The 54427-nt window shown below is 71.7% G+C and carries 57 protein-coding genes; 27 read left to right on the top strand and 30 right to left on the bottom strand.

Annotated elements, in window-relative coordinates:
• Nucleotides 1-31 precede the first annotated feature (31 nt).
• Nucleotides 32-475, top strand: coding sequence for an iron response transcriptional regulator IrrA (irrA, locus tag LRG07_RS05000; protein WP_201169622.1), 444 nt, complete (start codon nt 32-34; stop codon nt 473-475).
• A 47-nt stretch (nt 476-522) separates the two neighbouring features.
• On the opposite strand, the gene gmk is transcribed toward irrA, so the two are convergent.
• The 3 genes from gmk to LRG07_RS04985 form a co-directional block, all read right to left on the bottom strand.
• Nucleotides 523-1158: a guanylate kinase gene (gene gmk, locus LRG07_RS04995; protein WP_201169620.1), complete on the bottom strand. Its 636-nt coding sequence runs from the start codon at nt 1156-1158 to the stop codon at nt 523-525.
• Entirely contained in the window at nt 1148-2029 is an 882-nt protein-coding gene (locus tag LRG07_RS04990; protein ID WP_201169619.1) for a YicC/YloC family endoribonuclease, read from the bottom strand. The genes gmk and LRG07_RS04990 overlap by 11 nt, the downstream gene beginning before the upstream one ends.
• A gap of 79 nt (nt 2030-2108) precedes the next feature.
• The gene (locus LRG07_RS04985) at nt 2109-3707 is read right to left on the bottom strand and encodes a PAS domain-containing methyl-accepting chemotaxis protein (RefSeq protein WP_238633331.1); all 1599 of its coding nucleotides are present in this window, start codon (nt 3705-3707) and stop codon (nt 2109-2111) included.
• A 191-nt stretch (nt 3708-3898) separates the two neighbouring features.
• Here LRG07_RS04985 and rph point away from each other — a divergent pair, with 191 nt between their 5' ends.
• From rph to ubiA, 9 genes are read left to right on the top strand one after another with little or no spacing between them, the layout of a single operon-like run.
• Nucleotides 3899-4615, top strand: a complete 717-nt coding sequence (gene rph / locus LRG07_RS04980; RefSeq protein WP_201169615.1) for a ribonuclease PH — start codon at nt 3899-3901, stop codon at nt 4613-4615.
• Nucleotides 4612-5211, top strand: coding sequence for an RdgB/HAM1 family non-canonical purine NTP pyrophosphatase (rdgB, locus tag LRG07_RS04975; RefSeq protein ID WP_201241886.1), 600 nt, complete (start codon nt 4612-4614; stop codon nt 5209-5211). Before rph ends, rdgB begins: the two co-directional genes overlap by 4 nt.
• Before the next feature lie 13 nt (nt 5212-5224).
• Nucleotides 5225-6451, top strand: coding sequence for a radical SAM family heme chaperone HemW (hemW, locus tag LRG07_RS04970; RefSeq protein WP_238641906.1), 1227 nt, complete (start codon nt 5225-5227; stop codon nt 6449-6451).
• 36 nt (nt 6452-6487) lie between these two features.
• The gene (gene rpoZ, locus LRG07_RS04965) at nt 6488-6859 is read left to right on the top strand and encodes a DNA-directed RNA polymerase subunit omega (RefSeq protein ID WP_201241884.1); all 372 of its coding nucleotides are present in this window, start codon (nt 6488-6490) and stop codon (nt 6857-6859) included.
• A gap of 20 nt (nt 6860-6879) precedes the next feature.
• Nucleotides 6880-9069 carry a bifunctional GTP diphosphokinase/guanosine-3',5'-bis pyrophosphate 3'-pyrophosphohydrolase gene (gene spoT / locus LRG07_RS04960; protein WP_201169609.1) on the top strand — a complete coding sequence of 730 codons (2190 nt, stop codon included), beginning with the start codon at nt 6880-6882 and terminating at the stop codon, nt 9067-9069.
• A gap of 15 nt (nt 9070-9084) precedes the next feature.
• Complete coding sequence (locus tag LRG07_RS04955) at nt 9085-9477, top strand: RidA family protein (RefSeq protein WP_201169608.1); 393 nt, start codon at nt 9085-9087, stop codon at nt 9475-9477.
• A 9-nt stretch (nt 9478-9486) separates the two neighbouring features.
• Nucleotides 9487-11562 carry an ATP-dependent DNA helicase RecG gene (gene recG / locus LRG07_RS04950; RefSeq protein WP_238634765.1) on the top strand — a complete coding sequence of 692 codons (2076 nt, stop codon included), beginning with the start codon at nt 9487-9489 and terminating at the stop codon, nt 11560-11562.
• 44 nt (nt 11563-11606) lie between these two features.
• Nucleotides 11607-12179, top strand: coding sequence for a chorismate lyase (locus LRG07_RS04945; protein ID WP_201241881.1), 573 nt, complete (start codon nt 11607-11609; stop codon nt 12177-12179).
• Nucleotides 12180-12204: 25 nt separating this feature from the next.
• Entirely contained in the window at nt 12205-13059 is an 855-nt protein-coding gene (gene ubiA / locus LRG07_RS04940) for a 4-hydroxybenzoate octaprenyltransferase (RefSeq protein ID WP_201169601.1), read from the top strand.
• Nucleotides 13060-13080: 21 nt separating this feature from the next.
• Here the strand turns inward: ubiA and LRG07_RS04935 are convergent, their stop codons facing one another.
• Nucleotides 13081-13797 (bottom strand): ComF family protein, encoded by a 717-nt coding sequence (locus LRG07_RS04935; protein ID WP_201169598.1) that lies wholly within the window; start codon nt 13795-13797, stop codon nt 13081-13083.
• Nucleotides 13798-13867: 70 nt separating this feature from the next.
• On the opposite strand from LRG07_RS04935, the gene bioB reads away from it, so the two are divergent.
• Genes bioB through bioD form a run of 5 tightly spaced genes read left to right on the top strand, consistent with a single transcriptional unit; the run spans nt 13868 to nt 18336 of the window.
• Nucleotides 13868-14848: a biotin synthase BioB gene (gene bioB / locus LRG07_RS04930; protein ID WP_238641905.1), complete on the top strand. Its 981-nt coding sequence runs from the start codon at nt 13868-13870 to the stop codon at nt 14846-14848.
• Nucleotides 14845-16053, top strand: coding sequence for an 8-amino-7-oxononanoate synthase (bioF, locus tag LRG07_RS04925; RefSeq protein ID WP_238634766.1), 1209 nt, complete (start codon nt 14845-14847; stop codon nt 16051-16053). Before bioB ends, bioF begins: the two co-directional genes overlap by 4 nt.
• Nucleotides 16050-16769 carry an alpha/beta fold hydrolase gene (locus tag LRG07_RS04920; protein ID WP_238633337.1) on the top strand — a complete coding sequence of 240 codons (720 nt, stop codon included), beginning with the start codon at nt 16050-16052 and terminating at the stop codon, nt 16767-16769. Before bioF ends, LRG07_RS04920 begins: the two co-directional genes overlap by 4 nt.
• A complete protein-coding gene (bioC, locus tag LRG07_RS04915; RefSeq protein WP_201169592.1) occupies nt 16766-17653 on the top strand; it encodes a malonyl-ACP O-methyltransferase BioC in 888 nt (295 codons plus the stop codon). Before LRG07_RS04920 ends, bioC begins: the two co-directional genes overlap by 4 nt.
• Nucleotides 17650-18336, top strand: coding sequence for a dethiobiotin synthase (gene bioD / locus LRG07_RS04910; protein ID WP_238641904.1), 687 nt, complete (start codon nt 17650-17652; stop codon nt 18334-18336). The genes bioC and bioD overlap by 4 nt, the downstream gene beginning before the upstream one ends.
• On the opposite strand, the gene LRG07_RS04905 is transcribed toward bioD, so the two are convergent.
• Entirely contained in the window at nt 18337-18792 is a 456-nt protein-coding gene (locus LRG07_RS04905) for a gamma-glutamylcyclotransferase (RefSeq protein ID WP_201241876.1), read from the bottom strand.
• Nucleotides 18793-18859: 67 nt separating this feature from the next.
• On the opposite strand from LRG07_RS04905, the gene LRG07_RS04900 reads away from it, so the two are divergent.
• Complete coding sequence (locus tag LRG07_RS04900) at nt 18860-19489, top strand: YbhB/YbcL family Raf kinase inhibitor-like protein (RefSeq protein WP_201169589.1); 630 nt, start codon at nt 18860-18862, stop codon at nt 19487-19489.
• A 49-nt stretch (nt 19490-19538) separates the two neighbouring features.
• On the opposite strand, the gene LRG07_RS04895 is transcribed toward LRG07_RS04900, so the two are convergent.
• From LRG07_RS04895 to LRG07_RS04840, 12 genes are all read right to left on the bottom strand, one after another.
• Complete coding sequence (locus tag LRG07_RS04895) at nt 19539-19709, bottom strand: hypothetical protein (protein ID WP_201169588.1); 171 nt, start codon at nt 19707-19709, stop codon at nt 19539-19541.
• The gene (locus LRG07_RS04890; RefSeq protein ID WP_201169587.1) at nt 19706-20134 is read right to left on the bottom strand and encodes a PilZ domain-containing protein; all 429 of its coding nucleotides are present in this window, start codon (nt 20132-20134) and stop codon (nt 19706-19708) included. Before LRG07_RS04890 ends, LRG07_RS04895 begins: the two co-directional genes overlap by 4 nt.
• 18 nt (nt 20135-20152) lie before the next feature.
• Nucleotides 20153-21235, bottom strand: a complete 1083-nt coding sequence (gene zapE, locus LRG07_RS04885) for a cell division protein ZapE (RefSeq protein ID WP_238641903.1) — start codon at nt 21233-21235, stop codon at nt 20153-20155.
• 7 nt (nt 21236-21242) lie between these two features.
• On the bottom strand, nt 21243-21680 hold the full coding sequence (locus LRG07_RS04880) for a hypothetical protein (RefSeq protein WP_238634768.1): 438 nt from the start codon (nt 21678-21680) through the stop codon (nt 21243-21245).
• Nucleotides 21681-21690: 10 nt separating this feature from the next.
• Nucleotides 21691-22617 (bottom strand): histone deacetylase family protein, encoded by a 927-nt coding sequence (locus LRG07_RS04875; protein ID WP_370641497.1) that lies wholly within the window; start codon nt 22615-22617, stop codon nt 21691-21693.
• Nucleotides 22611-23297 (bottom strand): spermidine synthase, encoded by a 687-nt coding sequence (locus LRG07_RS04870; RefSeq protein WP_201169579.1) that lies wholly within the window; start codon nt 23295-23297, stop codon nt 22611-22613. The genes LRG07_RS04875 and LRG07_RS04870 overlap by 7 nt, the downstream gene beginning before the upstream one ends.
• A gap of 75 nt (nt 23298-23372) precedes the next feature.
• Complete coding sequence (gene metW, locus LRG07_RS04865) at nt 23373-23978, bottom strand: methionine biosynthesis protein MetW (RefSeq protein ID WP_201169828.1); 606 nt, start codon at nt 23976-23978, stop codon at nt 23373-23375.
• Nucleotides 23979-23983: 5 nt separating this feature from the next.
• On the bottom strand, nt 23984-25132 hold the full coding sequence (locus tag LRG07_RS04860) for a homoserine O-acetyltransferase (RefSeq protein WP_201169577.1): 1149 nt from the start codon (nt 25130-25132) through the stop codon (nt 23984-23986).
• Nucleotides 25133-25199: 67 nt separating this feature from the next.
• Nucleotides 25200-25505 carry a DUF167 domain-containing protein gene (locus tag LRG07_RS04855; RefSeq protein ID WP_238641902.1) on the bottom strand — a complete coding sequence of 102 codons (306 nt, stop codon included), beginning with the start codon at nt 25503-25505 and terminating at the stop codon, nt 25200-25202.
• A gap of 87 nt (nt 25506-25592) precedes the next feature.
• On the bottom strand, nt 25593-26171 hold the full coding sequence (locus tag LRG07_RS04850; RefSeq protein ID WP_201169573.1) for a YggT family protein: 579 nt from the start codon (nt 26169-26171) through the stop codon (nt 25593-25595).
• On the bottom strand, nt 26171-27001 hold the full coding sequence (proC, locus tag LRG07_RS04845) for a pyrroline-5-carboxylate reductase (protein WP_201169570.1): 831 nt from the start codon (nt 26999-27001) through the stop codon (nt 26171-26173). Before proC ends, LRG07_RS04850 begins: the two co-directional genes overlap by 1 nt.
• Nucleotides 27002-27014: 13 nt before the next feature.
• Nucleotides 27015-27701, bottom strand: a complete 687-nt coding sequence (locus LRG07_RS04840) for a YggS family pyridoxal phosphate-dependent enzyme (RefSeq protein ID WP_201169567.1) — start codon at nt 27699-27701, stop codon at nt 27015-27017.
• A gap of 160 nt (nt 27702-27861) precedes the next feature.
• On the opposite strand from LRG07_RS04840, the gene LRG07_RS04835 reads away from it, so the two are divergent.
• On the top strand, nt 27862-28635 hold the full coding sequence (locus tag LRG07_RS04835) for a lytic transglycosylase domain-containing protein (RefSeq protein WP_238641901.1): 774 nt from the start codon (nt 27862-27864) through the stop codon (nt 28633-28635).
• 36 nt (nt 28636-28671) lie between these two features.
• On the opposite strand, the gene trxA is transcribed toward LRG07_RS04835, so the two are convergent.
• From trxA to gshB, 9 genes are read right to left on the bottom strand one after another with little or no spacing between them, the layout of a single operon-like run.
• Entirely contained in the window at nt 28672-29532 is an 861-nt protein-coding gene (gene trxA, locus LRG07_RS14035) for a thioredoxin (protein ID WP_201241869.1), read from the bottom strand.
• Nucleotides 29533-29555: 23 nt separating this feature from the next.
• Nucleotides 29556-30839: a dihydroorotase gene (locus LRG07_RS04825; RefSeq protein ID WP_201169558.1), complete on the bottom strand. Its 1284-nt coding sequence runs from the start codon at nt 30837-30839 to the stop codon at nt 29556-29558.
• Nucleotides 30836-31822, bottom strand: a complete 987-nt coding sequence (locus LRG07_RS04820) for an aspartate carbamoyltransferase catalytic subunit (protein WP_201241867.1) — start codon at nt 31820-31822, stop codon at nt 30836-30838. The genes LRG07_RS04825 and LRG07_RS04820 overlap by 4 nt, the downstream gene beginning before the upstream one ends.
• The gene (gene pyrR / locus LRG07_RS04815) at nt 31819-32331 is read right to left on the bottom strand and encodes a bifunctional pyr operon transcriptional regulator/uracil phosphoribosyltransferase PyrR (protein ID WP_238641900.1); all 513 of its coding nucleotides are present in this window, start codon (nt 32329-32331) and stop codon (nt 31819-31821) included. The genes LRG07_RS04820 and pyrR overlap by 4 nt, the downstream gene beginning before the upstream one ends.
• Entirely contained in the window at nt 32328-32756 is a 429-nt protein-coding gene (gene ruvX / locus LRG07_RS04810) for a Holliday junction resolvase RuvX (RefSeq protein WP_238641899.1), read from the bottom strand. Before ruvX ends, pyrR begins: the two co-directional genes overlap by 4 nt.
• Nucleotides 32749-33327: a YqgE/AlgH family protein gene (locus LRG07_RS04805; RefSeq protein ID WP_201169546.1), complete on the bottom strand. Its 579-nt coding sequence runs from the start codon at nt 33325-33327 to the stop codon at nt 32749-32751. Before LRG07_RS04805 ends, ruvX begins: the two co-directional genes overlap by 8 nt.
• Before the next feature lie 51 nt (nt 33328-33378).
• The gene (locus LRG07_RS14030) at nt 33379-34227 is read right to left on the bottom strand and encodes a TonB family protein (RefSeq protein WP_238641898.1); all 849 of its coding nucleotides are present in this window, start codon (nt 34225-34227) and stop codon (nt 33379-33381) included.
• A 14-nt stretch (nt 34228-34241) separates the two neighbouring features.
• Nucleotides 34242-35291: an FAD:protein FMN transferase gene (locus LRG07_RS04795; protein ID WP_201169540.1), complete on the bottom strand. Its 1050-nt coding sequence runs from the start codon at nt 35289-35291 to the stop codon at nt 34242-34244.
• The gene (gshB, locus tag LRG07_RS04790; protein ID WP_238641897.1) at nt 35288-36232 is read right to left on the bottom strand and encodes a glutathione synthase; all 945 of its coding nucleotides are present in this window, start codon (nt 36230-36232) and stop codon (nt 35288-35290) included. The genes LRG07_RS04795 and gshB overlap by 4 nt, the downstream gene beginning before the upstream one ends.
• A gap of 47 nt (nt 36233-36279) precedes the next feature.
• On the opposite strand from gshB, the gene LRG07_RS04785 reads away from it, so the two are divergent.
• Nucleotides 36280-38844: an ATP-binding protein gene (locus LRG07_RS04785; protein WP_238641896.1), complete on the top strand. Its 2565-nt coding sequence runs from the start codon at nt 36280-36282 to the stop codon at nt 38842-38844.
• Here LRG07_RS04785 and LRG07_RS04780 read toward each other — a convergent pair.
• Nucleotides 38841-39563, bottom strand: a complete 723-nt coding sequence (locus LRG07_RS04780; protein WP_238634773.1) for a 16S rRNA (uracil(1498)-N(3))-methyltransferase — start codon at nt 39561-39563, stop codon at nt 38841-38843. The genes LRG07_RS04785 and LRG07_RS04780 overlap by 4 nt on opposite strands.
• 48 nt (nt 39564-39611) lie before the next feature.
• A complete protein-coding gene (locus tag LRG07_RS04775; protein ID WP_238641895.1) occupies nt 39612-40970 on the bottom strand; it encodes an adenosylmethionine--8-amino-7-oxononanoate transaminase in 1359 nt (452 codons plus the stop codon).
• 178 nt (nt 40971-41148) lie between these two features.
• On the opposite strand from LRG07_RS04775, the gene LRG07_RS04770 reads away from it, so the two are divergent.
• The 5 genes from LRG07_RS04770 to LRG07_RS04750 all read left to right on the top strand — a co-directional run bounded on the left by LRG07_RS04770 (nt 41149) and on the right by LRG07_RS04750 (nt 48196).
• Nucleotides 41149-41610: a hypothetical protein gene (locus tag LRG07_RS04770; RefSeq protein WP_238634774.1), complete on the top strand. Its 462-nt coding sequence runs from the start codon at nt 41149-41151 to the stop codon at nt 41608-41610.
• 11 nt (nt 41611-41621) lie between these two features.
• On the top strand, nt 41622-42641 hold the full coding sequence (locus tag LRG07_RS04765; protein WP_201169527.1) for a DUF2169 domain-containing protein: 1020 nt from the start codon (nt 41622-41624) through the stop codon (nt 42639-42641).
• Complete coding sequence (locus LRG07_RS04760; RefSeq protein WP_201169524.1) at nt 42638-43672, top strand: hypothetical protein; 1035 nt, start codon at nt 42638-42640, stop codon at nt 43670-43672. The genes LRG07_RS04765 and LRG07_RS04760 overlap by 4 nt, the downstream gene beginning before the upstream one ends.
• Complete coding sequence (locus LRG07_RS04755) at nt 43669-47355, top strand: PAAR-like domain-containing protein (protein ID WP_238641894.1); 3687 nt, start codon at nt 43669-43671, stop codon at nt 47353-47355. Before LRG07_RS04760 ends, LRG07_RS04755 begins: the two co-directional genes overlap by 4 nt.
• 325 nt (nt 47356-47680) lie before the next feature.
• On the top strand, nt 47681-48196 hold the full coding sequence (locus LRG07_RS04750; RefSeq protein WP_238634776.1) for a hypothetical protein: 516 nt from the start codon (nt 47681-47683) through the stop codon (nt 48194-48196).
• Here LRG07_RS04750 and LRG07_RS04745 read toward each other — a convergent pair.
• The gene (locus LRG07_RS04745; RefSeq protein WP_238641893.1) at nt 48193-49467 is read right to left on the bottom strand and encodes an FGGY-family carbohydrate kinase; all 1275 of its coding nucleotides are present in this window, start codon (nt 49465-49467) and stop codon (nt 48193-48195) included. The two genes, LRG07_RS04750 and LRG07_RS04745, sit on opposite strands and share 4 nt — an antisense overlap.
• Nucleotides 49468-49542: 75 nt before the next feature.
• Here LRG07_RS04745 and LRG07_RS04740 point away from each other — a divergent pair, with 75 nt between their 5' ends.
• Entirely contained in the window at nt 49543-50805 is a 1263-nt protein-coding gene (locus LRG07_RS04740) for a M20/M25/M40 family metallo-hydrolase (RefSeq protein ID WP_238634777.1), read from the top strand.
• A 93-nt stretch (nt 50806-50898) separates the two neighbouring features.
• On the opposite strand, the gene LRG07_RS04735 is transcribed toward LRG07_RS04740, so the two are convergent.
• Complete coding sequence (locus LRG07_RS04735; protein WP_201169509.1) at nt 50899-52107, bottom strand: DEAD/DEAH box helicase; 1209 nt, start codon at nt 52105-52107, stop codon at nt 50899-50901.
• Nucleotides 52108-52335: 228 nt separating this feature from the next.
• On the opposite strand from LRG07_RS04735, the gene LRG07_RS04730 reads away from it, so the two are divergent.
• The 3 genes from LRG07_RS04730 (at nt 52336) to LRG07_RS04720 (ending at nt 54406) form a co-directional block, all read left to right on the top strand.
• Nucleotides 52336-52953 carry an NAD(P)-dependent oxidoreductase gene (locus LRG07_RS04730; RefSeq protein ID WP_238641892.1) on the top strand — a complete coding sequence of 206 codons (618 nt, stop codon included), beginning with the start codon at nt 52336-52338 and terminating at the stop codon, nt 52951-52953.
• A gap of 123 nt (nt 52954-53076) precedes the next feature.
• On the top strand, nt 53077-53469 hold the full coding sequence (locus LRG07_RS04725; protein WP_201169506.1) for a YajD family HNH nuclease: 393 nt from the start codon (nt 53077-53079) through the stop codon (nt 53467-53469).
• 61 nt (nt 53470-53530) lie between these two features.
• Nucleotides 53531-54406, top strand: coding sequence for a PfkB family carbohydrate kinase (locus tag LRG07_RS04720; protein WP_238641891.1), 876 nt, complete (start codon nt 53531-53533; stop codon nt 54404-54406).
• Nucleotides 54407-54427: the final 21 nt, after the last annotated feature.

Raw genomic sequence — 54427 nt, 5'->3', positions numbered from 1 at the left:
CCGCACTTCCGCCCGCGGACAAGGACCCGAAATGACCCAAACCCGAGACAATTCGATCCTCAGCGAGGAGCAGGGTGCCGGCTATCTGCGTGCGGTGGGGCTGCGCCCGACCCAGCAGCGGTTGGCCCTCGCCGGTCTCCTGTTCTCCGGCGAGGATCGCCACGTGACCGCCGAATCCCTCTACGAAGAGGCCACGGCCCAGGGTGTCAAGGTCTCGCTGGCCACCGTGTACAACACCCTGAACCAGTTCAAGGACGCCGGCCTCCTGCGCGAGGTCATCGTTCACTCTGGCAAGTCGTACTTCGACACCAAGACCGAGGCCCACCATCACCTCTACGACGAGGACAGCGGCGAGATCGAGGACGTCCACCTGCAGGTGGATGAGCAGGAGGTCCGGCGTAAGGTCCAGGTCCCCGAGGGCAAGCAGATCTCTGGCGTGGATATCGTCGTGCGCCTGCGTACGGACCGCGGTTAGCCCGGCCGCCGTTGCCGTTGTGGCCTGCCGGGCCCGTGCCGCCGGGCTCAGCGCGCCAAGAGTTCCGCCAGGCGCTCGGCCTGGAGGCGCTGCTGGCGTCGGCAGGTCAGCCGCTGCGCCTCGACCAGCGTGCGTAGCTCCCCCAGCGCCTGGCCGAAGGTGTCGTTGATCACCAGGTAGTCGTACTCGGCGTAGTGGGCGATCTCGTCCACCGCTTCGGCCAGGCGGCGCTCGATCACTTCTGCACTGTCCTGGCCGCGTTCGCTCAGCCGGCGGCGCAGCTCCGTCCGGGAAGGCGGCAGGATGAACACCGACACTGCCTCGGGCAGCACCGCGCGCACTTGCTGCGCCCCCTGCCAGTCGATCTCCAGAATCACATCCGCGCCGGCGTCCAGGCGCGCCTCGACGGCGTCCTGCGACGTGCCGTAGAGGTTTTCGAAGACCCGCGCGTACTCTAGGAACCGGCCCGCCTCGACCCGCTCCAAGAACTGCGCCTCGTCGAAGAAGTGGTAGTCCACGCCGTCGCGCTCGCCCGGGCGCGGTGCGCGCGTGGTGCTGGAGACTGATAGCTCCAGACCGGGAACCTGCTCGAGCAGGGCCCGGACCAGGCTGGTCTTCCCGGCGCCGGAAGGCGCCGAGACGATGAACAGGTTGCCGCGTGGGGGCGTGGGCTTACTCGACATTCTGCACCTGCTCACGCATCTGTTCGATCAGGACCTTAAGGTCCAGGGCGGCGCTGCTGCTGGCCACATGGCCCGATTTCGAGGCGATGGTGTTGGCCTCGCGGTTGAGCTCCTGCATCAGGAAGTCGAGACGCCGGCCCACCGGCTCGGCGGCCTCCAGCAGGCGCAGAACCTCCTGGAGGTGCGTGCCGAGGCGCTCCAGCTCCTCGTCGATATCCTGTCGCTGGGCGATGTAGGCCAGCTCCTGCTCCAGGCGGCCCGGGTCCGCGGGCGCCGGGAGTTCGTCCAGGCGCGCGGTGAGCCGCTCGCGGATGCGCTGGTTGATCGTGCCGCGCTGCTCGGCCAGTTCCGCGACGATGTCGCGAGCGCTCTCAGCGCGGGCGCGAATGTGCTCGGCCAGCTGCTCCCCTTCGCGTCGCCGGGTGTCGCGCAGCCCTTCCAGGGCGTCGTCAAGCAGGGCGACAGCGGCCTCGCGCACCGGCTCCAGGTCCACCGCCGGCTCGCCGAGCACGCCCGGAAAGCGCAGGATCTCCGCGGTGGACGCCGGCTGGGCCGAGTTCCCGAAACGCCGGCCGATCTCCGCGGCGATCCGTGATAGCTCGTCCACCCGCTGCCAGTCCACGTCCAGCCCGCCCTGGCCGGTGGCCTCGAGGCTGAAGCGCAGGGTGCACTCCAGCTTGCCGCGGCCGAGCCGCTGGCGTGCACGCTCACGCACCTGCGGCTCGATGGCGCGCAGCTCATCCGGCAGGCGCGGGTGGAGCTCCAGATACCGGTGGTTGACCGAGCGCAGCTCCCAGGTCAGGCGGCCGGAGCGCCCCCCCCAGTCCCCCTGCGCCTCGCGTCGTTCGAAGGCGGTCATGCTGTGGATCAACGGTGCGACCTCCGGCCGGCGGGTAGGACGCAAATGCTAATCGCTTCGGTGGTGTCCATGCCAGGGCACGGCCGCGGTGTTACTGCTGATCCGCGAAACGGTGCACGAGCCGCGCGGCGTGGTCGATCTCGCCGGTGAGGATCTCCATCCGCTCGCCGGCGCGGTCGGTGCACTGCTGTACCTGCTGCGCCAGCTGGTCGATGTTGCTGATGTTGCGGTTGACCTCCTCGGCCGTGGCGCTCTGCTCTTCGGTGGCACTGGCGATCTGCATGCTCATCTCCTGCATGGAAGAGACCGCCTGATTGATCGCCTCCAGCGCTCCGCGGGCTTCGTCGGAGAGGGCCAGGGTGTGCTCGGCGCGCTCGCTGCTCTCGTTCATCGCGGCCACGGCCCGCCCGGTGCCCTCCTGCAGGGAGTCGATGATGCCCTTGATCTCCTGGGTCGAGGACGAGGTGCGGTCGGCCAGGACCCGCACTTCCTCGGCGACCACCGAGAAGCCGCGGCCGACCTCGCCGGCCCGCGCCGCCTCGATGGCGGCGTTGAGCGCCAGTAGGTTGGTCTGCTCGGTGATCTGCTGGATTAGGTCCAGGGCGGTGCCGATGCGATCGGTCTCCTGGGCCAGTTGATGGGTGATCTCCGAGGAGCCGCGCACCCGCTCGACCAGCTCGCGGACCGCATCGGCGCTCTGCTGCACCGTCTGCATGCCGTGGTGGGTCTGGCTCTGCGCCTGCTCGCTGGTCTCCGCCCCCATGGAGGCGTTACGGGCCACCTCTTGGACGCTCTGCGACATCTCCTCCATGGCCGTGGCCACCTGCTGGGTCTCTGCCGTCTGCCGCTGGGCCTGGCTGCGTGCCTCGCCGATGGCCTCGCCGGCCTCGTTGCGCACCGTCTGCAGGTGATCGGTCACGCTGGCCAGGCGCCTGGGCACGGCGGTCATCTCGGTCTGCAGCTGGAGCATGGCCAGCCGCAGGCGACCAACCTCATCCCGGCGATTGGTGTAGAGTCGCTCGGCCAGCGGATCGTCGACCAGGTGCCGGGCTGCCTCGACCGCCTGGTTCAATGGCCGCCAGAGGTAGGCGGCGCCGCCGGCGGCCAGGGCCGTAGCGGTCAGCGTGACCGCGGCCAGGGCGGCGGTGCCCAGGCCGGCCGCGCTGGCCGCCACGGCGGCTGCGGGGGCCGGCAGGAGCAGGGCGAGTAGCCGCTCGCGGAGTCCGAAACGACGCGCCGGCCGCGGCACCGGGGCGACCTCGCCCTTGTCCGGTTCGGCGGCGCGAACCTGCGCATAGACGGCGGTGGCCCGCTCCACCGCCGCCTCGGAGGGTGGGGCGGTGCGCACCGACTGGATCTCGACGATCTCCCCCCGGGCATCGAGCACCGGGGTCGCATAGGCGTGGACCCAGTAGTGATCCCCGTTCTTGCAGCGGTTCTTGACCAGCCCCATCCACGAGCGCCCGGATTGCAGCGTCGCCCACATCTCGTAGAATGCCGTGCGCGGCATGTCCGGGTGGCGGATCATGTTGTGCGGCTGGCCGATCAGTTCATCGCGGCGGTAGCCGCTGATCTGCTCGAATGTCTCGTTGACGTAGGTGATCCGCCCCTTCGGGTCGGTGGTCGAGAGGATGGTGGCGCCTCGGGGGATGGCCACCCTGCGCTGCGTGACGGGCTCGTTGATGCGCATGGACGCTCCTTGGGAACAGGTGCAGGCGCGCGCCTCCGCCGGCTCTCTTGCGCCGGTGCGGTGCGCCGCCCTGGCACCGGGAGCGCAGCGCCGTAGAAACCCCAGCCCGTATAATCCATTACCCGGGCAACCACGTCCATACTCTCCACCTGGGGCTGCGACCACGCTGCCCCCCATCAGCAGGAGGCACTATGCGCCCAAGCGGTCGACGGGCCGACGAGCTTCGCCCGATCTCCATCCAGCGACAGTTCACCAAGCACGCCGAGGGGTCGGTGCTCATCGGTTTCGGGGACACACGTGTGCTGTGCACGGCCAGCGTCGAGGCGCGTGTGCCGCCCTGGCTGCGCGGGCAGGGGCGCGGCTGGGTCACCGCCGAGTACGGCATGCTGCCGCGCTCGACCCACACCCGCTCGGATCGTGAGGCCGCCCGGGGCAAGCAGCAGGGACGGACCGTCGAGATCCAGCGCTTGATCGGCCGCTCGCTGCGGGCCGCTGTTGATCTGCAGGGGCTGGGCGAACGCAGTGTGGTGGTCGACTGCGACGTGCTGCAGGCCGATGGTGGCACGCGGACGGCGGCGATCACGGGCGCCTTCGTGGCCCTGACCGACGCCCTCGACGGGTTGGTTCGCCAGCGCGCCCTTTCGGCTTCTCCGCTCCACGGGCAGGTGGCGTCGGTCTCGGTGGGGGTCTATCGCGGCGAGCCGGTGCTCGATCTGGACTACGCCGAGGACGGTGAGGCCGAGACGGACATGAACGTGGTGATGAACGATGCCGGCGCTTTCATCGAGCTGCAGGGCACCGCCGAGGGGCACGCCTTCCGGCGTGACGAACTCGAGCGCATGCTCACCCTGGCCGAGAAGGGCGTCGGCGAGCTGTTGCAGCATCAGCAGGAGGCACTGGCGACATGAAGATCGTGCTGGCCACCGGCAATGCCGGCAAGATTGCCGAGATGACCCGCATGCTCCAGGGCTACGACGCCGAGGTGGTCAGCCAGGGGCACCTGGGTATCGACTCCCCGGCCGAGACCGGGCTGACCTTCGTCGAGAATGCATTGATCAAGGCGCGCCACTGCGCCGAGCGCAGCGGCCTGCCCGCGGTCGCCGACGACTCCGGGCTCGCCGTTCCGGCCCTCGGTGGCGAGCCCGGCATCTATTCGGCGCGCTATGCCGGCAGCGATGCCGGGGACGCCGCCAACATCGAGCGGCTGCTCGCCGAGCTGCGTGAGCGCGGCGATGGCAGCCGGCGTGGTACCTTCCACTGCGTCATGGTCTATCTGCGCCACGCCGCCGACCCCGCGCCGCTGGTCGCTCACGGCAGCTGGACGGGGCGGATCGTCGAGACCCCGCGCGGTCAGCACGGTTTCGGTTACGACCCGGTCTTCGAGGACCCGGAGCTCGGCCGGACCGCCGCCGAGCTGGATGCCCCCGAGAAGGACGCCCGTAGCCACCGCGGCCAGGCGCTGCGGGGGCTGATCCAGGGCATCGCTGCGGAGGTGGCCGGGTGAACTGGTCACGGCCATGACCACCGGCGCCGGGGTGCGGCTGCCGCCGCTGGCGGTCTACATCCACCTGCCCTGGTGCCTGCAGCGCTGCGGCTACTGCGATTTCAATGCCCACGCCCTGCGCGGTGAACTCCCGGCCGGCGCCTATCGGGCCGCTCTGGGCCGGGAGCTGCGCCGCCAGGCGCCGGCGGCGCTCGGCCGCCGGGTGGCCAGTGTGTTCATCGGCGGGGGCACGCCGAGCCTCTTCCCGCCGGCGGTGATCAGCGAACTGCTGGGCGACCTCGATGCGCTCCTCGGCTTCGAGCCGGGGGCCGAGATCACCCTGGAGGCAAACCCCGGCGCCAACGAGACGGCCCGGCTGCGGGGCTTCCGCCAGGCCGGCGTGACCCGCCTGTCGCTCGGGGTGCAGACCCTGGATGACACGCTGCTGGCCCGTCTGGGGCGGATCCACGACGCCGCCGCCGCGCGCGAGGCAGTGGCCGAGGCGCGCAGCGCCGGTTTTAACGGCGTCAACGTCGATCTCATGTACGGCCTGCCCGGGCAGGAAGTCGCCGGGGCCGAGGCCGACGTGGCCGCGGCCATCGAGCTGGGGGTGGATCACCTCAGTCATTACCAGCTGACCATCGAGCCGGATACGCCCTTCGGGCGCCGCCCACCGCCGGGGCTGCCCGGGGAAGACACGTTGCTGGCGATGGAGGTGGCGTGCCGCCGGCGGCTGGCGGAGGCGGGGCTGGAGCGCTACGAGGTCTCGGCCTTCGCCCGTTCGGGTCAGCGTAGTGTCCACAACCTCGGTTACTGGACGTTCGGCGACTACCTAGGGGTGGGGGCCGGGGCGGCCGGCAAGCTCACCGACCCTGACGGCCGCGTGCGGCGCACGCGCCAGCGCCACTCGCCGCGGGCCTGGATGGCCGCCGCCGGCAGCGAGCGGGCCGATGCCGAGTGCATCGAGCTGACGCCGTCGGAACAGGCCTTCGAGGTCCTGCTCAACGGTCTACGCCTGCGGCAGGGGCTCCCAGAGCGTTTGGCCGTGGCGCGCAGTGGCTGCACCCGCGCGGCACTGCGCGCCTGGCTGGCGCCGCTATGCAGCCGCGGCTGGCTGACGTGGAGCGAGGGCCGGATCCGCGCCAGCGAAACCGGCTACGAGATGCTCGATACCCTGCTTTTGGAACTGCTGCCCGGCCCGCCGGATGCGCACCGCGCCAGCGAGAGACCTTCCTCGCAGGGCGGCAACGCGCTAAAATAACATGTCAATCTGCTGAATTGTGTCTGGAGGAGCGCGATGGCTCGCGTCACCGTAGAGGATTGCCTGGACAACGTGGACAACCGCTTCGAGCTCGTGCTCGCCGGCGCCAAGCGGGCCCGGCAGCTGGCCAAGGGCATCGAGCCGTTGGTCGACTGGGAGAACGACAAGCCGACAGTGGTGGCGCTGCGCGAGATCGCCGCCGGCCACGTCACCTCCGAGATCCTGACCGGCGCCGAGGATAACGCGGCGGAGAGCCTGAGCCTGGGTGGCTTCAGCGCCGCCGACGTCGAGGCCGAGGTCGGCGGCGGCCCCGTGCAGCCGGATCCGGGCGCCAGCCAAGAGCGCTCCTTCGACGAGTCGACGGAGGACGCCGGGACGGGGTCCGGTGATTCCGATCCGACCACCTGAGAGACCGGTCCGGGAAATGTATGGCGCGCGCCGCGAGTGTCATCAACGCCGGTGAATCGGCGTCGGCTTCCGACCCGGAGCGGCGCATCCAGGAAGTCTGTGCCCTGCTCGAGCGCTACCTCGAGCCCCACCAGATCGAACAGGTCCGCGAGGCCTACCGGTTCAGCGCCGCCGCCCACGAGGGGCAGCGGCGCCGCTCCGGCGAGCCCTACATCACGCACCCGATCGCCGTCGCCCGCATCCTCGCCGAGATGCGCCTCGATGCCGAGGCGGTCGTGGCCGCACTGCTCCACGACGTCATCGAGGACACCCCCACCGCTAAGGAGGGGATCGCCGAGCGCTTTGGCGAACAGGTGGCCGAGCTCGTCGACGGGGTCTCCAAGCTAGGCGCCATCGACTTCCAGAGCAAGGAGGAGGCGCAGGCGGAGAGCTTTCGCAAGATGATCCTGGCCATGGCCCAGGACATCCGCGTCATCCTGATCAAGCTTGCCGACCGCCTCCACAACATGCGCACGATCTGGATCATGCGTCCGGAGAAGCGCCGCCGCATCGCCCGCGAGACCCTCGACATCTACGCCCCCATCGCCCAGCGCCTGGGTATCAACAGCCTGCGCACCGAGCTCGAGGACCTGGGCTTTGCCGCCCACTACCCGCTGCGCTACCGGGCGCTCAAGGAGAAGCTCGCCCGGCAGCGCGGGCGGCGCGGCGTGATCCTCGACACCGTCTGCGATCAAGTGCGTACGCGCCTAGAGCAGGCCGGGATCCACGCCGACGTGGCCGGCCGCGAGAAGCACCTGTGGTCTATCTACTGCAAGATGGTCCACAAGCAGCTCAACTTCCGCGACGTCTTCGACGTCTACGGCTTCCGGGTGGTCGTCGACACCGTCGACGAGTGTTATCGCGTGCTCGGCATCCTCCACGGGCTCTACAAACCTCGGCCGGGTCGGATCAAGGACTACATCGCTATCCCCAAGGCCAACGGCTACCAGTCGCTGCACACCACCCTGGTCGGCCCGCACCGCATCCGCCTCGAGGCGCAGATCCGCACCCGCGACATGCACGCCGTGGCCGAGTCGGGCATCGCCGCGCACTGGTTCTACAAGGACGCTGGCGAGAGCGGCAACACGGCCCAGGTGCGGGCCCGGCAGTGGGTCAAGGACCTGCTCGAGATGCAGCGCAGCGTCGGGACCTCCGAGGAGTTCATCGAGAGCGTCAAGATCGACCTGGTCCCCGACGAGATCTACGTCTTCACCCCCAAGGGCGACATCCTCGAACTGCCGAGCAACGCCACGCCCGTGGACCTGGCCTACGCGATCCACTCCGACGTGGGCAACTCCTGCATCGCCGCCAAGGTCGACCACCGCCTTACGCCGCTGCGCACTCCGCTGCAGAGCGGGCAGATGGTCGAGATCATCACCGCCCCGGTGGGGCGCCCCAATCCGGTGTGGCTCGATTTCGTGGTCACCGCCAAAGCGCGCACCGCCATCCGCCACGCGCTCAAGCGGCTGCGCGATGACGAGGCCATCGAACTCGGCCGGCGCATGGTCGAGCGCGCCCTCTCGGCGCTGTCGGTGGACCTCGACGCCCTCGATCCTGGGCGTGTCGACGAGGCCCTGGCCGGCACCGGCTTGGCCAGCCTCGACGACCTATTCCGCGATGTCGGCCTGGGCAACCGGGTCCCGTGGCTGGTGGCGCAGCAGCTCAGCGGCCTGGAGCAGGGCGAGGTCGAGCTCGAAGAGCGCCCCGATGAGCCCGAGCCCCACGGCACCCTGACCATCCGCGGCAACGAGGGCACCGTGGTCTCCTTCGCGCGCTGCTGCCGGCCGATCCCCGGCGACCCGATCGTCGGCTTCGTCAGCACCGGCCGGGGCGTGGTCATCCACCACCGCGACTGCAAGAACGTGGCCAGCCAGCGCAAACGTTCGGAGAGCTGGGTGGATGTGGACTGGGAGGCTGATGTCGACGCCGAGTTCCCCACCCTGATCGGCATCGACGTGGTCAACGAGCGCGGCGCGCTGGCCCAGCTCGCCCACGGCATCTCGGAGCAGGGGGCGAGCATCGAGAACGTCACCATCGAGGAGCGCGACGGTATGATCGCCACCGTCCGCTTCCTGATCCTGGTGCGTGACCGCCGCCACCTGGCGGCCGTGGTGCGCCATCTGCGGGCCATGCCGCCGGTGCAGCGCATCGTGCGCAAGAAAGACGGTTAAGGAGAGAGAGCGCCCATGTCCCGAGAAACCATCCACACCGAGGCCGCGCCGGCCGCCATCGGCCCCTACAGCCAGGCGGTGCGGGCCGGGGATTTCGTCTATATCTCCGGGCAGATCCCGCTGGATCCGCAGACCGGTGAGCTCGTCGGCGCCGACATGCACAGCCAGGTGGCCCGCGTCTTCGAGAACCTCGGTGCCGTCGCCGAGGCCGCCGGCGGCACTCTGGCCGACGCCGTGCGCATCGCCATCTACCTCACCGACCTGAGCCACTTCGCCCTGGTCAACGAGGTGATGACCCAATACCTCTCCGAGCCCTACCCGTCGCGGGCCGCCCTCGGCGTGGCCGCCCTGCCCAAGGGGGCGGCGGTGGAGATGGACGCCGTGCTCTACCTGCCCCGGGAGGGCTGAAGCCCGGCCGTGGAAGGGGCACAGCGGCGGCTGACCAGCCTGCCGGGTGTCGGCCCGCGCCTGGCCGAACGCCTGGCACGGCTGGGGCTGCACACGGTGGGCGATCTGCTGCTGCACCGCCCCATCCGCTACGAGGACCGCACCCGCCTGCGCCCCATCGGTGGCCTGCAGCCCGGCGAGCGGGTGCTGATCGAGGGGCGGGTGGAGTGGTCCGAGGTGGCCCGGGGGCGGCGCAAGCGCCTGCTGTGCCGGCTCAGTGACGGCACCGGGCAGCTCGATCTGGTTTTCTTCCATTTCCATCCGCGCCAGGCCGAGCGCCTGACCCGCGGCGTACTCCTGCGCTGCTTCGGTGAGGTGCGGGCCGGTTACGGCGGCCTGCAGATGGCCCATCCGGAGCACCAGCGGGTGGCCCCCGGCGATGCCGACGGTCCCGGTGAGGACGCCCTCACCCCGGTCTATGCCAGCACCGACGGCCTGCATCAGGGGCAGCTGCGCAAGCTGGTCGACGCCGCTCTGGGGCTGCTCCCCGAGGCTGCCCCGGAGTGCTTGCCCGAGGCCGCGTGGGTGGACGGGCAGTGGCCGACCCTCGCCGAGGCCCTGCGCACCATTCACCGCCCGCCGCCGGAGACCGACACCGAGGCGCTGCTCGCCGGCACCCATCCGGCGGTGCGCCGGGTGGCCTGCGAGGAGCTGCTCGCCCACCACCTCACCCTGCGTCGCCGGCGCCAGGCGCTGCGCTCGGAGGCCGGCGCCCCGCCGCTGGACCAGGGCGAGGCGCTGGCCGGGCAGCTGCAGGCGAGCCTGCCTTTCCCGCTGACCGGCGCGCAGCAGCGGGTGGACGCCGAGCTGGCCGCGGACATGGCGGATACGGTGCCGATGCTGCGCCTGCTGCAGGGGGATGTCGGCTCGGGCAAGACCGTCGTCGCCGCCCTGGCTTGCGCCCGGGCCGTGGGCAGTGGCTACCAGGCGGCGCTGATGGCGCCCACCGAGCTGCTCGCCGAGCAGCACTGCCGCAGTCTGCAGGGCTGGTTCCAGCCGCTGGGTGTGGAAGTGGCCTGGCTATCCGGCGGCGCGTCGGCGAGCGAGCGTCGCGCGGCGCGCCAGCGCCTGGCCGAGGGCCGTGCCGGCATCGCCGTGGGGACCCATGCGCTGTTCCAGGAGGAGGTGCAGTTCCGCCGTCTGGGGTTGGTCGTGGTGGACGAGCAGCACCGCTTCGGTGTGCACCAGCGCCTGGCGCTTAAAGACAAGGGCGGTGGCGCCGAGCCCCACCAGCTGACCATGACCGCCACCCCGATCCCCCGGACCCTGGCCATGACCGCCTACGCCGATCTCGACGTCTCTTCGCTGGACGAGCGCCCGCCGGGACGCACGCCGGTGCAGACGGTGGTGGTCGCCGAGCGGCGTCGCGGAGAAGTCATCGAGCGCATCCGCGCTGCCCTCGACGCGGGGCGCCAGGCGTATTGGGTCTGCACCCTCATCGAGGCCTCGGACGAACTGGAGGCGCAGGCCGCTGAGGACACCGCTGCCGAACTCGAGCGGGCCGTGGGCGATGCCCACCGCGTGGCGCTGGTCCACGGCCGCATGACCCCGACCGAGAAGGAACGCACCATGGGGGCGTTCGCCCGGGGCGAGGTGGCGCTGCTGGTGGCCACGACGGTGATCGAGGTCGGGGTCGACGTGCCCAACGCCAGCCTGATGGTCATCGACAACGCCGAGCGGCTTGGCCTGGCGCAGCTCCATCAGTTGCGTGGACGGGTCGGGCGCGGCCGCGCGGCGTCGACTTGTGTGCTCATGTATCATGGTCCGCTGTCTGAGAGCGCCCGGCAGCGGCTCGCCGTGTTGCGGGAGACCGATGACGGATTCGCCATCGCCCGGCGGGATCTGGACATCCGCGGCCCCGGAGAGTTGCTGGGTACCCGGCAGACCGGTGCGCTGAGCCTGCGCGTGGCCGACCTGCGCCGTGACGCGGATCTGCTCGAGGCCGTCCAGCAGGTGGGGGCCGAGCTCCTGGAGCGGGCTCCCGGGACCGCCGAGCAGCTCATCCGCCGTTGGGTCGGCGAAGCCGAGCGCTACGGGCAGGTGTGATCGGCTCCGCAATGACGGGTGGTGGATTCGCAGTGGCAAACGGGGTGAGGGAACGCGCTGTCTGGCATCCCCGGGTGGCAGCCTGGCGGCCGGGGGTGGCCGCGGTCCCGGGGCGGCCGAAACCGGCAGTGCACCGGCTGCTCACCGAGCGCGGCTCCCTGACGGCGCAGCTCGAGCGCTTCGGTCCGGTTCACGTTCACGTTCTGCGCCAGGCCTGGCAGCGGCCGGCCCCGGATGAGGGCGTCGCCCTCGGGTTGCCGGTGGGACGACACGCCTGGTTGCGCGAGGTCGTGCTCGATTGCGAGGGTGGCCCGACCATCTACGCCCGAAGTATCGTGCCGGATCGTTTGCTCGGGCCGCTGGCGAGGCTGCCGCGCTTGGGCGAGCGCCCCCTGGGCCGACTGCTCTTCTCGGCGGCCGATGTGCAGCGCGGTCCGCTGGCGGTGGCCCGGCTGCGTGGACGCGAGCCGCTGGCCGACTGGCTGCGCGCTCACGGTCTGCCGTCGCCGGCCGGGGGCTGGGCGCGACGCTCGACGCTGTCCGTTGCCGGCCGGCGTCTGTTGGTAACCGAGGTCTTTTTCCCGGAGGGTGTTGAGGGTGAGCGGCGAGGTGCATAGCGGGGAGCCATCCGGCCCAGGGGGCGTGAACGCGCGCCTGCGGACCTATGCGCAGCTGACGCGGCTCGATCGGCCCATCGGCAACTTCCTGCTGCTCTGGCCGGTGCTCTGGGCGCTTTGGATCGCGGCTGCCGGGGTGCCGGATCTCGATCTGCTGGTCATCTTCACCCTCGGTGTAGTGATCATGCGGGCCGCCGGGTGCGTCATCAACGACTTCGCCGATCGCCACATCGACGGGCACGTCAAGCGGACCCGGCAGCGGCCCTTCGCCACCGGGCGCGTCTCCGAGCGCGAGGCGCTGGCCCTGTTTGTCGTGCTCTGCCTGCTCGCCTTCGGGCTGGTGCTGCTGACCAATCCGCTGACCATCCTGATGTCGCTGGTAGCGGTGGTGCTGGCGGCGACCTACCCCTTCACCAAGCGCTACACCCACCTGCCCCAGATCCATCTGGGGCTGGCCTTCGGGTGGGCCGTGCCCATGGTCTTCGCCGCGCAGACCGGGGCGGTGCCCGTGGTGGCCTGGCTGCTGCTGATCGCCACCGTGCTCTGGGCCACCGTCTACGACACCATGTACGCCATGGTCGACCGGGATGACGATGTGAAGATCGGCGTCAAGTCCACGGCCATCCTCTTCGGCGACCTGGACCGACTGATGATTGCCATCCTGCAGGCGCTGATGCTGCTGGCGCTGCTGCAGGTCGGCCTGCACCTGGAGGCCGGTGTGGCCTATTACCTGGGGCTGGCCGGGGCGGCCGGGCTGTTCGCCTATCAGCAGTACCTGATCCGCCGGCGTGAGCGCCAGGACTGCTTTCGCGCCTTCCTCAACAACGCCTGGCTCGGCGGCGTAGTCTTTGCTGGCCTGGTGGCCGACCTGCACCTCTAGCCCCTGCACCGGGCGCGATGCCTACGGCGTCCGCGCCAGCGCCCACAGATCGACCCGCTGCACTCCAGCGGCGCGCAGGGTGCGCGCCGCCTCGGCGGCCGTCGCCCCGGTGGTGACCACATCGTCGAGCAGGGCCACGTGTCCCGGCACCCGCCCGGGGCGGGCACTGAACGCGCCGCGGATGGCGCTGCGCCGTGCCCGGGCGCTGCGGGTGGCCTGGCGGGCATCGGCGTCGCGCCGGCGCAGTGCCCGGCACAGGGGCAGGGGAGGGAGCCGGCGGCGCACCGCCCGGGCCAGTTCCGCCGTCTGATCGAAGCCACGCTGGCGCAGCCGCCGAGCGTGGAGCGGGACCGGGACGACGGCCGCGGGCAGTGGCGCCGCGTCCCGGCGGACGGCGTCGGCGAGCAGCGCGCCGAGCAGCTGCCCGTCGGCCAGCCGGCCGTGGAACTTGAAGGCGGTGATCAGGCGCTCGGCCGGTCCCTCGTAGCGCAGCGGTACCACCGCTGCCCGGAAGGGCAGCGGGCTCTGCCGGCAAGGGCACGGCAGGGCGCCGTCCCCCGGCAGGGCGCAGTGCGGGCAGCAGGGGGTGTTCCACGGCAGGTCGGCCCGGCAGCCGCGGCACAGGTCGAGGCCGTCGGCGCCCGGGTCATCGCACAACCGGCAGCGCGGTGGGTAGAGGGCTGGCGGGATAATATCCAGCCACTTGTTGACTGATCGTGCAAGCCTGTAGTTGACCATGGCGGCCTCCTTGCTACCATGAGCGCTTCCTGCGCGGCACGGCCCGCGGCCAATCAGCAGTGAGCCGATCATGACCGAGACCGACGCCCTGAGCTGGGATCCGTCGCAGATCCATACCCTGTTCGAGCTGCCCCTCCCGGAGTTGCTCTTCCGTGCCCAGGAGGTGCACCGCCGCCACTTTAACCCGGGCCAGGTCCAAGCCTGCACCCTGGTCTCGATCAAGACCGGGGCCTGCGCCGAGGATTGCACCTACTGCTCGCAGAGCGCCCGCTACGACACCGGCCTGGAGCGCGAGGGGCTGATCGACATCGAGGCCGTCCGCGAGGCAGCCCGCCGGGCCCGCGCCAGCGGTGCCACCCGGCTGTGCATGGGCGCAGCCTGGCGTGGTCCCAGGGACCGCGACCTGGGGACCCTGGAAGCCATGATCCGGGCGGTGAAGGAAGAGGGGCTGGAGAGCTGCCTCTCCGCCGGCCTGCTCGCCGAGGGGCAGGCTGAGCGGCTGGCCGAGGCCGGGCTCGACTACTTCAACCACAACCTCGACACCTCCGCTTCGTACTACGATCAGGTGGTTACCACCCGTAGTTACGAGCAGCGACTGGAGGCGCTCGAGCGCATCCGCGCCGCCGGGATGCGCGTCTGCTGCGGTGGCATCGTGGGCCTGGGCGAGTCGCGCGCCGACCGCGTCGAGATGCTGGCCACCCTGGCCAACCTACCGGTGCAGCCGCAGAGCGTGCCGGTCAACCGACTGATCCCCATTCCCGGTACCCCGCTGGAGGAGACCGAGGCGGTGGACCCGTTCGAGGTCGTGCGCACCATCGCAGCGGCGCGCATCGTCATGCCCGGCTCCTACGTCCGTCTGGCCGCCGGGCGCGAGCAGATGAGCGACGAGCTCCAGGCGTTGTGCCTGAGCGCCGGGGCCAATAGCCTCTTCCTTGGCGAGCGGCTGCTGACCACCGGCAACCCGGAGACGGACGCAGACCGGCAGCTGCTCCACCGCCTGGGGATGACCCTCGAGCCGCACCCCCACCGTTGCGCCGAGCTGGAGCCGTGAGCGATCCGGCGGCCCGGCTCGATGCGCGGCTGGCGCCGCGGCTCGCCGAGCGCCGCGAGGCGGGGCTGTACCGCCACGCCGAGGTCCTCGACGGCTACGACGGGGCCACCGCCGTCCGTCGCGATGGCCGGCGGTGCACCGTCTTCTGCGGCAATGATTACCTCGGCCTGGCTGCCGACCCGCGCCCGGCCCGGGTTCTCGCCGAGCACGCGCAGCGCTCGGGCAGCGGCGCCGGGGCTGCGCACCTGGTCACCGGCCACCGCCCCGAGCACGAGGCGCTCGAGGCGGAGCTGGCGGCGTTCACCGGCCGGGAGGCCGCGCTTCTCTTCTCCACCGGCTACATGGCCAATCTGGGCGTGATCACCGCTCTGGTCCGGCGGGGGCAGGCGGTGGCCGAGGACCGTTTGAATCACGCCTCGCTGATCGATGCCGTACGCCTTGCTGGGGCGCGCCCGCGGCGCTACCGCCACGCCGACCCCGCGCATCTGGCGGAGCAGGTGGGCGAGCGCGCTGCGCTGGTGGTCACCGACGGTGTCTTCAGCATGGACGGCGACGTTGCCCCGCTGCCTGAGCTGGCCGCCGTCGCCGAGGCCGCCGGTGCGGTGCTGGTGGTCGACGACGCCCACGGCCTCGGGGTGATCGGGCCCGGGGGGCAGGGCAGCGTGCCGGCCACCGGCTGCGCGCCGGAGCGGGTCCCGGTGCTGGTGGGTACCCTGGGCAAGGCGTTCGGTACCTTCGGTGCCTTTGTCGCCGGCAGCCGGACCCTGATTGACGCCCTGCGCCAGTGGGCCCGCCCGTACATCTACACCACGGCACCGCCGGCGGCGCAGGCGGCGGCTGCCCTGGAGGCGGTGCGCATCGCCCGTGCCGAGCAGTGGCGGCGTGAGCGGCTGCAGGCGCTGATCAGCCGCTTCCGCGCCGGCGCCCGGGAGCTGGGCCTGCCGGTGGCGCAACCGCCGGGGCCGCAGACGCCGATCCTCCCGGTGCTCGTCGGCCAAAGCGCCACTGCCAGCGCCTGGAGTGCCGAGCTCGATCGCCGCGGCCTGCGCGTCGCGGCGATCCGGCCGCCGACCGTGCCGGCGGGAACCGCCCGACTGCGCGTCAGCCTGACCGCCTGCCACGGCGAGGCGGACATCGACCGGCTGCTTGAGGCCCTGGATGCGGCCGCTCGTCGCCACCCCGCCACCCCGGAGGCGGTGTCGTGACAGCGCCGCTGCTCCTGGTCCCGGGCTGGTCCTTCGATGCGCGCGTCTTCGCCCCCTTGCGGGCCGCTCTGGAGGTGCCGGCTGACGTGCTTGAGCTGCCGGGCCATGGCGGCTGCGCCGACCCCGGCACGGTGGAACTCGCCGGGGTGGCTGCGCCGGTCATCGATGCCGCGCCGGACGATGCGGTTTGGGTGGGCTGGTCGCTGGGCGGCACCGTTGCCCTGGAGGCCCTGCGCCGAGGCAAGCCCTTGCGCGGTGTGGTCCTGATTGCTGCCACGCCCCGGTTTACCATGGAGGCCGACTGGCCGTGCGCGACTCCGGCGGCAGAGCTGACTGCCATGCAGGCTGGCCTCGGGCGGAGCCCGGCGGCGACCGTGCGGCGTTTTCGCCGGCAGCTCGGGCGGGTCTCGGCGGACGATGCCGCTGCCGTCGCCGACCCCAGTCAGGCCTCCAACGACGGGCTGGCGGCCGGGCTGGCGGCCCTCGCCGAGGCTGACCTGCGCGGGGCGCTTGCCGGGGCGGTGCAGCCGCCGCCGACGCTATGGCTCGGGGGGGGGCGTGATCCTCTGGTGCCCACGGCGGCGCTGCAGCGGGGCGCCGCGGCCTGTGGCGGCCGGGTGGAGATCCTCGATGACGCTGGCCATCTGCCCCACTGCACCCACGCCACCGAAGTGGCACAGGCCATCCACTGCTTCCTCGAGGAGGTCCGATCGTGAACCCAGGCGATGCCCAGCGGATCGATCGCCGTCGCGTGCGACGCAGTTTCGACGACTCGGCGGAGCGCTACGACGAGGTCGCCGTACTCCAGCGCGAGGTCGCCGACCGCCTGCTTGAGCGGCTCGATCCGGTCCGGGTGGCCCCGCGCCGTGTCCTCGACCTCGGTGCCGGGACCGGCTACGCGACACGTGCGCTGATCCGGCGCTACCGCAAAGCCGAGGTCCACGCCCTGGACATCGCTCCGGCCATGCTGCAGCGGGCCCGGCGGCGGGCGCCGTGGCTGCGACGTCCGCGCTGCGTCTGCGCCGATCTTCACGCCCTGCCGTACCCGGACGACACCTTTGAACTGGTCTTCTCCAGCCTGGCCCTGCAGTGGGCGGAGGACCTGCCGGCGGCCCTGCGCGAGCTGCAGCGGGTGACCGCCCCGGAGGGGGCGGTGATGTTCGCCACCTTCGGCCCGGATACACTGCACGAGCTGCGCGGGGCTTGGGCCGAGGTGGACGATCACGCCCGCGTGCACCGCTTTCCCGACAAGCACGACGTCGGCGACCGGATGCTCGAGGCGGGGTTCGTCGACCCGGTGCTCGATGGCGAGCCCTTTAATCTCACCTATGCCCACCCGCGTGCCGTTATGCGCGACCTCAAGGCCCTGGGTGCCTCCAACGCCGCCCCCGGTCGCCCCCGCGGTCTGCTCTCACCCCACCGCCTGGCCCGGGTGGAGGCCGCCTATAGCCTCGCCTGGCGTCAGCCCGACGGCCGCGTGCCGGCCACCTACGAGGTGGTCTACGGCCACGCCTGGGGTATGGCCGGAACCCCGCAGCGCGCCGACGAGACCGGCGAGGTCCGGCTTGATGTCCACGGTATCCGGCGGAGGCGGCGGTGAGCGCGCACCGGGACGGTCTCTCCGGGGTGTTCATCACCGGCACCGACACCGGAGTCGGCAAGACGGTCTACGCCGGGGGGCTGATCCGTCTCCTGCAGCGCAGCGGGGTCCCGGTGGCGGCCATGAAGCCAGTGGCCGCCGGTTGCCGACGCACCGCCGCCGGACTGCGCAACGACGACGCCGAGCAGCTGCAGGCCCTGTTCGATCCGGCTCCGCCCTACGCCACCGTCAATCCGTGCGCACTGGAGGCGGCGGCCGCCCCGCACCTGGTGGCCGCGGAGGAGGGGCGATCCATCGATGTTGCGGGGTTGGTCGCGGCGGCCCGGGCGTTGGCGCAGGAGCGGTTCACCGTCGTCGAGGGGGCCGGCGGCTGGCGGGTGCCCCTGGGGCCGACGCAGGACGTGGCCGGTCTGGCCCGGCAGATCGGCCTGCCCTTGGTGCTGGTCGTCGGCGTCCGCCTGGGCTGTCTGAACCACGCCCTGCTCAGCGCCGAGGCGATCCGTGCCGACGGCCTCACTCTGGCCGGCTGGGTGGCCAGCGAGCTGGAGGCCGACGACCCGCGCCGCGAGGCGCAGATCGCCAGCCTCGATGCCCGCCTGCCGGCGCCGCGGCTCGGGCGCATCCCCCCGCTGGCCACGCCCGACCCGCAGCGGGTGGCCGACCACCTGGTGCTGCCGCGTTAGCTACGAGGCGCCGCCACGCGGGGCGTAGGGCGGCCGGCTCTGTACGTGGTGGTGCCAGTCGCCGCTGTCGATCAAGCGGGCGTAAGGCGGGACCCGGTTGATCCAGTAGATCTGGCAGGTCAGCGGCGCCTCCGGGGCCGAGGCGGGGTGCGCGGCGACCTGTTCCCGGCGGTACAGCCCGGCCCGCGGTCGCTGCGGATCGCAGTCCTCGTAGGGGTCGAGGACGCGGAAGACCCGGCGAGGATCGAGCACCGTGAGGAGTACCCCGCGCACCCAGGTCTCGCGGGAATCCTGTGGCAGGCGGGGGACCGCGCCCGGGAAGGGGCCCAGGTCGTAAAGGCGCCCACGGATCCAGCCTTCGTCGATGCGTTCGGTGTAGCGCTGGATGGCTGCCTGCACTTGCGGATCGTCGGCCCCCGCGAGGATGGTCCCGTACGCGAACAGTCGCTGTTGCATCGTCACGCTGCGCCTGCCGGCTTTACAATCCCCACGAGGGTAACCCAAACAGCAGGAGGGGCAAGCTATGCGCCTGACGAGTCAGAGCCTGACCGACGGTCGACCGGTCCCGGAGCCGTACGCCTTCGGGATCCCGGATGCCGAAAACCACATGGCCCTGGGCCGGAATCTCAGCCCCCACTTCGCCTGGTCGGATCTGCCGGCGGGCACGCGCTCGCTGGTCCTGGTCTGCCACGACCCGGACGCGCCGAGCCACGCCGGCGACGTGAATCGCGAGGACCGGGAGATCCCCTCGGACCTGCCGCGGGTGGACTTCTACCACTGGTTGCTGGTCGACCTTGATCCGGGGCTGGGCGAGGTGGCCGAGGGCGCCTTCGCCGAGGGCGTGGTGCCCGGGGGCAAGGATGCACCCGAGGGGCCCCACGGCACCCGGCAGGGGGTCAACGACTACACCGACTTCCTCGCCGGCAGTGACGAGATGCGCGGTACCTACTACGGCTACGACGGGCCGTGCCCGCCGTGGAACGACTCCATCCCGCACCGCTATATCTTCACCCTCTACGCCCTCGACGTGGAGCGTGCGCCGGTGGCGGCGGGTTTCCGCGGGCCCGACCTGCTCGAGGCCATTCGCCCGCACATCCTCGATCAGGCCAGCATGACCACCACCTACAGCCTCAACCCCCGCGTCCCGGCGTAAGCGCGGGGCGTCTCTCCCCCGGTGGCCGTCGTGCCCCCGGGGGGGAGCGTCAGTCCTGCCCGTAGGGGTTGTTCATGACGTCGAACCAGCGCCGATGGTGCTCGGCCGCCTGCTCGCGCCAGCGCCGGACCTCCTCGCGGGAGTGCTTCTCGCGGATGCGGTGATCGGATAGCGAACGCGGGTCGTCGTCCTGGGGGTGCTTGTCGGCGTCGGCGCTCATGGCTGTCCTCCTGTCTCGTCCTCGTCGTCCGCCCCGGCCAGCAGGCCGAGGTCGTGGAGCAGGGTCTCAATGGCGTGTCGGGTCCGCTCGTCCGGGTTGGCGAGGCGGAACCCGGTGGCCGTATAGGCCGGGTTCACGTCCGGTGCCGACCAGCGCGCCTCGGCGGTGACGTCGATGCGTACATCGCCAGCGATCTCGCTGCCCGGCTCACCACGGATCTGCAGCTGCAGGCGCTGCCCGGGGGTGAAAGCGCGGTCCCCGATGAGCAGCAGCCCGTCCGGCGAGAGATCGCCGAGGACACCGAGCCGCGTCCCGTCGTTGCCGTCGTGTACCGGTAGATAGTAGAGCAGGTGCGAGCGCTTTTCGCCTCGCCGCAGACGCTGGATTTGCGGCCGGTAGCCGGTCTTGCCGCCGCGCTGGTTCATGGCGATCTCTCCTTGGCTTCAGGGGCGATGGGGCTCGGCCAGGTACTCGTGGCTCTGCATCTCGTGGAGCCGGCTGGCGGTGCGCTGGAACTCAAAGGCCAGCCGCCGGCCGGCGTAGAGGGCCTCCGGCGCTGCGGTCGCCGAGCAGATCAGGTTGACCCGCCGCTCGTAGAGTTCGTCGACGAGCGCCATCCACCGGCGTGCCTCGTCCTCGCGGTTGGCCTCGAAGCGGGGCACGTCGGCGACCAGCACAGTGTGGAACAGTCGTGCCAGCTCGATGTAATCGGAGGCGCTGCGCGGCCCGCTGCACAGCTCGGTGAAATCGAACCAAGCGACGCCATCGGCCCAGCGGCGCGCGCGGATCGGCCGGTCCTCGATGTCCAGGGTGCCGTCGCTCTGCCCGGGCTCCGGGGCGAGCTGCACGAACCGCTCCTGCAGTCGCGCGTCGTGTTCGCCGGCCGCGCCGATCAGGTAGACCGGCGCCTGCTCCAGGCGCTCGAGCCGGTAATCCCGCTCACCGTTCAGGTTCACCACGCGGCAGTGGCGCTTGAGCGCATCGATGGCCGGCAAGAAGCGGGCCCGCTGCAGGCCGTCGCGGTAGAGATCGTCCGGGTGCACGTTGGAGGTGGCCACCAGAGTAACCCCCTCGCCGATGAGCTGCTCGAGCAAGCGGCCAAGGATCATGGCGTCGGCGATGTCGCTGACGTGGAACTCGTCGAAGCAGAGCACCCGATGCTCGGCGGCGAAGTCGCGGGCCAGGTGGCCGAGCGGATCGCGGTGATCGCGCAGCCGGTGCAGCGCGTCGTGGGTACGCCGCATAAAGTGGTGGAAGTGCAGGCGCTGCTTGGCCGCGAAGGGCAGGGCATCGAAGAAGGCGTCCACCAGATAGGTCTTGCCGCGCCCGACCGGGCCGTGGAGGTAGAGTCCGGGGGCGGCGGTGCCCGGGCGCCGGCGCAGCCAGCCCAGCCACCCGGCGCCGGCCGGCTGCGCGAGCAGGTCGTCGTGGAGTGTCTGCAGGGCCTGCACGGCGCGCTGCTGGGCTGGATCGGGGTGGATAACGCCCCGGGCCAGATCGTCCTGGTAGCGAGTCTGAACCGGCATGGGGGGCTTAGATGGTCAGATCCAGGCGGCCGCCGCGGCCGAGGACATCGGGCTGCGACATGGCCTGAACCTCGACCAGTTGCCGCAGCCCCCGGGGCAGATCCTCGGTATCCGGCCGGAGGCCGTGGCTGCCGGCTCCGCCGCTGCGCAGCCCGCCCTCCGGCGTCAGGCTGCGATCCTGGCCCTCGTAGCGGGCGGCGATGAGCTCCGGCGGCCGGAACCCCCCGGCGTCGCCGAGTCGGGGGGTTGGCGGCTGGCCCACGCCGCCACTGGCCAACCCCTCGGCGGCCAGCGGTGTGGGGCGGACGGGTGAGGCGGGGCGAGCGGCCTCCGCGTGGCGGGCAAAGTCGGTCCGCCCGGCAGCCTCGGGCTGCTGGGTGCGTTGGGCCCCGCGCACGCGCTCGGCGGGGTTGAGGTAAGGGCTCCGGTTCGCCTCCACGTGCATGGCCTTTAGCCTACATCATCAGTGCCTCGAGGTGGGCCGCGGCGCAGCGGCCGACCACGGAGGTGTTGTAGCCACCCTCGAGCACCGAAACCACGCGCCCCTGGCAGTGGCGCTTGGCCACGTCCACCAACTCCCGGGTGGCCCAGGCGAAGTCGGTCTCGTCCAGCTGCAGGGTGGCCAGCGGGTCCGAGCGGTGGGCGTCGAAGCCTGCCGAAATCAGGATCAGTTCCGGCTGCAGCGCGTCGAGGGCGGGGAGGATGGTCTGCGTAAAGGCCTCGCGAAACGCCTCAGAGCCATCGCCGTCAGCCAGGGTGACGTTGACGATGTTCGCCGGGTTGTCGCTGCCCGGTGTGCCGGTGCCCGGGAACAGGGGGTGCTGGTGGGTCGAGAAGTAGTGGAACCCCGGCCGGCCGCGGCTGATCTCCTCGGTGCCGTTGCCGTGGTGAACATCGAAATCGACCATCGCCACCCGCTGCAGGCCGTAGTTGGCCACTGCGTGGCCGGCGCCGACGGCGATGTTGTTGAAGAAGCAGAATCCCATGGCCCGATCGGACTCGGCGTGGTGGCCCGGCGGGCGGACCGCACAGAAGACGCGCTGCGCCTTCCCGGAGAGCACGCCGTCGACCCCGTGGCAGACGGCTCCGGCGGCCCGCCGCGCGGCCTCGCCGGTGGCCGGGCAGAGGCGGGTGTCCGGATCGATGTGCCGGGCCCCCTCCGCGGGGACGCTGTCGAGCAGCGAGCGCACGTAGGTCGGGTCGTGGGCCAGCTCGAGCTGCGCGGTGGTGGCCAGCGGCGCCTCCTCGCGCAGGACGTACTCGAAGGTGGCGTGCTGGAGCGCCTGAAGGATGGCCTGCAGCCGCGCGGCGCTCTCCGGGTGGCCGGTGCCGGCGTCATGCTCCAGGCACTGGGGGTGGGTGATCAGCCAGGTTGTCACGATGCCTCCCGCGGGGCGCGCGCCCAGGCAAAGACCCAGGGTACGTCAAAGGACGGTACCTCGGCCTCCCAGTCGCCCCAGTCGGCGAAGGTGTGGGCCAGTCCGGCGCGGATCTCCTCGCGCAGGCCGGGTTCGTCGGCGCCGCAGCACTGCATGGCCATGACCCCGCCGGGGTTCAGTCGGTCCGAGACCTTGGCGAGGATCTCGCGGATATACTCGGTTCGCGGCTGGTCTTCTCGGACCGGATCCATGGTCAGGTCATAGATGATGCCGTCCCAGCGCTCCTCGGCGTCGAGGTAGGCGAAGGCGTCGCCGACCACCACCTCGGCGCCGGGCCGGTCGAAGGCGTCGCCGCAGAGATCCGGCAGGTACTGGCGTGAGAGCTCGATGACGTCGCCGTCGATATCCACCAGCACCGCCCGGCGCGCGCCGGCATCGAGCAGCGCGCGCAGGACGCCGCCGTCGCCGCCGCCGAGGATGAGCACATCGCCCAGTGCGTTGGCCTCGCGCAGCGGCCGGGTGATTGCCTGGTTGTAGGGCTCGTCGGCGTTGGCGATCTGCAGGTCGTCATCGAGGTAGAGCAGGTGCCCCACCGCCGGATCGTGGGCGATGACGATGTCCTGGTAGGCGGAGCGCCGCCGCTCGACGATGGTCTGGTTGTACCGCACGTACTCGGGCTGCATAGACTTCCCGGTTTCCTGCCAGGTGAGATCGCGGGCGGCACCCCGGAGCGGCGACCGCCCGTCCTTGACCGGATTCTACAGGGAGTCGCTGCCGCGTACGAAACGGTAGATGGCCACCTCGCCGAGCAGGTTCGGGGCCAGGTCGATGAACGGTGTCGAGCGGTGGGCGCGGTCGAGCAGGCGCCGCTCGCGGATCTGCACGCCCATGGTGGCGCACAGGCGCTCGAAGTCGCGCACCGTGCACAGGTGGATGTTCGGCGAGTTGTACCAAGCGTTGGGTAGGGCCGGGCTGCGTGGCATGCGCCCCTTGAGCAGCAACTGCATGCGCAGCCGCCAGTAGCCGATGTTGGGGAAGGTGACGATGCCGTGGCGGCCCACACGCAGCATGTCCTCAAGGAGTTTGTCCGGGTAGCGCACCGCCTGGACGGTCTGGCTCATGATGACGTGGTCGAAGCTGTCGCGATGGAAGTCGTCCAGCCCCTCGTCCAGGTCGGCACGGACCACATTGACGCCGCGGTCCATGCATCGGGTGACCTTGCGCGGGTCGATCTCCAGGCCGTAGGCGGTTACGCCCTTACGCTGGACCAGGTAGTGGAGCAGTGTGCCGTCGCCGCAGCCCAGGTCCAGAACCCGGGAGCCTGGCTCGATCCAGTCGGCGACGATCTCCAGTTCGCGGCGCAGCGGATTCACGCCCCCACCTCCCGGGCGACGTTGCCCATGTAGGCGGAGAAGGCCTCCAGGTAGCGCTGGATGGGCATCAGGAAGGCGTCGTGGCCCTGGGTGGCCTCGATCTCCATGTAGCTGACCGGCTTGTTGTGTTCCAGCAGCGCGCGGAGGATCTCGCGCGAGCGTGCCGGGGCGAAGCGCCAGTCGCTGGAGAAGGAGAGCAGCAGGGTCGAGCACTGGATGTGCGCGAGCGCCGCGGAGAAGTCGTCGTCGTGGTCGGCGGCCGGATCGAAGTAGTCGAGCGCCTTGGTCATCAGCAGGTAGGTGTTGGCGTCGAAGTCCTGCACGAAGCGCTGTCCCTGGTAGCGCAGGTAGCTCTCGACCTCGAAGTCCACCTGCTCGAAGTCGAAGCTCATGTCGCCGCGCAGATCGCGCCCGAACTTCGCGCGCATGGCGTCGTCCGAGAGGTAGGTGATGTGTCCGAGCATGCGCGCCACCGCCAGCCCACGACGGGGCGAGACGCCGTAATCGTAGTAACGCCCGCCGTGGAACTCGGGGTCGCTCATGATCGCCTGGCGGGCGACCTCGTTGAAGCCAATGTTCTGTGCCGACAGCCGCGGCGCGGCGGCGATGACAATGGCGTGGCGCAGGCGGTCGGGGTAGTCGATGGCCCACTGCATCGCCTGCATGCCGCCCAAGCTGCCGCCGGCCACCGCCGCCCACTGGCGGATGCCCAGCTCATCGGCCAGGCGTGCCTGGCTTCGTACCCAGTCGCGCACCGTGACGATGGGGAACTGGTCGCCGTAGGGCTTACCCGTCTCCGGGTTGATGCTGGCCGGCCCGGTGGAGCCGTGGCAGCCACCCAGGTTGTTGCTGCAGACAACGAAGAAGCGGTTGGTGTCCAGCGGTTTGCCCGGACCGATGCACGTCTCCCACCAGCCCGGCTTGCGGTCGTGCTCGGAGTGGTAGCCGGCGGCATGGTGATTGCCGGAGAGCGCGTGGCAGACCAGGATGGCGTTGGTGCCCTCGCGGTTGAGCTCGCCGTAGGTCTCGTAGACCAGCTCGTACCGGGGCAGCTCCCGACCGCAGACGAGCGGCAGGGGCTCCTCGAAGGTTGCCTTGTGCTGGGTCACCAGTCCGACGGAGTCGGTCGGCGGGCTTCTCACCATGACACTTCCGCTCGCTGAGCAATAGCCGTGCAGTCTAGCGAGCCGGCTATGGCCGGGACAAGCCGCCTCAGGTTGGCGGGGGGGCTTCCGGGCGCGGCAGCCCCTCCGGCCACTGCTTGGGAGCCGTGATGCGCAGGGTCTTGTCCCGGCTGCGCTCACCGCGCAGCAGCGTCACGGCCGACTTGGCCACGCCGAACCGCCGGGCCAGCAGCTTGCACAGGGCGGCGTTGGCCTTGCCCTCAACCGGTGGGGTGTTCAGGCGCACGCGCAGTCGCTCGCCCTGCACGTCCAGCGCCTCCCGCTTGGCCCGTGGGGTGACGCGGACGTGCACCAGCCAGGCGTCGTGTTCCGGGTCCGGGGTGATCCAGGGCATGGCGTCGGCAACCGTAGCGGTCGATGGGGGTGCGGGACGGATCACGGCGCCGCCGGACACCCCGGCGACGCCGCGGGGCTGCGGCGGCTACATGGGCAGTGGTACCTGGCCACGCAGCGGGTAGACGGTGAGCATCCGCACCACGTGGATCAGCACCAAGGCGACCAGCGGCGAGAGGTCCAGTCCGCCCATATCCGGCATGAAGGAGCGGATCGGGCGCAGGATCGGGTTGACCAGCTGCTGGAGCAGGTGCAGCCCCGGGTGGCTGGCGGTGGGGTTGACCCAGCTGATGATTACGCCGATCAGGATCAGCACCGTATAGAGGTTCAGCACCAGGCCCAGCAGGCGTCCCACCGCCTCGATCGCCAGCGGCCCGAGCGGCGGCTGCTGCCCGTAGGCGAGCAGGAAGATGATGTAGAGCGCCGCCAGTTGCAGGACGAACATCAGTACGATCGCCGCCAGATCGATGCCGCCGACCCCGGGGATGACCCGGCGCAGGGGGTTGAGCACCGGTGAGGTGGCGCGCACCAGGAACTGCGAGATCGGGTTGAAGAAGTCGGCACGCACCGTCTGCAGCAAGAAGCGCAGCAGGACCGCCAGGATGTAGAGCGAGAAGGCGGTGGCGATCAGGAAGATCAGGGCGTCGGCGAAGTGGTTGGATTCCATTACTGCTCCCCTAGCAGGTTGCCAAGCTCATCGGCGCGGGTCGCGGCGGCTTCGGCCGCCCGCTGCAAGGCACCGCGCAGATCGGACGCTTCCAGGACTTCGAGGGCGCGCTCGGTGGTGCCCCCCGGTGAGGTCACCCGCTGGCGCAGCTGCGCCGGCGGATCGTCGGATTCCAGGGCCATGCGGGCCGCCCCGGTGGCCGTCTCCAGGGTCAGCAGACGGGCCGTTTCGCGGTCCAGGCCGAGCTCCACGCCAGCCTCCTCCAACGCCTCCATGACCAGGAAGAAGTACGCCGGACCGCTGCCGGAGATGGCGGTCACTGCGTCCATCTGCTGCTCGTTCTCCAGCCACCGGGTCTGCCCCACGGCGCGCAGCAGGGTCTCGGCCAGCTCGCGCTGCGCTTCACTGGCCTGCTCGTTGGCATAGAGCGCCGTAGCACCGCTCTGTACCAGCGAGGGGGTGTTGGGCATGGTGCGCACGATGGCCGTTCCGGCGCCGAGCCAGCGCTGCAGATCGCCCAGGCGGATGCCGGCGGCGATGGAGATCGCCACCGCGCCGCGCCGGGCGATGATCGGCCCGAGCGCCTCGGCCACGCCGCGCATGACCTGCGGTTTGACGGCCAGGATGACGGCATCTGCGGCCTCCGCCGCCGCCGCATTGTCGGCGCAGGTCTCGATGCCCAGTTCGCCGGCCAGGCGTTCGCGGCGCTCGGTCTCGGGCTCGCTGGCGACGATGTGCGTGGCCGGGTAGCCGTCGGCGATCAGCCCGCCGATGAGCGAGCGGGCCATGTTGCCGCCTCCGATGAAGGCGATGCGCGCGTGCTGGGCCATAGTGATTCCTCCTCTACATCCGCGGCCCGAAGATCGCGGTACCGATCCGTATGATGGTGGCGCCCTCGGCGATGGCCGCCTCGAGGTCCGCCGACATCCCCATCGACAGCGTGTCCAGCTCGCGGTGGCCGCGCTCGTGGAGCTCCTCGCGCAGCTTGCGCAGCCGGGCCAGCGGCTGGCGCTGCTCGGCGAACGCCTCGGCCGGTGCCGGCAGGGCCATCAGCCCGCGCAGGCGCAGCCTCGGCAGGCCGTCCACGGCGGCGGCGAGCTCGAAGACGTCGTCCGGCGGGCAGCCGGCCTTCTGCGGCTCCTCGCTGATGTTCACCTGCAGGCAGACGTTAAGCGCTTCTCGATCGCTCGGGCGCTGCTCACTGAGCCGGCGGGCGATCTTGGCCCGGTCGACGGTGTGAATCCAGTCAAAGCGTTCGGCCACCTCGCGGGTTTTGTTCGACTGTACCCCGCCGATAAAGTGCCACTGGATGTCCAGATCGGCCAGTTCCGCCTGCTTCTCGGCGGCCTCCTGCAAGTAGTTCTCGCCGAAGGCGGGCTGCCCGGCGGCGTGGGCGGCCCGGATGGCGGCCCCCGGGTGGCGTTTGCTGACCGCCAGGATCTGCACGCTGCCGGCCGGGCGGCCGTGGCTGGCCTCGGCGGCGCGGACGCGCTCCTGCACCGCGGCCAGGCGGCTGGCGATTTCGCTCATGATCTCTCGGATCCCGTCTAGGCTATTGGGAAGAACCGACCCCGGAATGATACGGGGCGCTGCGTGCCGCGTCGAACCGCGCCAGGGGCGAGGCCGTCGGCCGCCTGATACCCGTGTTAAATTGAGGAAATTGGCAGGGCTTCATGCAAGGGGGTGCGTCATGCGCATGCAAGCCAACTGGCTCATCGGCGGCTGTGGTCTGGTGTTCGCCTCGCTCGGGGCGTATCACCTGCACCACTCGCCGTGGGCGGCCGAGCGGGGTGCGGCTGGGGCCGACTGCTCCGAACAGCTCGAGCGCCTGCGCGCCTCGGCCGGGATGCCCGAGGTGTCCCGGGCGGTGGTCGAGACCATCGTCGAGGACCGGCAGGCCGAGCGCGACCAGCCGGTGGGCTCCAACCGGGTGATCCCGCGCGAGCACCTTGACGAGCTGATCGACGAGGCGGCTGAGGTCACCGGCCTGAGCGCCGATCTGATCCGTGCCGTGGTGCGCACCGAGAGCGACTACCGCCCGGGGGTGGTGAGCAGTGCCGGGGCGGTGGGCCTGATGCAGGTCCGCCCGATGGCAGCGGTGGACGTTGGCGAGCGCGTACCGGAGTGGCTCGAGCGCTTCGGCGAGCGCGAGGGCCTGGAGATCGAGGCCGAGGATCTGGCCGACCCGCGGCTGAACATCCTCCTCGGCAGCCATTACTTGGCCCACCTCCACGAGCGCTACGCCAGCTACGGCGAGCCGATGGCCACATGGCTGGCTCTGGCCGCCTACAACTGGGGGCCGGGCAACGTCTACCGCAACTTGCTCTCCAACCCGAACCTGCAGAACCTCGAGGATCTGCGCTGGTTGCTCCACCGTCGGGCCCCGTACGAGACCCGGGCGTTCATCGACCGCGTGCTCGAGCGCAGCGGCAAGCGGGCCGAGGAGGCCGGCGAGGCCATCTGACACCGGCCCGCCGGCCGCACGCCTCCACGCCCCCGCTCAGTGCAGCAGCTGGAACAGCCGCTGGCGGTAGCGGCGCGCCTCCGGGTGCTCGGGGCCGAGCATGCCGAGGACCTGGAGCGCCACCTGGTGGGCCTCGTCACGACGCTCCGGGTCGCGCTGGACGAGGTGGAGCAGGTGGTCCAGGGCCTCCAGCTCGCCGCCGGCTACCACCAGGCGCAAGGCCAGTTCCAGGCGGGCCTGGCCGTCGCCGGCGTCGGCCTCCACACGCTGCTCCAGCGCCTCGAGCGCGGGCAGGTCGCGCACCCGTTCGGCAAACTCCTTGCGCGCGAGGATCCCCTGCGCCCGCGGGTCCTGCTGATCGTTGGCAGACAGCCCCTCAACCAGCGTGAAGGCCTCGTCGGCGTCACCGCTTTGCAGCAGCGCGCGGGCCAGGTCGATGGTGACCCCGGCCTCATCGGGACGCTGTTCCCGGGCAGCGCGCAGGTACGGGACCGCCTCGGTGGAGCGGCCTTCGCTCATCAGCTCCCGGGCCTGTTCATAGGGGTCCGCCTCGGGGGCCTCCACGTACTGGCCCAGCCACTGGCGCAGCTCCCCCTCGGGGACGGCGCCCATGAACTGGTCCACCGGTTGTCCTTCCTTGACCAGCAGGGCGGTGGGTAGGCTCTGCACCCCCACCTGCGTGGCCAGCTGCTGTTGCTGGTCGCAGTCCACCTTGGCCAGGCGGAAGCCGCCCTGATACTCATCGGCCAGCTTTTCCAGCAGCGGGCTGAGGGTCTTGCAGGGCTCACACCACTGCGCCCAGAAGTAGATCAGCACAGGCTGCTGCATCGAGGCATCGATGGCCTGTTCCTTGAAATTCTCGATGGTGACATCGACGACGTTGGGCGAAGCGCTCACGGTTGCCTCCGAATCGGTTCGGTTCACGGGGTGCGGGGATAGACGATGCGCCCGGCGACCAGGGTGGCGGTGGCGCGGCCGGCCAGCTCCTGGCCCAGGACCAGGGAGTTGCGGCCGCGGCTGTGCAGGCTCTCGGGGGTCACCCGCCAGGTCTGTCGCGGATCGACGACCGCCACATCGGCGGCGGCGCCGGGCGTCAGGGTGCCGGCCTCCAGGCCGAGCGCCCGGGCCGGGCCCAGGGTGACCCGGTCGACCGCCTCGGCGATCGACAGCAGCCCCTCGTCGACCAGGCGCAGGGTCAGCCCGAGCAGGGTGTCGACGCCGCTGACACCGGGTTCGCTGTCGGCGAAGGGGCAGATCTTGGCGTCAGGGTCGTGGGGCTGGTGGTCCGAGCAGATGGCGGTGATCGCCCCCTCGGCCACCGCCCGGCGCAGCCCGTCGCGGTCCTGCGCGGTGCGCAGCGGCGGGCGGACGTGGGCGGCGGTGTTGTAGGCGTCGCAGTCCTGTTCGGTGAACAGCAGCTGGTGGATGGCCACGTCGGCGGTCACCGGCAGCTGTGCCCGGCGCGCCTCGGCGACCATGGCGGCGGCGCGCGCCGTGGACAGCCGGCCCAGGTGGACCGGGTTGCCGCTCTCCTCGACGAGGGCCAGGATCCGCCCGACGGCGGCGGTCTCGGTCGCCGCCGGCTGCCCGGGCAGCCCCAGCCGGGTGGCGGTCTCGCCCTCGTGGACGCGGCCGCTGTCGGCCAGGCTCGGATCCTCCGGGGTGAGGACGACCGGCAGCGAGAAGGTGGCTGCATAGTCCAGTGCGCGCCGCAACACCAGGGTGTTGGCGACGGGGCGGCCGCCGTCGCAGACCGCCGGGCAGCCGGCGTCGCGCAGGGCGGCCATCTCGGCCAGGTACTCGCCATCGAGCTCGCGGGTCAGCGCCCCGAGCGGCCGCACGCGGGCGGCATCGGCCACCTGCGCGCGGCTGTGCACCAGCTCCACCACCGACGGCGTGTCCATGGCTGGCCGGGTGTCCGGGGGCAGGAGCAGGGTGGTGATCCCGCCGGCCGCCGCCGCCCGGCTCTCCGGGACGATGCCGCCCTTGCGCGTGGCGCCGGGCTCGCGCAGCCGCGCGGCCAGGTCCACCAGGCCGGGGAGGACCAGCTGCCCGGTGGCGTCGATGGCCCGGTCGGCGGCGAACCCGTCCGGCGCCGTGCCCACGGCGAGAATCCGCCCGTCGGCGATGAATACATCGCGCGGCTCGTCCAGGCCGCTGGCCGGGTCGATGACGTGTCCGCCGTGGATGTGGATGCGGCTCAACTCGACGCCTCCTCGATCGGTTCGGTGGGGATCTCGCCCTGCCCGCCGAGGACCATGGACATGACCGCCATGCGCACCGCGATGCCGTTTGTGACCTGGCGCAGGATCACCGAGCGCGGCCCGTCGGCCACCTGGGGGTCGAGCTCGACGCCGCGGTTGACCGGGCCGGGGTGCATGACGATGGCCTCCGGGTGGGTGCGCTCCAGGCGCCGCTCGGTCAGCCCGTAGCGGGCGAAGAACTCGCTCTCGCTCGGCAGCAGGGCGCCACGCATCCGCTCGCGCTGCAGGCGCAGCATCATCACCACGTCGGCGCCGTCGAGCCCGGCATCCATGTCCTCGTGGACCCGCACCCCCAGCCGCCCGATATCCCGCGGGAGCAGCGTGCGCGGCCCGATCACCCGCACCTCGCCAGCGCCGAGGCCGAGCAGGGCGTGGATCTGCGAGCGGGCCACCCGCGAGTGGAGGATATCGCCAACGATGGCGATGGTCAGCGGCTCCAGTGGGCCCTTTTCGCGGCGGATGGTGAAAGCGTCGAGCAGGGCCTGGGTAGGGTGGGCGTGACGCCCGTCGCCGGCGTTGATCACCGCCACCCCGGGGGCCACATGGCGCGCGATGAACTCGGCGGCGCCGCTGTCGGCGTGGCGGACCACAAAGGCGTCGCACTGCATCGCCTCGAGGTTGCGCAGCATATCCAGCAGGCTCTCGCCCTTGCTGGTGGAGGAGGTGGCCACGTCGATGTTGAGCACATCGGCCGAGAGCCGCTGGGCAGCCAGCTCGAAGGTCGTGCGGGTGCGCGTGCTCGGCTCGAAGAAGAGGTTGATGATGGTCCGCCCGCGCAACAGCGGAACCTTCTTGACCGACTTGCCGAGAACCCCGGAGAACGACTCGGCGGTATCCAGAATGCGGGTGAGCAGCTCGCGGGGCAGCCCCTCGGTGGTGACCAAGTGGCGCAGCTGCCCCTGCGGGTCGAGTTGCACGCTCACGGCGTCTCTCCTTCCAGCATGAAGCGCAGCGGCTCGGGGCCGCGCAGCTTGAGCCGCTGCCCACCGGGGAGTTCGAGCCGGGTCCCGGTGACATCCGGCTGGACCGGCAGCTCCCGTCCACCGCGGTCGACCAGCACGGCCAGGAGCACCTGCTGTGGGCGGCCGAAGTCGAACAGGGCGTTGAGCGCCGCCCGCGTGGTGCGGCCGGTGTGGATCACGTCATCGACCAGCAGCACAGCACGTCCGTCCAGGGTCACTGGAACCTCGGAGGTCTGCACCGCCGCCTTGAGCCCGGAGGTCGCATAGTCGTCGCGGTGGAAGGCGACCTCCAGGGTGCCCACTGGCGGACGGGCGAGGAGCCGGTCGTGCAGCCCGCGGGCCACCCACACGCCGCCGGTGTGGATGCCCACCAGGATCGGCGAGCGGATGCCGCGGCGCTCCAGCTCGGTGTTGATCTCCGCGGCGACGGTGTCGAGCAACTGCGGGACGTCGATCTCGGCGTCAGTCATGCCACCCCTTGCTGGGCAAAGAAGGTCTCGAGGATGACCGCGGCAGCCTCGGCGTGCACGGCCTGCGGGTCGCGCTGGCGCTGCCGCGGGTCGAGCCGCTCCTCCGCGGCACGCGAGGAGAGGCGCTCGTCGATGGTGTGCACCGGTAGCCCGAAGCGCCCGTGCAGGCGGCCGGCCAGGCGCCGGGCCAGGGCGGTGCTGTCGGCATCGCTGCCGTCGGCGTGGCTGGGCAGCCCCATCACCAGCGCCGCCGGCGCCCAGTGCTCAAGCAGCCCGGCGACTGCCGCCCAGTCCGGCTGTCCGTGGCGTGCGCTGAGGGTGGTCACGCCGCGGGCGGTGCCCAACAGGGCCTCGCCGACGGCCACGCCGATGTGCCGCTCACCGGGGTCGAAGCCCATCAGCATGCCGCCGGGCGGCTCAGGCATGCCCGCTTTCCGAGGAGAGCAGGGCGATGTCCACACCCAGGTGCGCGGCCGCGGCGCGCCAGCGCTGGCTGGTATCGGTGTCGAAGATGACCCGGGCATCGGCGGGGCCGGAGAGCCAGGCGTTCTGGGCCAGCTCCTCCTCCAGTTGGCCGGCGCCCCAGCCGGCGTAACCCAGCGCCACCAGGAAGCGCTCCGGGCCCTCGCCCCGCGCCAGGGCGGCGAGGATGTCCCGCGACGTGGTCAGGGCCACGCCCTCGCAGACCGGCGCGGTGGCGTTCCACTCCTGTCCGGCCGGGTGGAGCACGAAGCCGCGCTCGCGCTGCACGGGTCCACCGGCGTAGACGACCTGATCCTGCGGGCAGCCGTCGCTGATCTCCAGCTCCAGGTGGCGGAACAGATCGCCGAGGGTGACTTCGGTGGGTCGGTTCACCACGATGCCCATCGCCCCGTCCTCGCTGTGCTCGCAGAGCAGCGTCACGGTCTGTGCGAAGTTCGGGTCGTCCAGGGCCGGCATAGCGATCAGGAACTGACTGCCCAGCTGGTCCCCGCCTTGTCCGGTTTGCTCGCTCATGCGCTCCAGTATCGGCCACCGCGCGCAGCCGGGACAAGGGTGGCAAGGCAGTTATTGAGCGCGCACGCGCCGGCCCTCGATGAATGCCCAGGTCCGGGTGATCACCAGGCGGTCCTGCCCCTCGAGGACCTCCTCGGGTACATCCGGGTACGGGGCACCGAGCCGGACGATGCGCACCGCCGCCTCGTCGAGCAGCCGGTGGCGCGACGGCTGGATGATGCGCACGTCCTCTAGCGACCCGTCCGGCATCAGCGTTACCTCGAGGATCAGTTGCCCGGATAGCCCCCGCTCGCGGGCTTCGCTCGGGTAGTTGAGATTACCCACGGCCTCCACCTTGCGCGTCCAAGCCTCCATGTAGGCGGCGGCCTCGTGGGAGCGCGTGCGGGCGTTGAGAAAGCGCTTGGTCGGCTCCCGGGGCTGGCTCAGCCGCTGCTGCAGCGCCGCCGCCTCGGCGGCGGCCGCCTGGCGCCGGCTGTCGAGCAGATCCTGGAGCGAAGGCCGCTCCTCGGCCCGGGGTTGCTCATCGGCGGGCGGTGTTGGCGTCTCGGCCTGCTCGCTGTCGATCAGAGACTCGGCCCGCGCCTCAGGGGCGGCCGCCGGTTCGCCCGGCTCGGGGGCTTCCACGGCGGGGATCGGCTCGCCGGCCACCGGTGAGGGGATCTGCGCCTGCTCAGCCACGCCCCCGCCGTCCTGGTCCAGATCGGCCAGGTAGTCGGCGTCCTCCGGGGGGGTCTCGGCCTCGTCGTAGGCCAGTGTGACCTCCATCATCGAGGCATCCTGGGGGCGCTCGTCGCCCTCCCAGGTCAGCCCCACGCCCAGGATCACCAGGGCGTGGGCCACCACGGCGAGGAACAGCGCCATGCCCAGACGGTCATCCGGTTGCACCGCGGGGTCGTTCACGGCTGGTGCCTCGCTCACTCGACGTGGACCGTCTCCGGTTCGCCCCGCAACTCAACCCGCTCGGCCATGGCCTCGCTCATCCGGACCACGCCCTCGCGGTCGATGAGCAGCGCATAGCGGATCTCCAGCGCCTCGGCCAGGGCCCGCCAGTCCTCGGGGCCGGCGATGAACAGCGCCGTGGCCGCGGCGTCGGCGTGGACCGGGTCTTCGTGGATCACCGTCATCGAGCGGCTGCCCATGGCCGGGTAACCGGTGGTCGGGTCGAGGATATGGTGGTAGCGGCGGTCCTCGTGGGTGAAGGTGCGCTCGTAGTCGCCGGAGGTGAACACGCTCTCATCGGCGTGCGCCTCGACGGCGGCGAGCACCGTGCCGGCCCGGGGGTCGCGGACGCCCATCCGCCAAGGCCGATCCGCCGGCGCCCCCAGGGCGATCAGATCGCCGCCGAGGCTGATCAGCGCCGTGCGCACCCCTTGCTCGCGCAGGGCGGCCATGGCGCGCTCGCCGGCAAACCCCTTACCGATACCGCCGAGGTCGATGCGCACCGCGTCGTTGCTGCTGGTCACGTAGCGATCGGCATCCCAGCTCAGGTCGGCGATGCGCGGCGCCTGCTCCACCCAGGCCTCGATCTCCTCGGCCGGTGGCGGCTCGGCCAGCGGGCCGTCCTGGGCGGAAAAGCCCCACAGCTCGGTGAGTCCGCCGATGGCCGGGCTGAAGCGCCCGCCGGTGCGCTCCTCCATCTCGCGGGCGCGCTCGAGGATGGCGATCAGCTCCTTGCTGACGGTCATGCCCTCGCCGGCAGCGAGCCGCTCGTTGAGCGGCCCGAGCTCCGAGCCGCGAGTCGGTTCCCAGGCCTCGCTGATGGCGTCGATCTCCGCCCGGGCCGCCTTGGCGGCCGCCTCGGCGTCGCTGTCGCCGGCATCGAGGATATGGATCTCCACCTCCGTGCCCAGGGAGATGAACTGCAGTCGGGTCGAATCCGGCTCATCGGCGCAGCCGGCCAGCCCCATGGCGGCGGCCAGGGCCGCCAGCGCCAGGGCGCGGCCCGCGGAAACCAGGCGTGTCATGCCGAGCCCTCCAGGTGATCGAAGAAGGCGCCGGCGGTGTTGACGCCGCACAGGGCGTCGATCTCGCGAAAGCAGGTGGGGCTGGTGACGTTGATCTCGGTCAGCCGCTCGCCGATGAAGTCCAGCCCCACCAGTTCCAGGCCGCGTTCGCGCAGGGTGGGGGCCAGCTCGGCGCAGACGGCGCGCTCGCGCTCGGTGACCGGTGCTGCCTCGCCGCGGCCGCCGGCGGCCAGGTTGCCCCGCGTCTCGCCCCGCGCCGGGATCCGCGCCAGGGCATGGGGGAAGGGCTCGCCGCCAAAGACCAGTACCCGTTTATCGCCCTCCTCGATGCGGGGCAGGTACTCCTGGGCCAGGGCGTAGCGCCGGCCGCCGTCGGTGAGGGTCTCCAGGACCACGCTGGTGTTCGGATCGCCCGCCTCGAGGACGAAGATCGAGGCCCCCCCCATGGCATCCAGCGGTTTGAGCACCGCTTTGCCCTGCTCGGCGATGAACGCACGCAGCTGCGTCGGGTCGGCGGCCACACGGGTGGCCGGGCACAGGTGGGGCCAGTGCAGGGCGAAGAGCTTCTCGTTGGCATCGCGCAGCGCCGCCGGTCGATTCACCACCCGCACCCCCTGCGCCTCGGCCAGTGACAGCAGCTGCGTGGCGCTGATATAGCCGGCATCCACCGGCGGATCCTCGCGCATGAGGATGGTGTCGAGTTCGGCCAGGGGCATCGGCCGCGGTTCGCCCAGCGTGTACCAGTCCCGCTCGTCGTCGCGGACCTTTGCCGGCCGGCCGCGCCCGCAGGCGGCTCCGCCGTCCGCGTAGAGGTCCGTGGCCAGTAGGTACCAGAGCTCGTAGCCGCGGCGCTGGGCCTCGAGCATCAGGGCGAGGGTGGAGTCCTTGCGGGGGTGGATGGCGGCGATGGGGTCCATCACGACGCCGAGTCGAGCGCTCATGGGCAGATTCACGGCAGCTGAGTGGTTTGTGGCATTGTAACCAACCCATGGATGAGCGACGAACCAAGGCCCTCGGCGTCGACCCCCGGCGCGAGCTGACCCGGCTGCTGCCCGAGCTGCGCGACAGCGTCAGCGCCGCGGCCGTGCGTCTGCAGGAAGTCGGCGACGAGCCCGGCGCGCTGACCGCGCTCCACGGTGAGCTCCAGCGCCTGCATGGCGGATTTTTGTTCGTCGGCGTGCGCGAGCTTGAACACCTCAGCGCCGAGCTGCGTGCCGCCGCCGGCGATCTTGAGCGGGCCTACCAGGCGCCGGAGACGGCCGCGGTGGAGGCCCAACCGCTGCGCGCCGCGCTGATGGACGCCGTCCTGCGGCTGCCGCGGGCCATCGAACGCATCGCCGTCCGCGCCGAAGATCCGGTTGCGGAACTGGCCAGCCTCATCGACGGCCTGCGCCGCGCCCGCGGCGGGCCGCGCTACGACAGCCTGGCGCTGTTGCGCCAGTGCCTCGATCCGGGCGCACCCGAGGCCTCGGGCGGGGCCGGCGGGGAGGCCGTCCGCACCAGTCGCCTGGCCTACCAGCGCGGGCTCCTGGAGCTGATCCGCGGTGATGAGCGCCAGGCGCTGGGGCAGCTGCGTGGTGTCCTTGAGCCGCTGGAGGCCACCTTGGGCGACAGCGCCGCCGGCAGTGTCTGCTGGAGCGCGCTGGCCGTGCTCGATCTGCTCGACCAGGGCGACACCCTGGACCCGGTGCAGAAGCGGGCTATCGCCGCTTACGACCGCGAGCTGCGTCGTTTGGTCGAGCAGGGCGCCGATGGTGGGCTGCCAGAGCCGAGCATGGCCGAGGCGTTGCTTCAGCCGCTGACCGAGGCTCCGGGCAGCGGCCGGGTCGCGCAGGTCCAGGCCGCCGCCCGGCGTCTGCCCGGGGCCACCCTGGCCATGCCGGCGCCCGTCGAGGACGAGGCGGGGTCGGCCGCGCGGGCACTGGTGCGCAGCGACGTCGATCTGCAGGCGCTGTTTTACGCCGAGGTGGGGCCGGCGCTGTCACAGATCGGCGCCGCCCTGCAGCGCTGGCGCGCCGGCGACCCGGAGGCCGGGCTGGCCATCCAGCGCATCCTGCACACCCTCAAGGGCGGGGCGCGCTTCGCCGGGCTCACCGAGTTCTTCAGCCGCTGCCACGAGCTGGAGGGCGAGGTGGCCACCGCCCTGGCCGACGGCGCCACGGCTGAGACCGGGCAGCGCCTGCGCCACGGCCTTGAGCAGCTGGCCGACAGCGTCGGCGTGCTGCGCCGCGAGGTCCTAGGCGGTGGCGCGGAGGCGAGCGCTGGAGCCCAGGCTTACGACTACAGCGAGCTTTGGGCCGGCGAAGACGGCGACGCACAGGCCAGTACCGCCGACGCCTGGGGCCTGCAGAGCGGTACCGGCGCGGAGGTCCTCGGCGATGCGCTGGCCACTGAGTTGGCCGAACCCGCCGAGGACGCGGGCGGTGACGCCTCCACCGGTCCTGCCGGCGAGGCAGCGGCCGAGCCGGGGTTGGACCCCGCGGCGCCACAAGCACCGCAGCCGGATTACGATCCGGCCCCGGGCGCCGACCGGCCCTCTGGCTCGAGCCCGGAGCCTGACCCGGCGCCGGCAAGGGCGACCCTAGAGCCGCATGTCGACGCCTTCGATCGCCTGGTGCACGCCACTGCCGGCGAGTGCGGGCGCCGCGTCGAGCTGATGGTCGAGGGGGCGTCGTGCACTTTGCCCGAGGGTCACCTGGTGGCCCTCGGACCGGCACTGGAGCACCTGCTGCGCAATGCCGTGCGCCACGGCATCGAGCCCCCCGAGGCACGCGCCGCCGCCGGCAAGCCCGAGGTCGGCCGGGTCGCCCTGAGCCTGCACCACGGCCAGGACGAGGCGCTGCTGGTGGTCAGCGACGACGGCGCCGGACTGGATTCCGAGGCGCTGCAGCGCCAGGTCTCCGACTACGACCCCAACGAACCCACGGCGGCGCTCAGTGACGACGAGGCGCTGAGCCTGATCTGTCTGCCGGGCGTCTCCACCCTCGACCCCGAGGGTGAGCCGGGCGCCGGCATGGGCATGGACGAGGTGGCCGGCGTGGTCCACGAACTCGGCGGCACGCTGGAGATGCAGAGCGCACCGGGCGCCGGCACCCGTTTTACCCTGCGCCTGCCGATGCCCGGTGCGTCGGCCCCGGAGCAGCCCGCCGGCGAGGCCTCCGCGCGGCCCCGCGTCCTGGTTCTCGACGATTCGCGCACCATGCGCCGGATCACCGGGCATCGCCTGGCCCGCCAGGGCTTCGACCCGGAAGGGGCCGCCGGGCTCGAGGAGGCCCACCGCGCAGTGGCGGCGGGTACGCCTCGGGCGCTGCTCGTCGATCTGGAGATGGAGATGCTCCAGCACGAGGAAGGCCTCGGCGTGCTGCAGCGACTGGTGGCCGAGGCCGGCATTGACGCCGGCACGCTGGTGGCCGTGAGCACGCGGGCCGTGGATCAGGAGCGGCTCGCTGCCGCAGGGCTGGGTGCCGCCCGAGTGCTGCTCAAGCCCTACGACGAGGGGCAGCTCGCCGACGCCCTGGCCCAGGCGTGCGCCGCCTCGGCGGGCGTCGGCTAGAGCTCGCCGAGGGCCAGGCCTACCGCGGCGAGGGCGACCACCGCAGCGGTCTCCGTGCGCAGCACCCGCGGGCCCGCCCGACCGCGCCGGTACCCGTGGGCCTCGGCCGCCTGGAGCTCTGCCGGGCTCAACCCGCCCTCGGGGCCGATGAGCAGCGAGGTCGCCGCCGTCCCGGTCAACTCGCTGAGGCGCGGCTCCGCCAGCGGGTCCAGGGTCAGGCGCAGCGGATAGCCGTCGCACTGCGCCCAGGCCCGGCCCAGCGGGACCGGTTCGGTCACCCGCGGTGGGGTGTTGCGGCCGCACTGCTCGCAGGCCGCGCGGGCCACCGCCTCCCAGTGCCGCCGGCGCTTGGACGCCCGCTGCGGATCGTTCAGGCGCACCACGGTGCGCTCGGTCATGACTGGCACGATCTCGCTCACGCCCAGTTCGGTTGCCTTCTCCACCGCGGTGTCCATGCGCTCGCCTTTGCCCACGGCCTGCAGGAGCTGCACCGGTGCCGGCAGCTCGCGTTCGGTGGGCTGGTGGGCGCCGACGTGCACCGTCACCCGCCGGCGCTCCACGGCCACCACCTCGCTCGCGTGCTCCCCGCCGTTGCCGTTGAACAGGGTCACGGTATCGCCAGGGCGCAAGCGCAGCGCCCGGGCGTGGGCGGCGGCGTCGGCGGTCAGCTCGATGACGCTGTCGGCCGCCAAGGGCTGGGCGATGTAGAGGCGCGGCATGACGGGGTCTCCGTGCTCGGGGCTGCCCGGTGACCGGGCAGCAGGCGGCTAGTCGCGGGTGGCCCGGTCGATGGCCTCGGCGGCCACTTCGCCAAGCAGTGCGATCTCGTCGGGCTCGATCACGTAGGGCGGCATCCAGTAGAGGACGTTGCCGATCGGGCGCATCAGCACGCCGCGCTCCAGCGCATGGCGGTAGGCGATCAGGCCCCGGCGCTCCTGCCAAGGGAAGGGGGTCTTCAGGCCCGGATCCCGGACCATCTCCATGGCCAGGATCATGCCCTGCTGGCGCACCTCGCCGACGTGCGGGTGCCCGGCCAGGGGCGCGGCGGCCTCGGCCATGCGCTGTGCCGTCTCGCGGTTGCGGGCGAGGACATCGTCGCTGTCGAAGATCCCCAGCGTGGCCAGGGCCGCGGCGCAGGCCAGCGGGTTGCCGGTGTAGCTGTGCGAGTGCAGGAAGCCGGTGAGCCGGGTGAAGTCGTCGAAGAACGCCTGGTAGACCGGCTCGGTGAGCAGGACCGCGGCCAGGGGCAGGTAACCCCCGGTGATGCCCTTGGAGACGCACATGAAATCCGGCGCGATGCCCGCCTGCTCGCAGGCGAACAGGGTCCCGGTGCGGCCGAAGCCGGTGGCGATCTCGTCGGCGATCAGGTGCACCCCGTGGCGGTCGCACGCCTCGCGCAGCCGCTGCAGATAGACCGGGTCGTACATGCGCATGCCACCGGCCCCCTGGACCAGGGGCTCGAGGATCACCGCCGCCGTCTCGTGGCCGTGCTCCTGGAGGGCTGCCTCCATGTGGACGAACATCTGCTCGGAGTGCTCCGCCCAGCTGGTGCCGGGCTCGCGGTGGAAACAGTCCGGTGACGGCACCGTGATCGGCTCCATGAGCAGTGGCTCGTACGCGTCCTTGAACACGCCCACGTCGCCGACGCTCAGCGCGCCGATGGTGTCGCCGTGGTAGCTGTTGGAGAGGTTGATGTAGCGCGTCTTCTCCGGGTGCCCGGTGTTGCGCCAGTAGTGGTGGCTCATCTTCAGGGCCACCTCGATGCTCGAGGAGCCGTTGTCGGTGAAGAAGACCCGCTCGAGCCCCTCGGGGCTGAGTGCCACCAGCCGCTCGGCCAGCTGCACCGCCGGTTCGTGGGAGCAGCCGGCCAGGATCACGTGCTCAAGCCGCTCGAGTTGGCCGCGGACGGCCTCGTTGATGCGCGGGTTGCAGTGCCCGAACAGGTTCACCCACCAGGAGCTGATGGCGTCCAGGTACCACTTGCCGTCGCGGTCCTTAAGCCACGCCCCGCGGCCTTCCTCCACCGGAATCAGGGGCAGGCCGTCGTGGTGGTCCTTCATCTGCGTGGTCGGGTGGAACAGGACGTTCAGGTCGCGGCGGATCAGTTCGCTATTGCGGTCGCTCATGGCGGGGCTCCGGGCAGTCGTGGGTCGCGGCTCGCCGGACGAGAGTCTGCCTCCTGTCGGGAGGTGGGTCTACCGCCCGGGGAGAATCCTTACGTTTTGCACTGTTGACGGCGCACGGGCGGTGGGTGTTCCGTAAAGCTTGCAACCAGGGATGGGATAGCACAGGAGAACGTTCGTCATGGAAGATGAACCGGTCCTTGGCCCCGCCAATGTGGGGCTGTACGCCGCCACCGCCGCCTGCTGGGCGGAGGTTCTCACCACCACGCCGCAGGGCCGGGCCACCCGCGTGGCCGTCGACACCCCGGAGGGGATCAGCGAATGGCCGGTGGCCGGCCACGCCCGCGAGCTGGCCTCGCTCAAGCCCGGCGATCGGGTGGTGGCGCTGCTCGATCCGGCCGATCGGGGACTCTACCTAGTCCATGCCCTCGCCGACGCTGACGAGCCGCCCCGCGCCGCGCTCGAGCGGCGCCCCGACGGCAGCTACCTGCTGCGGGGCGGGCACGGCGGCATCCGCCTGGAGGTGGCCGGCGCCGAGCTGGAACTCGGTGCCGACGGCACCGTCCGCATCGACGCCGAGGCGGTAGAGACCCGGGCCCGCGGCGAGTACCGCATCCGCGGGGCACGCGTCGCCATCAACTGAGGCCTGCGCCGATGCTGTCCGTTTCGGTGCAGGGGCCGCTGGACGCGCGCGCCTGGGCGGACCTCGACGCCGCTGGGCGCCCGGGGATCGTGGTGGCGGTCAAGGCCGGCTTCTTCCGCGGTGGGGCGGCCGGCGCGCTGCACCTCGACGATGCACCACCGGCGCTGGAGCCCGCCGAGCGCTACGCCGGGGATCCCGCCGACAGTGCGCCGGTGGCTGCCTCCGAGTGCGTCCCCTTCAAGCAGGGTTGCGACTGCCTGCTTCACGGTGCCGTGCAGCCGCCGCCGGGCCAGGACTGCGCGACGGCCTGCCTGAGCGTCGAGGACGCCGGCGGCCGGCCCTGCCTGGCGCCCAAGCGGGTCTGGGCCGTCGGCGAGCGGGCGCCGCGCGGGTCCAGCCCGCCCCGGCCCCTGGAGCTCCCGGTGCCGCTCACCTACGAGTTGGCCTACGGCGGGCCACCGGGTGGGCCCCGGCATCGGCGCTATGCCCGCAATCCGGTCGGGCGGGGGCACCGGACCGTGTGGCTGGGTGCCGCCGCCGGGCCGCAGCCCCGGTTGCTGTGGGATGGTCAGCGCGCGACCCGGCGCGGGGCCCCGGCTGGTTTCGGCCCGCTGGCCGCCGCCTGGGCCCCCCGGGCCCGGCGCTTCGGCCAGCTGGACGCCGAGGCCTACCGGCAGGGCCGGCTGCGCTACCGGCGCCTACCGCATCCCGATGCCTGGAACGCCGCCCCTGCGGATCAGCGCATCGCTGCCCCACTGCAGGGCGGTGAGCGCATCCGTCTGCAGGGGGTGATCCCGGATGCGGAGCCGGAGCGCACCGTCACCTGGCGGCTGCCCGGCGGTGGCCCGCAGGTCACCCTGTGCCGGCCCGGGCGTGGGCGGCGGGTACCGGTGCACGCCGACACCCTGGGCATCGACGCCGATGCTGCCCGGGTGTGGGTCGTCTGGCGGGGCTGGCTGGCGGAGCCATCGCCGGGGCCGGGCTGGGCGCTGCGCGTGGACACTGGTGGCCTGGAAAGGGGTGAGCGATGAGCCGTACCACGCCCGCTGCCGTGTTCGTCCAGCCGCTGGCTGTCCAGCACGCCGCCGGCGCCGATCCCGCCACCCTGGCCTGCGCGGTGGTTGATGGCCACCGCATCGCGCAGCCCGAGGTCCTCGGCGAGGCGCCGCAGGAGCCAATCCCGGTGTTCAGCGATCCGGCCCGGGAGGGCGATGGCTACGCGGCACGGATGGAGCGCCTGCTCGGCGACAGCGCGGCCCGGCTCCGCGAACGGCTGGCGACAGCGGAGCCCGCGGCGGCAGTGCTCCTGCCGCCGGGCCCGCACCGGCCCGGGGCGTGCTGGGCACGGCGTGACCGGTTGGTCGGGGAGCTGGTAGAGCGGGTGCCGGCCCTGCGGCGAGTCCGCTGGTGGCGGCCGCAGGGGGCGATGGCGCCCCTGCAGCTGCTTCACCGCGCCGTTCAGGCGGTGGTCGAGCGCCGCCTGACAAGCATCCTGATCGGTGGCTTGGATGCCTGTGCCGCCCCGGCCGCCTGCGCCGACCCAAGGGTCCGTCGCCAGTGTCTCCCTGCCGTCGACGGGCCGGCGGCCGCGGATGGTGCCGCCTTCCTGCTACTGCACGGTGACCGCGGGGCCGGGGCGGCAGATGTGCGGCTCCGGCGTTTTGCCCTGGGCGGTCCGCCGGAGCAGCCGGGAGCCTGGCAACGGGTGCTCCAGACGGCGGTGCCGGAGGCGGAGGAGGGCGGCGACCGGGCCGAGCTCCACGGATTCGGCCGGACCCCGGCCGAACGCCACGCCTGGGCGAACGCGCGCCGCCTAGTGCCCGCTCTGCGCCGGGAGCCCGTCGCGGCGCGCCACCTCGTCTGGCGGGCCCTGGGCTTCGCCGGGGCCGCCACGCTGCCCCTGCAGCTGGTGGCGGCGGCCGGTCTGTTGCGCGTCGCGTCAGGCCCGCAGCGGGTTCTCCTCACGGCCGTGGGCGGCGGAGTTGCCGGCGCCCTGGAACTGCGACGACCCGGCGAAGGTGGGGGAGAGGCTGGCGGGTCGCGCGGGGAGGCATCCGCATGAGCCGGCCCACGGTCACCGCCAATGGCCGCACCCTGGTGCACGCCGGCTCGGGCGGCGAGTTGCTGACCACCGACGTCTGCCGCACTACGGTGGGCAGCTCGACGGTGTCGATCCCCTATCTCAACGTCGCCGAGTCTCGCGACGCCGCGGCCACCGCCGGCACGGTCTTCGTCGAGGGGCACCCGGTTTGTACCGAGGGCTCGCAGTTCGCGCGCTCCCGCGGTGACGAGGGCGGCGATAAAGGGGGCACCGTCTCCGGGACGATCACCGGGCCGGCCACCTTCCTCCCCGGTAGCGGCTCGCCGGATGTCTTCGTCGAAGGTATGCCGGTGGCCCGGGCCCTCGACCCGATGGTAGCCAATCACGAGAACACCCCGCCGGCCCCGCTGCTTCAGGAGCAGCTGCCGCCGAGCACCCTGGCCGGCGGCGACCCGGCCCCGGCCTCCCACCCCCGGCCGCAGACGCGCGTCGACATCTGCGGCGGACCCGATGCCCCTCTGCCCGGGGAGGTGGTGGCCGAGCCCGAGCAGGACGACTGGTTCCGCAGTCGGGCCCTGCGCTGGAGCGTCCACGACGGCGAGGGGTGGGTGGCGCGGATCGAGGAGCTCCCGGAGGGCCCCGGTGCGCTGAGGCTGAGCCTGATCGACGCCGACCGGCACCACGGGTTCTGCAAGATCCCCCTCACCCGTGGGGCCGAGCAGCCGGTCTGGCTCCCGGAGGACGAGGCGGAGGCCGCCGCCTCGCCGCCTACGGTCCTGATGCCCACCCTGGTGCGCTTTGCCCGCAACGCCGAGCTGCGCCACCGGGACGCCGGTTTCGGCTTCGGCGGCTGGCTCTACCTGTTCCGCCGGGAGGGCGGCCGGCGGTACCTGTGGCGCGAGTGCTACGTCCATCCCCGCGGGCGCCTCCACGAGGTCAACCTGGCCTACGAGCGCGGCGACGTGCGGCGCCCGGGCGGCGAGGGGCGGCCGGTGCTGCTGCTGCCGATGCGCGTCGGGGGCGCACCGGTGAGTCTGGAGGGGCTGTTCTCGGCCGTGCAGCTGCCCTGGGCGCGGGTAGCGGCCGCCGGTGGGCTTGCCCCTGATGACCCCCGTGCCGGTGCCCACGACGCAGCGCCGCCGGATGCCGAGCCGCCCGCCGAGGACCGCTTCTTCCCGATCGATCCTGCCGATAGGGCCGACACCGGGCCCGGCGATTCGGGGCGGATCGGTGCGAGCGGCGCCTTCTGCGACGCCGAGGCCGAGGAGGGGGAGTCCGAACCGGTGCGCGAGGACCTCAGCCCCTACGCCGACGACGGCCTGGCGGTGCTCTACCTCGACGATCCCCTGGGTGAGGCGCGTCGGCTGGCCCGCGAGCAGGCGGCGCTGGCGGATCATCTCGAGGCCCTGGTCGTCGGGCTGCAGACCGGCACCGACCCGGAGCGTCTGGCCGCCGGGGCGACGCCCGAGGTGGATGAGCAGCAGCTGGCGGCGGCCGAGTCGCTCCACGCGGTGGCGGCGGGGACCTTCCGGCTGGCCTTCGTAGAGGAGCGCCTGGGTCCCGGCGAGCGGTCGCCGGACCGCGAGTTTCTCGAACGGTTGCTCGGCGTGGCCGAGCGAAGCGAGCTCCGCGCCGCCCTCCGCCGGGTACGTCGCCAGCGGTTGGCGTTGCTCGGCAGTCAGCGTTACGCCGACGCCCTGGCGGACTACGTCGACAACAGCCCGCGGCGGATCCTAGAGGGCCTGGCCGCCCTGGGGGTGCACTTCCATGAGCTGGCGGTGCCGGCAGACGCAGCCGACGGCCACATCGGCGATACCCCGGAGGCCGAGGGCGAGGCGGACACCGCCGACCTGGAGCAGGCCCGTGCCCTGTTGCGCACCGTCCTCGCTGCCGAGGGCGAGCCGGCCGGGCTGGCCCGGGTGGCGGCGCGCCTGCTGCCGGCGGAGCCCCTGGCCTTGGGCGCCGGGGCACGGGGGTCGGGTTTGCCGCGCCCGACCCGGGATCTGGAAATCCAGCTCGCCCGGGCTCCGCGGCGGCTCCAGGCGGGGGAGCGTTGCTGCGACCTGGCCGAGCAGCGCCGTGCGGTGACCGCCGACGATGCGGCGGAGGTCCTGTACCTGCTGCTGAGCACCTTTGCCGAGCCGGTGACCTACCAGGGGGACGCCCTTGAGCACGTGCTGCGCATCACCCGGCGCTTCCGCGAGCTGCCCGGCTTGTCCCTGCTGGCCGGGCTGGAAGTGACCACGGTCAGCTACCCGGCACCCGACCTTGATGGCGTCCCGCTCGCCGAGCTCCAGCGCCGGGCCGGGGCGCCAGCAGGTGGCGAGACCCGGACCCTGCGCATCGAGCACCAGGGCCACGAGCGGCGCTTCCGCATCCTTGCCGCAGGCACCCCGGACTACCACGCCGTCACCGCCGATGCTGGCCATGGCCCGCTACAGATCCTCGGCAGCCCGCGCGCCGCCGAGTTGCGCATCGAGGAGGAGGTCCGCGTCCGCGAGCTGCGTTCCACCCGCATGCCGGAGGGACGCCTGGCCGACCTGGCCGAACGCCTCTCCACCAGCTCCGGCGGCCACGCACTGCGCAGCGTCTTCGGCGCCCTGGAGCTGATCAACATCGGCCAGGCCGTGCGCCAGACCCGCACCGAGGACTGGTACCACATCGCCGGGGCCGTAGCCTCCTCCCTGACCCTGGCCGAGCTCCTGGCCCAGACCCGGTTGGCCTATCTGAAGCCGCGGATCCCGTTGGGGGACCCGCGGTACGCGCGCATGGAGCGGCTTGGAGCGCTGACCACTTATCTGGGTGCGGCCGCAGCTTTTGCAAGTGCTGCTCATGCGGCAGGCCTGAGTCTCCAAAGGCACAGTCGCGACGACGCACCCGCCGCTCGAGCGTGGACTGCAGCGAGTGTCTCCTACGGGGCCGCAGGCATGTTGTGGATTTCCGGGGCAGGTCTGCTTGGTGTGGGCTTGCTGGTAACGGGTATCGCTTTCTCAGGGGTAGCTTCGTTCCTTAATGACTCCCGGTTTGCTGACTTCTGCCGCAATGGCCCCTTCACGGCGTCGTCACGGCAGCGGCTGGGGGCGTCGGCCGGGGATCCGGGGTGGGCCTGGGTCGCCCGGGCGGTGGAGGCCGGGCCGCAGCCCCGGCGGCCCGCCGAAGTCGGCAGCTGGGACGACTGGCCGGCCGTGGCTGCCTGGTGGCAGCGGGTCCTGCACCGGCCGCCGCTGCGGGTGGCCGCCGAGTACAGCCAGCAGCTGGGCGGTCGCGGTGGCCTGCGTCAGGTCCGCCTGACCCTGGAGGGGGTGGTCTGGCGGCGGGACCGCCTGGAGTGCCGGGTCCTGCGCTGTCCCGAGAGCGGCGCTGGCGGAGAGCTCACCCCGCTGCCGCCCGCCTTCCTTGAGGCGGAGCCCCTGGGGGCGCCGGGCGCCCTGAGCCTGACGCTCTCCTGGGACCAGGTGTCGGTCCCGGCGGGGTGGCGCGGCGAGCTGTATTTCCTCGTCCGCCAGCGGGTGGCGCCGGCGGCCGGTGGTGGTGGTGACGACTCCCTGCCGGAGCCCGAGGCGGACGGGAGACCTCGCTACTGGGTGGCCCGGGTGCCGGTACCCGCCTGGCACGGCCGGGCCGAGGCCGCGGTGCTTGCCCGTGCCCTCACCGTGGAGGAGGTACTTACCCGGGCGGCGGGCGATCAGGGGACGGGGGCGTGACAGGGAGGGCTCGATGGCACTGACATTCTACCGGCCGCCGTTGATCAGCCGTTGGCTGGCGCGCCGTTCGGCTTCAAATCCTTGGTTGGTCAGGAATGCGGATCGTCTGCCGCCTTGGCCGGTGCTGGATCGGGCGCCGGAAGAGGCGCCGGTTTTTGTGGTGGCCAATGAGAACCATGTACAAGTGGTTTGTAAATGCGATGCTGGAAATACGGTATCGTTTCCCTTGATTCTGGCGGTTGCGTACCTAGTTTTATTCGTGGCGCTGACCAGCTTGTCAGCCCACATGGCTCTAGCTGAATACCCATCGGAGTTTGCGATCTGGATGGGCGCCCTTGCTCTCCTCTCCCTGCTGCTGGCCTTCCTGCCGGCGTATGCCCTGGCCATCGCCCTGCGCCAGTTGCGCAGCTATATCCGCATGCGCCGGGGCAAGCGGCCCCCGCACACGGTGACCTTCGATCGTCGCAACCAGACCGTCTCCCTCCCGCCGGTTGGTGAAGGCGAATACATCGAGGTGCCCTGGCAGGAGCTACAGGTCATCCCCGAGTACAGTCCGGGGTCCTACGGCGGTCATTTCGGCGGGTTCAGCGCCCTCCGCCCGGACAATCACCTCAGTGTGCCGTTGGGGCGGCTGCAGGAGGAGTGGGACTTCTACTGCTGGTACATGGACCCGCGCAAGCCGCTGCCGCCGGGGCGGGTGTTCGATCCGTACCGCAAGCGGGACGACGAGCGGCGCGCCCGGGAGTACGGCCCCGAGGTGCTGCGCCGTTACCCGAGCGCCTTCACGGACGGCAGCCTGGAGCCGGCCGGGCGTCGTCGACAGGGCGGGTATTCCAGCTAGGTGTCGATCAGCCCGCCGGCCAGCCGGGCCGCGCCCACGGCGGCCTCAGCCTCCTCGGCAGCGCTGACGGGCACGCCCAGGTAGCGGCTGCGGATCCGCGTCCATGCCGGGTTGGCGGCGCCGCCGCCCACCGTGATCACGCGCTCCAGCGCCGGTGCGCCTAGCTCCTGCAGTCGGCGATAACCCTCGGCTTCCACGGCGGCGACGCCCTCCATCAGCCCTTGGAGGAAGCGGACCGGGTCTTCGGGACGGGGTTCCAGTCGCGGTTGCAGCTGCGGGTCGGCGTAGGGGAAGCGCTCGCCGACGGCTGGCAACGGGTAGTAGTCCAAGCCGGTGTCGTGGTCCGGGTCAAGCCGGGCGCTCAGGGCCTCTAGCTCCGCTTGGCTGAAGTAGCGAGTCAGGATGCCAGCGCCGCAGTTCGAGGCACCACCGGCGAGGAACTGATCGCCCAGGCGGTGGCTGTAGACCCCGTGTTCCGGGGCGAAGACCGGCTGGCGGCTCACCTGTTTCAGGGCCAGCGTCGTGCCCAGCGAAGTGACAGCCTCTCCGCCGACGCGGGCACCGGTGGCCAGGAAACCGGCGATGGAGTCGGTGGTGCCGGCGACGATCTGGCAATCGTCGCGCAGGTACGTGGCCCGGGCCACCTCGGCGCGGATCGTGCCGATGGCGGTGCCCGGTTCGAAAGCGGCGGGCAAGCAGTCGTCGGGCAGGGGTACCCTCTGGAGCCAGTCCGGCCAGCACCGGCTGACCGGATCGTAACCCAGCTTCAGGGCGTTGTTCTCGTCGGTGCAGTCGAAACGCCCGCACAGCCGCCCGGCGATCCAGTCGGTCTGGGTCAGCAGCTGGCACGGGCCGCGCAACCCGTAGAGCGCGGCCAGGTGCAGGGCGCGGGCCAGGCCGGAGCTGCTGCCGTGGGCGCCGCTCGTCGCCGGCGCCTGGTGGGCGACCACCGCCGCCCAGGTGCCGGCGGCAGGCTCGTTGTAGCGCATAGCGCGGGTCAGTGGCGTGCCATCGGTGGCGGTCCAGACAACGGTGCCGGACGTGCCGTCCACGGCCACCCGGCCGACCGGTCGCCGCGTCTCGGCCACGGCCCGGGCCAGGGCCGAGCGGGCGACCACCCACCAGGTCTCCGGATCGGCGGGCATGACGCCGTCCGGCCACTCGGCCCGGGCGCGGCTGAGTACCCCGCCCTGGTGGTCGACCACCGCCGCCCGGCACCCGGAGGTGCCGACGTCGAGTCCGGCACTGGCGTATCTGCGGTTCGATGCCACGGCTTGAGCTGCGCTATGGTGTGAGCCTGGCGACCAGTATCACGCAATCCGATAGCCAGACGCGAGAGGAGGCCCATGTCCCAGTCCAGCAAGCCGTGGACCCAGTCCATGCCCGAAGAGCAGTTCCAGCGCATGCGCGACGTCCTCGCCGCGCCCAGCCCCGTTGGCCTCGAAGGGGCCATGACCTACGGGGTGCTCAAGCCGTACTTCGACTCGTTCGCGCCTGCCGACTGGCGCGTGCACCAGTTCCAGGGGCACGCCGGGATCGTCCTCGATACCCACCCGGGGCGGGACGACCTGTTCAAGGTGATGGTGGTCGGCCACGCCGACAAGATCCGCATGCAGGTGCGTAGCATCGGCGACGACGGCAAGGTCTGGATCGACAGCGACTCCTTCCTGCCCGGCACGCTGATCGGCCACGAGGTCACCCTGTTCAGCGAGGCCCCGGAGAACCCCGGTGCTTACCGGCGCATCGAGGGCGGCACGATCGAGGCCCTAGGGGCCATCCACTTCGCCGACGAGGAGACCCGCACCGGGCGTAAGGGCGTCAAGAAGGAGCAGCTCTACCTGGAGCTGCAGGTCCACGGCGAGAACAAGAAGAAGCAGGTCGAGGGGCTGGGCGTCCGCCCCGGTGACCCGATCCTCCTCAACCGGCCTATCCGCCGTGGGTTCAGCCCGGACACCTTCTACGGGGCCTACCTGGACAACGGCCTGGGGTGCTTCACCACTGCCGAGGCTGCGCACCAGATCGCCCAGGCCGGCGGCGCCCGCAACGTGCGCATGCTCTTCGCCATCGCCAGTTACGAGGAGATCGGCCGCTTCGGCAGCCGCGTACTGGCCAGCGAGCTGCGCCCGGATGCACTGATCGCCGTGGACGTGGACCAGGACTACGTTGCCGCCCCCGGGGTTTCGGACAAGCGCTTCCAGCCGCTGACCATGGGGGCCGGGGTGACCTACACCGTCGGTGCCGTGGCCAGCGAGCAGCTCAACGCCGTGATCCAGCGCGTGGCCAGCGAGCAGGAGATCCCTGTCCAGCGCGACGTCAGCGGTCGCGATACCGGCACCGACGGCATGGCCGGAGTGCTCGGCAACGTCGATTGCACCGCCGCCTCGCTGGGGATCCCGGTGCGCAACATGCACACCATTTCGGAGAGCGGCCACACCGGCGATGTGCTGGCGGCCATCCACTTGGTCACCGGGACCCTGCAGGCCCTCGATGCTCAGGACGACGGCAGCGGCCGACTGCGCGACACCTTCCGCCAGGGTCATCCGCGGTTGGATCAGGCGGCAGGGCTGGCGCACCCGGGGCCCACCGCCAAGGGTGTCAAGGACGCCTAGCGGTCAGCGCCTGGGTAGTGGGGATCAAAAAAGGGGGGTGCCGCCGCGGCGACACCCCCCTTTCACCCGGTCTGCGGGTGCCGGTTGCCGGCGTCAGGCGGCGCGCCCGGGACGCCCGCCCTGACCGCGGCGCGGGTTGCCGCGCCCGGGGTTGCCGCCGCCGCGGCGGGCCGGCTCGAAGCCCTGGGCGATCTGCGCCGGGATCTCGCGCTTGACCAGCCGCTGGATGGCCTTGAATTGGCCGCGCTCCTCGCCGCCGACCAGCGACCAGGCCTCCCCGCTGTCCCCGCCGCGACCAGTGCGGCCGATGCGGTGGATGTAGTCCTCGGGGTTGTTGGGCAGATCGTAGTTGACCACGTGGGGCAGGCCGGCGATGTCCAGCCCGCGGGCGGCCACATCGGTGGCGACCAGGGCGCGGACCGACTTGCGCTTGAACGCGGCCAGGGCCCGGCCGCGCTGCCCCTGGCTCTTGTCGCCGTGGATCGACTGCGAGCGGATGCCCTCGCGCTCCAGCTGCTCGGCCAGGCGGTCGGCGCCGCGCTTGGTGCGGGTGAAGACCAGCACCTGGCGCCAGTCGCCGTCATTGATCAGCTGGGTGAGCAGCTCGCGCTTGCGCCCGGCATCCACAAAGTAGGCGCCCTGTTCCACCGCCTCGGCGGCGGCATTGGCGGTGCCGGTCTCGATGACCGTCGGATCGTTGAGGAAACGGCGCGCCAGGCCGCCCACGGCGCCGGAGAACGTCGCCGAGAAGAGCAGAGTCTGCCGGTGGTTCGGCACCGACTTCAGGATCCGCTCGATGGCCGGCTTGAAGCCCATATCGAGCATGCGGTCGGCCTCGTCAAGGATCAGCATGTCGACCTGACGCAGGTCCACGTTGCCCCGGTCCAGGTGGTCGATCAGCCGGCCCGGCGTCGCAACCACGATGTCCACCCCACGGCGCAGCGCGGCAGTCTGCTTGCCCATCGGTGCGCCGCCGTAGATCTCCGTGGAGCGCAGCGGCAGGTGGCGGCCGTAGGTGTCCACGCTGGCGCTGACCTGCGCCGCCAGCTCGCGGGTGGGGGTCAGCACCAGGGCGCGGATGCGGCGCTGGCCCTGCTGCGGAGCGGTGTCGGTCAGGCGCTGGAGCAGCGGCAGGGTGAACGCGGCGGTCTTGCCGGTGCCGGTCTGGGCGCTGGCCATGACATCGCCGCCGCCGAGTACCGCCGGGATGGCCTGAGCCTGGATGGCGGTCGGTTGATCGTAGCCCTGCTGGGCGACGGCGCGGAGCAGTTCTTGGGAGAGGCCGAGGTTATCAAAGGTCATAGAGACACTCCTGAATCAGGACACGCCAAGGCGCCGACGCAAGCGCCGGTAGTGAAAGGAACATCGAGGAAAGGCCTTGGCGGATCGATCCACGACCGGTTCGAGGGTACCGGGCCGGGATCACGCAGGAGCGTCGGGCGGTAACCTGGGGCGCCAATTTCGGGGGCGCCTCTGCAAACACGGGTGGACTGTACCACAGTGGAATCGGGAAGGGGAGGAGAATCGTCCATGAAGATTGCGGTGTTTGGTGGGACCCGTGGCGTCGGGGCCGAGGCGGTGCGCCAGGCCCTGGCGCGCGGATGGCGGTGTCGGGTGCTGGCGCGCAGCGCGGACCGGGTACCGGAACTCCCTGGGGTCGAGGTGGTGGTTGGCGACGTGCTCGACCCGGAGGCCGTGGGGCGGACGCTCTACGACTGCGACGGCGCGGTCATCGCCCTGGGGCAGACCCGGCGCAACCCGCCGCGGTTGTGTAGCGAGGGCACCCGGGTGATCGTCGATGCGATGCAACAGCAGGGTGTCCCCCGGGTGGTGGCGATCTCGGCCATGGGGGTCGGTGACAGCTACGCCCAGGTCTCGGTGGTCTTCCGGCTGCTGATTCGTGCCCTGATGAAGGAGCTGATGATGGACAAGGAGCGTCTCGAGCGGATCCTGCGCGACAGCGACCGCGACTGGGTGGTGGTTCGCCCGGGGCGGCTGACCCACCGTCCGGCCCGCGGGCAGTGGCGCGCCGGAACCGACCGGGAGACCGGCGCCGGCTCGGTGAGCCGAGCCGATGTGGCCACCTTCCTGCTCGATCAGCTGAGCGAGGATCGCTACCTGCGCCAGACCCCCTACATCACCGGCTGAGCCCCGCGGGCGGCAGGGGCGGCCGACGGCCCCGGCCCGCCGCGGCGGCGTGGCGGTGCCGGGGAGGGGTGGCTACCATAGACGGTGCTACAGGTACATCGAGCCGGATCAGGGAGGTCAGCCATGGGGCAGTCCGACGGGAAACGCCTGGACGCCATCGTCGCCCGGGCCCAGCAGGAGCGCGCCGAGCGCGAGCGCGGCTACCGGGAGAAGGCGCTGAAGCTCTTCCCCTGGGTGTGCGGCCGTTGCGGGCGCGAGTTCGACCGGCGCAACGTGCGCGAGCTTACCGTCCACCACATCGACCACAACCACGACCACAACCCGGAGGACGGCAGCAACTGGGAGCTGCTGTGCCTCTATTGCCACGACCACGAGCATCAGCGCGAGATCGGTCCGGCCACCGGCCCGGAAGCACCGCGCAAGAAGGGGCGCGGCGCCGCTCCCCAGGCGACGCACACGCCCTTCGCCGGGCTCGGTGATCTGCTTGGGCGCGATCCGGAGCAGGGCAGCGACTGATCCCGCCCGTGCCCTGCCGCTGGGTCAGCCGCCAAGAGAGACGGTCGCAAGGAGTCGAATCATGCCGACGATCCTCGCCGTCGGGATCGCCACCCTCGACGTCATCAATACCACCGAACGTTATCCGGCCGAGGACGACGAGGTGCGGGCCATCGCCCAGCGCGTGGCCCGCGGCGGCAACGCCGCCAATACCCTGGATGTGCTCGCCCAACTCGGTCACCACGGCCGCTGGCTCGGCGTCCTGGCCGACGATGCCGACGCCGCACGGATCGCTGCAGCACTGACCGAGCGCGGCATCGACTATCGCCATGCGCCGGTGTGCGCCGGCGCGCGCTCCCCGGTCTCCTACATCACGGTCAGCCGTGCCACCGGCTCGCGGACCATTGTCCACCACCGCGATCTCCCTGAGCTTGCCGCCGCGGACTTCGCTGCGCTGCCCCTGGACGGTGTCGACTGGCTTCACTTCGAGGGGCGCAATGTTGCGGCCACCCGGGCCATGATTCGGGATGCCCGGGCGCGGGCGCCGCAGCTGCCGATCTCGGTGGAACTCGAGAAGCCCCGCCCGGAGATCCACGCCCTGGCCGCGGCGGCCGACGTGGCGATCTACGCCCGCGCCTACGCGCAGGCCACGGGCCACGCCGATCCAGAGGGTTTCCTGGCCGGGATGCCCTGCGGTGGGCTGGCCTTCTGCGCCTGGGGCGCCGACGGCGGCTGGCTGCGCCGCGGCGACGGCACTCTCCACCACGAGCCGGCCTGGCCGCCGGCGCAGGTGGTGGATACGGTGGGCGCCGGCGACTGCTTCAATGCCGGGCTGATCGACGCCCTGAGCCGCGGCCAGGCGCCGGAGCGGGCGCTGTGCCGGGCCAATCAGGTGGCCGGGGCCAAGTGCGGTCAGGAGGGTTTCGCCGGACTCGCCCGGTTGCTGGGGGGCGCCTAGGAACCACGCGGGGCCCAAGGG

The organism is Halorhodospira sp. 9622, from assembly GCF_022228025.1.
Taxonomy (GTDB): domain Bacteria; phylum Pseudomonadota; class Gammaproteobacteria; order Nitrococcales; family Halorhodospiraceae; genus Halorhodospira; species Halorhodospira halophila_A.
This window is presented reverse-complemented; position numbering and strand designations above follow the sequence as displayed.

Excerpts from the sequence above, each read along its gene's own strand:
- LRG07_RS04900 (WP_201169589.1), top strand. The coding sequence starts at position 18,860 with ATGCGCCTGACGAGTCAGAGCCTGACCGACGGTCGACCGGTCCCGGAG.
- LRG07_RS04840 (WP_201169567.1), bottom strand. The coding sequence starts at position 27,701 with ATGAGCGAAATCGCCAGCCGCCTGGCCGCGGTGCAGGAGCGCGTCCGC.
- LRG07_RS04755 (WP_238641894.1), top strand. The coding sequence starts at position 43,669 with ATGAGCCGGCCCACGGTCACCGCCAATGGCCGCACCCTGGTGCACGCC.
- irrA (WP_201169622.1), top strand. The coding sequence starts at position 32 with ATGACCCAAACCCGAGACAATTCGATCCTCAGCGAGGAGCAGGGTGCC.
- LRG07_RS04730 (WP_238641892.1), top strand. The coding sequence starts at position 52,336 with ATGAAGATTGCGGTGTTTGGTGGGACCCGTGGCGTCGGGGCCGAGGCG.
- proC (WP_201169570.1), bottom strand. The coding sequence starts at position 27,001 with ATGGCCCAGCACGCGCGCATCGCCTTCATCGGAGGCGGCAACATGGCC.
- LRG07_RS04735 (WP_201169509.1), bottom strand. The coding sequence starts at position 52,107 with ATGACCTTTGATAACCTCGGCCTCTCCCAAGAACTGCTCCGCGCCGTC.
- zapE (WP_238641903.1), bottom strand. The coding sequence starts at position 21,235 with ATGCCGGTTCAGACTCGCTACCAGGACGATCTGGCCCGGGGCGTTATC.
- rdgB (WP_201241886.1), top strand. The coding sequence starts at position 4,612 with ATGAAGATCGTGCTGGCCACCGGCAATGCCGGCAAGATTGCCGAGATG.
- LRG07_RS04895 (WP_201169588.1), bottom strand. The coding sequence starts at position 19,709 with ATGAGCGCCGACGCCGACAAGCACCCCCAGGACGACGACCCGCGTTCG.
- LRG07_RS04835 (WP_238641901.1), top strand. The coding sequence starts at position 27,862 with ATGCGCATGCAAGCCAACTGGCTCATCGGCGGCTGTGGTCTGGTGTTC.
- LRG07_RS04720 (WP_238641891.1), top strand. The coding sequence starts at position 53,531 with ATGCCGACGATCCTCGCCGTCGGGATCGCCACCCTCGACGTCATCAAT.
- rph (WP_201169615.1), top strand. The coding sequence starts at position 3,899 with ATGCGCCCAAGCGGTCGACGGGCCGACGAGCTTCGCCCGATCTCCATC.
- LRG07_RS04765 (WP_201169527.1), top strand. The coding sequence starts at position 41,622 with ATGCTGTCCGTTTCGGTGCAGGGGCCGCTGGACGCGCGCGCCTGGGCG.
- LRG07_RS04775 (WP_238641895.1), bottom strand. The coding sequence starts at position 40,970 with ATGAGCGACCGCAATAGCGAACTGATCCGCCGCGACCTGAACGTCCTG.
- LRG07_RS04805 (WP_201169546.1), bottom strand. The coding sequence starts at position 33,327 with ATGAGCGAGCAAACCGGACAAGGCGGGGACCAGCTGGGCAGTCAGTTC.
- bioB (WP_238641905.1), top strand. The coding sequence starts at position 13,868 with ATGACCGAGACCGACGCCCTGAGCTGGGATCCGTCGCAGATCCATACC.
- LRG07_RS04740 (WP_238634777.1), top strand. The coding sequence starts at position 49,543 with ATGTCCCAGTCCAGCAAGCCGTGGACCCAGTCCATGCCCGAAGAGCAG.
- LRG07_RS04890 (WP_201169587.1), bottom strand. The coding sequence starts at position 20,134 with ATGAACCAGCGCGGCGGCAAGACCGGCTACCGGCCGCAAATCCAGCGT.
- LRG07_RS04870 (WP_201169579.1), bottom strand. The coding sequence starts at position 23,297 with ATGCAGCCCGAGTACGTGCGGTACAACCAGACCATCGTCGAGCGGCGG.
- LRG07_RS04985 (WP_238633331.1), bottom strand. The coding sequence starts at position 3,707 with ATGCGCATCAACGAGCCCGTCACGCAGCGCAGGGTGGCCATCCCCCGA.
- LRG07_RS04850 (WP_201169573.1), bottom strand. The coding sequence starts at position 26,171 with ATGGAATCCAACCACTTCGCCGACGCCCTGATCTTCCTGATCGCCACC.
- LRG07_RS04855 (WP_238641902.1), bottom strand. The coding sequence starts at position 25,505 with ATGCCCTGGATCACCCCGGACCCGGAACACGACGCCTGGCTGGTGCAC.
- ruvX (WP_238641899.1), bottom strand. The coding sequence starts at position 32,756 with ATGCCTGAGCCGCCCGGCGGCATGCTGATGGGCTTCGACCCCGGTGAG.
- pyrR (WP_238641900.1), bottom strand. The coding sequence starts at position 32,331 with ATGACTGACGCCGAGATCGACGTCCCGCAGTTGCTCGACACCGTCGCC.
- LRG07_RS04760 (WP_201169524.1), top strand. The coding sequence starts at position 42,638 with ATGAGCCGTACCACGCCCGCTGCCGTGTTCGTCCAGCCGCTGGCTGTC.
- LRG07_RS04785 (WP_238641896.1), top strand. The coding sequence starts at position 36,280 with ATGGATGAGCGACGAACCAAGGCCCTCGGCGTCGACCCCCGGCGCGAG.
- LRG07_RS04780 (WP_238634773.1), bottom strand. The coding sequence starts at position 39,563 with ATGCCGCGCCTCTACATCGCCCAGCCCTTGGCGGCCGACAGCGTCATC.
- LRG07_RS04725 (WP_201169506.1), top strand. The coding sequence starts at position 53,077 with ATGGGGCAGTCCGACGGGAAACGCCTGGACGCCATCGTCGCCCGGGCC.
- LRG07_RS04860 (WP_201169577.1), bottom strand. The coding sequence starts at position 25,132 with ATGGTGAGAAGCCCGCCGACCGACTCCGTCGGACTGGTGACCCAGCAC.
- rpoZ (WP_201241884.1), top strand. The coding sequence starts at position 6,488 with ATGGCTCGCGTCACCGTAGAGGATTGCCTGGACAACGTGGACAACCGC.
- spoT (WP_201169609.1), top strand. The coding sequence starts at position 6,880 with ATGGCGCGCGCCGCGAGTGTCATCAACGCCGGTGAATCGGCGTCGGCT.
- gmk (WP_201169620.1), bottom strand. The coding sequence starts at position 1,158 with ATGTCGAGTAAGCCCACGCCCCCACGCGGCAACCTGTTCATCGTCTCG.
- LRG07_RS04880 (WP_238634768.1), bottom strand. The coding sequence starts at position 21,680 with ATGCACGTGGAGGCGAACCGGAGCCCTTACCTCAACCCCGCCGAGCGC.
- LRG07_RS04770 (WP_238634774.1), top strand. The coding sequence starts at position 41,149 with ATGGAAGATGAACCGGTCCTTGGCCCCGCCAATGTGGGGCTGTACGCC.
- hemW (WP_238641906.1), top strand. The coding sequence starts at position 5,225 with ATGACCACCGGCGCCGGGGTGCGGCTGCCGCCGCTGGCGGTCTACATC.
- LRG07_RS04905 (WP_201241876.1), bottom strand. The coding sequence starts at position 18,792 with ATGCAACAGCGACTGTTCGCGTACGGGACCATCCTCGCGGGGGCCGAC.
- LRG07_RS04795 (WP_201169540.1), bottom strand. The coding sequence starts at position 35,291 with ATGACACGCCTGGTTTCCGCGGGCCGCGCCCTGGCGCTGGCGGCCCTG.
- LRG07_RS04750 (WP_238634776.1), top strand. The coding sequence starts at position 47,681 with ATGGGCGCCCTTGCTCTCCTCTCCCTGCTGCTGGCCTTCCTGCCGGCG.
- gshB (WP_238641897.1), bottom strand. The coding sequence starts at position 36,232 with ATGAGCGCTCGACTCGGCGTCGTGATGGACCCCATCGCCGCCATCCAC.
- LRG07_RS04955 (WP_201169608.1), top strand. The coding sequence starts at position 9,085 with ATGTCCCGAGAAACCATCCACACCGAGGCCGCGCCGGCCGCCATCGGC.
- LRG07_RS04935 (WP_201169598.1), bottom strand. The coding sequence starts at position 13,797 with ATGGTCAACTACAGGCTTGCACGATCAGTCAACAAGTGGCTGGATATT.